The sequence below is a fragment of the Paenibacillus mesophilus genome (assembly GCF_005938385.1).
GTDB classification, from domain to species: Bacteria; Bacillota; Bacilli; order Paenibacillales; family NBRC-103111; genus Paenibacillus_AB; species Paenibacillus_AB mesophilus.
Window position 1 is genome coordinate 1 of record NZ_VCRA01000023.1, and the last position, 57,671, is coordinate 57,671.

43 protein-coding genes and 1 other annotated feature (1 of these 44 running past the window's edge) are annotated in these 57,671 nt (G+C 54.3%); of the genes, 34 read left to right on the forward strand and 9 right to left on the reverse strand.

The genetic code is table 11. The features are described from left to right. Positions 1-714 precede the first annotated feature (714 nt). The 5 genes from glgB (at position 715) to FE783_RS28375 (ending at position 8,546) form a co-directional block, all read left to right on the forward strand. Positions 715-2,643, forward strand: a complete 1,929-nt coding sequence (gene glgB, locus FE783_RS28355) for a 1,4-alpha-glucan branching protein GlgB (RefSeq protein ID WP_138882757.1) — start codon at positions 715-717, stop codon at positions 2,641-2,643. A gap of 135 nt (positions 2,644-2,778) precedes the next feature. After that, positions 2,779-3,942 carry a glucose-1-phosphate adenylyltransferase gene (locus FE783_RS28360; RefSeq protein WP_138882758.1) on the forward strand — a complete coding sequence of 388 codons (1,164 nt, stop codon included), beginning with the start codon at positions 2,779-2,781 and terminating at the stop codon, positions 3,940-3,942. After that, the gene (gene glgD, locus FE783_RS28365; protein WP_138882759.1) at positions 3,939-5,051 is read left to right on the forward strand and encodes a glucose-1-phosphate adenylyltransferase subunit GlgD; all 1,113 of its coding nucleotides are present in this window, start codon (positions 3,939-3,941) and stop codon (positions 5,049-5,051) included. Before FE783_RS28360 ends, glgD begins: the two co-directional genes overlap by 4 nt. A gap of 76 nt (positions 5,052-5,127) precedes the next feature. Then, positions 5,128-6,558: a glycogen synthase GlgA gene (glgA, locus tag FE783_RS28370; RefSeq protein ID WP_138882760.1), complete on the forward strand. Its 1,431-nt coding sequence runs from the start codon at positions 5,128-5,130 to the stop codon at positions 6,556-6,558. Positions 6,559-6,581: 23 nt separating this feature from the next. Further along, positions 6,582-8,546 (forward strand): glycoside hydrolase family 15 protein, encoded by a 1,965-nt coding sequence (locus tag FE783_RS28375; RefSeq protein WP_138882761.1) that lies wholly within the window; start codon positions 6,582-6,584, stop codon positions 8,544-8,546. A 227-nt stretch (positions 8,547-8,773) separates the two neighbouring features. On the opposite strand, the gene FE783_RS28380 is transcribed toward FE783_RS28375, so the two are convergent. Next, positions 8,774-9,619, reverse strand: a complete 846-nt coding sequence (locus tag FE783_RS28380) for a helix-turn-helix transcriptional regulator (protein WP_138882762.1) — start codon at positions 9,617-9,619, stop codon at positions 8,774-8,776. 116 nt (positions 9,620-9,735) lie between these two features. Here FE783_RS28380 and fabF point away from each other — a divergent pair, with 116 nt between their 5' ends. The 3 genes from fabF (at position 9,736) to FE783_RS28395 (ending at position 12,699) form a co-directional block, all read left to right on the forward strand. Next, complete coding sequence (gene fabF / locus FE783_RS28385; protein ID WP_138882763.1) at positions 9,736-10,974, forward strand: beta-ketoacyl-ACP synthase II; 1,239 nt, start codon at positions 9,736-9,738, stop codon at positions 10,972-10,974. Between the two features lie 127 nt (positions 10,975-11,101). After that, complete coding sequence (locus tag FE783_RS28390; protein ID WP_138882764.1) at positions 11,102-11,791, forward strand: phosphoribosylaminoimidazolesuccinocarboxamide synthase; 690 nt, start codon at positions 11,102-11,104, stop codon at positions 11,789-11,791. Between the two features lie 293 nt (positions 11,792-12,084). Then, on the forward strand, positions 12,085-12,699 hold the full coding sequence (locus tag FE783_RS28395) for a class I SAM-dependent methyltransferase (RefSeq protein ID WP_138882765.1): 615 nt from the start codon (positions 12,085-12,087) through the stop codon (positions 12,697-12,699). Between the two features lie 122 nt (positions 12,700-12,821). On the opposite strand, the gene FE783_RS28400 is transcribed toward FE783_RS28395, so the two are convergent. Continuing rightward, positions 12,822-13,679, reverse strand: a complete 858-nt coding sequence (locus FE783_RS28400) for an AraC family transcriptional regulator (protein ID WP_158302075.1) — start codon at positions 13,677-13,679, stop codon at positions 12,822-12,824. A gap of 107 nt (positions 13,680-13,786) precedes the next feature. Here FE783_RS28400 and FE783_RS28405 point away from each other — a divergent pair, with 107 nt between their 5' ends. The 5 genes from FE783_RS28405 to FE783_RS28425 all read left to right on the forward strand — a co-directional run bounded on the left by FE783_RS28405 (position 13,787) and on the right by FE783_RS28425 (position 21,610). After that, a complete protein-coding gene (locus tag FE783_RS28405; RefSeq protein ID WP_138882767.1) occupies positions 13,787-15,502 on the forward strand; it encodes a DUF4091 domain-containing protein in 1,716 nt (571 codons plus the stop codon). A 41-nt stretch (positions 15,503-15,543) separates the two neighbouring features. Continuing rightward, positions 15,544-16,833, forward strand: a complete 1,290-nt coding sequence (locus FE783_RS28410) for an ABC transporter substrate-binding protein (protein WP_138882768.1) — start codon at positions 15,544-15,546, stop codon at positions 16,831-16,833. 14 nt (positions 16,834-16,847) lie between these two features. Beyond that, positions 16,848-18,164 carry an ABC transporter substrate-binding protein gene (locus tag FE783_RS28415; protein WP_138882769.1) on the forward strand — a complete coding sequence of 439 codons (1,317 nt, stop codon included), beginning with the start codon at positions 16,848-16,850 and terminating at the stop codon, positions 18,162-18,164. 78 nt (positions 18,165-18,242) lie between these two features. Continuing rightward, positions 18,243-20,162 carry a glycosyl hydrolase family 28-related protein gene (locus FE783_RS28420; RefSeq protein WP_138882770.1) on the forward strand — a complete coding sequence of 640 codons (1,920 nt, stop codon included), beginning with the start codon at positions 18,243-18,245 and terminating at the stop codon, positions 20,160-20,162. A 119-nt stretch (positions 20,163-20,281) separates the two neighbouring features. Continuing rightward, positions 20,282-21,610 (forward strand): Gfo/Idh/MocA family protein, encoded by a 1,329-nt coding sequence (locus tag FE783_RS28425; protein WP_238403291.1) that lies wholly within the window; start codon positions 20,282-20,284, stop codon positions 21,608-21,610. A 46-nt stretch (positions 21,611-21,656) separates the two neighbouring features. On the opposite strand, the gene FE783_RS28430 is transcribed toward FE783_RS28425, so the two are convergent. Further along, positions 21,657-22,550 carry a helix-turn-helix domain-containing protein gene (locus tag FE783_RS28430; RefSeq protein WP_138882771.1) on the reverse strand — a complete coding sequence of 298 codons (894 nt, stop codon included), beginning with the start codon at positions 22,548-22,550 and terminating at the stop codon, positions 21,657-21,659. 168 nt (positions 22,551-22,718) lie between these two features. Between FE783_RS28430 and FE783_RS28435 the strand changes: the two genes are divergently transcribed. The 3 genes from FE783_RS28435 to FE783_RS28445 all read left to right on the forward strand — a co-directional run bounded on the left by FE783_RS28435 (position 22,719) and on the right by FE783_RS28445 (position 27,164). Next, the gene (locus FE783_RS28435; RefSeq protein ID WP_158302076.1) at positions 22,719-24,065 is read left to right on the forward strand and encodes an ABC transporter substrate-binding protein; all 1,347 of its coding nucleotides are present in this window, start codon (positions 22,719-22,721) and stop codon (positions 24,063-24,065) included. Between the two features lie 11 nt (positions 24,066-24,076). Then, complete coding sequence (locus FE783_RS28440; protein WP_138882773.1) at positions 24,077-25,948, forward strand: right-handed parallel beta-helix repeat-containing protein; 1,872 nt, start codon at positions 24,077-24,079, stop codon at positions 25,946-25,948. Between the two features lie 118 nt (positions 25,949-26,066). Further along, the gene (locus FE783_RS28445) at positions 26,067-27,164 is read left to right on the forward strand and encodes a DUF3900 domain-containing protein (RefSeq protein WP_138882774.1); all 1,098 of its coding nucleotides are present in this window, start codon (positions 26,067-26,069) and stop codon (positions 27,162-27,164) included. A gap of 97 nt (positions 27,165-27,261) precedes the next feature. Here the strand turns inward: FE783_RS28445 and FE783_RS38060 are convergent, their stop codons facing one another. From FE783_RS38060 to FE783_RS28470, 5 genes are all read right to left on the reverse strand, one after another. Beyond that, positions 27,262-27,963, reverse strand: coding sequence for a hypothetical protein (locus tag FE783_RS38060; RefSeq protein ID WP_202916282.1), 702 nt, complete (start codon positions 27,961-27,963; stop codon positions 27,262-27,264). A 56-nt stretch (positions 27,964-28,019) separates the two neighbouring features. Beyond that, the gene (locus FE783_RS28455) at positions 28,020-28,385 is read right to left on the reverse strand and encodes a hypothetical protein (protein ID WP_138882775.1); all 366 of its coding nucleotides are present in this window, start codon (positions 28,383-28,385) and stop codon (positions 28,020-28,022) included. A gap of 63 nt (positions 28,386-28,448) precedes the next feature. Continuing rightward, positions 28,449-29,330, reverse strand: a complete 882-nt coding sequence (locus tag FE783_RS28460; RefSeq protein WP_138882776.1) for an SDR family oxidoreductase — start codon at positions 29,328-29,330, stop codon at positions 28,449-28,451. Positions 29,331-29,333: 3 nt separating this feature from the next. Further along, on the reverse strand, positions 29,334-30,026 hold the full coding sequence (locus FE783_RS28465; RefSeq protein WP_138882777.1) for a hemerythrin domain-containing protein: 693 nt from the start codon (positions 30,024-30,026) through the stop codon (positions 29,334-29,336). A 212-nt stretch (positions 30,027-30,238) separates the two neighbouring features. Continuing rightward, positions 30,239-33,193, reverse strand: a complete 2,955-nt coding sequence (locus tag FE783_RS28470) for a helix-turn-helix transcriptional regulator (RefSeq protein WP_138882778.1) — start codon at positions 33,191-33,193, stop codon at positions 30,239-30,241. A gap of 181 nt (positions 33,194-33,374) precedes the next feature. Here FE783_RS28470 and FE783_RS28475 point away from each other — a divergent pair, with 181 nt between their 5' ends. The 4 genes from FE783_RS28475 (at position 33,375) to leuS (ending at position 40,410) form a co-directional block, all read left to right on the forward strand. Further along, entirely contained in the window at positions 33,375-34,223 is an 849-nt protein-coding gene (locus FE783_RS28475; RefSeq protein WP_138882779.1) for a PEP/pyruvate-binding domain-containing protein, read from the forward strand. Between the two features lie 14 nt (positions 34,224-34,237). Then, positions 34,238-35,857 (forward strand): PEP-utilizing enzyme, encoded by a 1,620-nt coding sequence (locus FE783_RS28480; RefSeq protein ID WP_138882780.1) that lies wholly within the window; start codon positions 34,238-34,240, stop codon positions 35,855-35,857. A 111-nt stretch (positions 35,858-35,968) separates the two neighbouring features. After that, the gene (locus FE783_RS28485) at positions 35,969-37,162 is read left to right on the forward strand and encodes a HEAT repeat domain-containing protein (protein ID WP_138882781.1); all 1,194 of its coding nucleotides are present in this window, start codon (positions 35,969-35,971) and stop codon (positions 37,160-37,162) included. Between the two features lie 267 nt (positions 37,163-37,429). Beyond that, positions 37,430-37,676 (forward strand) — a binding site (T-box leader). A 280-nt stretch (positions 37,677-37,956) separates the two neighbouring features. Beyond that, on the forward strand, positions 37,957-40,410 hold the full coding sequence (leuS, locus tag FE783_RS28490; protein ID WP_138882782.1) for a leucine--tRNA ligase: 2,454 nt from the start codon (positions 37,957-37,959) through the stop codon (positions 40,408-40,410). 89 nt (positions 40,411-40,499) lie between these two features. On the opposite strand, the gene comER is transcribed toward leuS, so the two are convergent. Then, positions 40,500-41,333, reverse strand: coding sequence for a late competence protein ComER (comER, locus tag FE783_RS28495; RefSeq protein ID WP_138882783.1), 834 nt, complete (start codon positions 41,331-41,333; stop codon positions 40,500-40,502). Positions 41,334-41,437: 104 nt separating this feature from the next. On the opposite strand from comER, the gene FE783_RS28500 reads away from it, so the two are divergent. The 14 genes from FE783_RS28500 to gabT form a co-directional block, all read left to right on the forward strand. Next, complete coding sequence (locus tag FE783_RS28500) at positions 41,438-41,926, forward strand: helix-hairpin-helix domain-containing protein (RefSeq protein ID WP_238403292.1); 489 nt, start codon at positions 41,438-41,440, stop codon at positions 41,924-41,926. 143 nt (positions 41,927-42,069) lie between these two features. Next, positions 42,070-43,362, forward strand: coding sequence for a homocysteine synthase (locus FE783_RS28505; protein WP_138882785.1), 1,293 nt, complete (start codon positions 42,070-42,072; stop codon positions 43,360-43,362). A gap of 4 nt (positions 43,363-43,366) precedes the next feature. Next, positions 43,367-43,885 carry a deoxycytidylate deaminase gene (locus FE783_RS28510; RefSeq protein WP_202916283.1) on the forward strand — a complete coding sequence of 173 codons (519 nt, stop codon included), beginning with the start codon at positions 43,367-43,369 and terminating at the stop codon, positions 43,883-43,885. A gap of 118 nt (positions 43,886-44,003) precedes the next feature. After that, positions 44,004-46,559 (forward strand): DNA internalization-related competence protein ComEC/Rec2, encoded by a 2,556-nt coding sequence (locus FE783_RS28515; RefSeq protein WP_158302077.1) that lies wholly within the window; start codon positions 44,004-44,006, stop codon positions 46,557-46,559. 74 nt (positions 46,560-46,633) lie between these two features. Beyond that, positions 46,634-47,473 carry a VOC family protein gene (locus FE783_RS28520; RefSeq protein ID WP_138882788.1) on the forward strand — a complete coding sequence of 280 codons (840 nt, stop codon included), beginning with the start codon at positions 46,634-46,636 and terminating at the stop codon, positions 47,471-47,473. A gap of 163 nt (positions 47,474-47,636) precedes the next feature. Then, a complete protein-coding gene (locus tag FE783_RS28525) occupies positions 47,637-48,353 on the forward strand; it encodes a FadR/GntR family transcriptional regulator (protein ID WP_138882789.1) in 717 nt (238 codons plus the stop codon). 23 nt (positions 48,354-48,376) lie between these two features. Then, a complete protein-coding gene (locus tag FE783_RS28530; protein ID WP_138882790.1) occupies positions 48,377-49,177 on the forward strand; it encodes a gamma-glutamyl-gamma-aminobutyrate hydrolase family protein in 801 nt (266 codons plus the stop codon). A gap of 25 nt (positions 49,178-49,202) precedes the next feature. Beyond that, positions 49,203-50,297, forward strand: coding sequence for an ABC transporter substrate-binding protein (locus FE783_RS28535; RefSeq protein WP_138882791.1), 1,095 nt, complete (start codon positions 49,203-49,205; stop codon positions 50,295-50,297). A 317-nt stretch (positions 50,298-50,614) separates the two neighbouring features. Next, a complete protein-coding gene (locus FE783_RS28540; protein ID WP_158302078.1) occupies positions 50,615-51,478 on the forward strand; it encodes an ABC transporter permease in 864 nt (287 codons plus the stop codon). Beyond that, positions 51,475-52,257: an ABC transporter permease gene (locus FE783_RS28545; protein WP_138882793.1), complete on the forward strand. Its 783-nt coding sequence runs from the start codon at positions 51,475-51,477 to the stop codon at positions 52,255-52,257. Before FE783_RS28540 ends, FE783_RS28545 begins: the two co-directional genes overlap by 4 nt. A gap of 17 nt (positions 52,258-52,274) precedes the next feature. Next, a complete protein-coding gene (locus tag FE783_RS28550; RefSeq protein WP_138882794.1) occupies positions 52,275-53,366 on the forward strand; it encodes an ABC transporter ATP-binding protein in 1,092 nt (363 codons plus the stop codon). Positions 53,367-53,645: 279 nt separating this feature from the next. Next, the gene (locus tag FE783_RS28555) at positions 53,646-55,097 is read left to right on the forward strand and encodes an ABC transporter substrate-binding protein (protein WP_138882795.1); all 1,452 of its coding nucleotides are present in this window, start codon (positions 53,646-53,648) and stop codon (positions 55,095-55,097) included. Positions 55,098-55,136: 39 nt separating this feature from the next. After that, on the forward strand, positions 55,137-56,633 hold the full coding sequence (locus tag FE783_RS28560) for an aldehyde dehydrogenase family protein (protein WP_420799778.1): 1,497 nt from the start codon (positions 55,137-55,139) through the stop codon (positions 56,631-56,633). Positions 56,634-56,737: 104 nt separating this feature from the next. Next, positions 56,738-57,671, forward strand: the 5' portion of a protein-coding gene (gabT, locus tag FE783_RS28565; RefSeq protein WP_420799780.1) for a 4-aminobutyrate--2-oxoglutarate transaminase. Its footprint extends 353 nt past the window's final position; the window shows 934 of its 1,287 coding nt (coding positions 1-934); its start codon is at positions 56,738-56,740; its stop codon lies beyond the right edge, outside the window.

The window sequence follows — 57,671 nt, forward strand, 5'->3', positions numbered from 1 at the left end:
ACAGTTTGCTCGTGCCCGCAGTTTTATCTCTACCCTCCGTAAGCAAGGCCTCCCGGTCCTCACCTCCCTAACCTCCGTTCTTTGTGGTGAATTTCGTTTTGGATGATTATGGAACCTAAGTAGTAACTCGAAATTTCACTATTACTGAACTTAAGTTCAGTAATAGTTACTCCAAGTTCACTGTTCCCCCAATTACCGAGAAGTGTAGTCAAATAGCGAAATGAGCTTCACAAATAAGCAAAATTGGTTCATTGTTCACCTGACATGCTTTTTCGTTAACTTCGCTAAGACGATAAATCGAAGTGCAAGGTGGTAAACCAAGGAAAACTTTCGGTATTCGGGGTCCTCGAAAAGTACATGGTGCAACTTCGAAGGCTTACGTCACTTATCGGGGTGAGAGAGGCGGTCGCTGCATCTTCGAAGTACGTCGATAGAAGTTTTCTTGGAATAAGCTCCGGGTTTATTTGTGTGAGGAATTATGTCGCAAGAAGACAGTTTGTGCAAGGAAAAAGGTCGAATCCATATAATTCTTCTTCTATTTTTGTTGAAAATGATCGAATTGATAAAATTTTTAGAAAACTCGGATGAAATACGTTTTGTTTTCCTCTATAATAAGGAATGTAAGTTGCATTGCTTGTTAGGATTCTTTACAGAACTTTAACATTGAGTAAATTGGCTGTACATCATCCTCGGTCCAAGGAGGTGCCCCAAGGCATGGCAACCGTTTCTCCGTACGTCACTTCCGACGATCTGTACTTGTACAATCACGGCCAATTGTTTCGCGCCTACCGTACCTTCGGCGCACACCTTTGCCGGATCGGCGGCGCCAAAGGCGTACGGTTCACCGTATGGGCGCCGAACGCGAATGAAGTAAGCGTAGTGGGGGATTTCAACGGATGGGAGGGGGCCGGGCACCGGCTGCAGCGGAATGGAACGACTGGCGTATGGAGCGGATTCGTGCCCGGCATCCGGGAAGGAACGATTTACAAATACGAGCTTGTCGACAGGCATGGCGGCAAAAGGCTGAAAGCCGATCCGTTTGCCTTTCAGGCCGAGCTCAGACCCGGGACCGCATCGGTCGTTACCCGGCTGGACGGGTTCCGGTGGAACGACGCGGGCTGGATGAGACGCAAGCGCAAGTATCCTCCGTATGAGCGGCCGATGCTCATTTACGAAGTGCACTTGGGCTCGTGGCGTCTGGATGGTCCCGAACAGTTCCGGACTTACCGGCAGTTGGCCGAAGAATTGGTCGACTACGTCGAATCGAGAGGCTACACCCATATCGAAGTGCTGCCGTTAACCGAGCATCCGCTGGATCTTTCGTGGGGATATCAGACGACCGGCTATTACGCGGCCACAAGCCGATACGGTCCGCCCGAAGGGCTGCAGACGCTCGTGGACAGCTGCCATCGGCGGGGCATAGGCGTCGTGCTCGATTGGGTGCCGGGACATTTCTGCAAGGACGACCACGGCCTGCGGCTGTTCGACGGAACTACGTTGTACGAGGATGCGAACCCCGGAAGAGCGGAGAAGCCGCTGTGGGGGACGCTCGCTTTCGACTTCGCCAAGCCCGAGATTCACAGCTTCCTGATCTCGAATGCCATGTTTTGGCTGGACGTCTACCATATCGACGGTTTGCGGGTGGACGCCGTAGCGAGCATGATCGACCTTCATTTCGACAAGCCGCCGGAGCTGCGCACATATAACCGGCATGGCGGCACCGAGCACCTCGAGGCGCTCGAGTTTTTGCGCAAGCTGAACGAAACCGTATTTCGCTTCTACCCCGACAGCCTGATGATCGCTGAAGATTCGTCCGCCTGGCCCGGCGTCACGGCGCCGACCTATAAGGGAGGCCTCGGCTTCAACTACAAATGGAATATGGGCTGGATGAACGATATGCTCCGTTATATGGAGACCGACCCCGCTCATCGTCCGGCCCGGCATTCGCTCGTTACCTTCTCGATGATGTACGCCTACTCCGAAAACTACATGCTGCCTCTCTCACATGACGAAGTTGTTCACGGCAAACGTTCTCTGCTCAATAAGATGCCCGGCTGTTACGAAGAAAAATTTGCAAATTTGCGGTTGTTTTACGGGTATTGGACCGCTTTTCCCGGCAAGAAGCTGCTGTTCATGGGCGGCGAATTCGGTCAATTCGACGAATGGAAGGATGCCGAAGCGCTCGATTGGATGCTGCTCGATTATCCGATGCACGGGGCGATGCACCGCTACATGAAGGATTTGAGCGCGATATACGCCAAGAAGCCCGCACTCTGGGAACGGGATCACGCCCCGGAAGGGTTTCAATGGATCGATGCCGACAATGCGGCCCAGAGCATCGTGACGTTTATTCGAAGGGGAAAGAAGGCCACAAGCCACCTGATCGCCATATGCAATTTTTCACGGAACTTGTATCCCGTATTCCGGCTCGGAGTGCCGTCAGGATCGGTCTACCGCATTATCTTCAACAGCGATGCCCCCGAGTACGGCGGTTCCGGTCAATACATGCCCGGACGGACGAAAGCCGACCGGCTGAAGCTCCACGGCCAGCCGTTCAGCGTCGAGCTTCCCGTTCCACCTTTAACGTTTCTCCTGCTCGAACCGGCGCCAAGCGCCGTCAAACGTGCAGCGAATGCCGAGTAAGGAACTTTAACGGAATTCCCGCCCTGACTGACGACCGGGGCAATGTGTAACGGCAAGTCCCGGTCGTCGGAGAGCAGATACGTTATTCCATTAAAATTCCCAAGTCGATCACACAACCGAGAGGGGAAATAGATTATGCGTAACGAATGCATCGCTATGCTGCTGGCAGGTGGCGAAGGCCGCAGACTCGGCATGTTGACGAAAGAGCTGGCCAAACCGGCCGTTCATTTCGGAGGTAAATACCGGATTATCGATTTCACGCTCAGCAACTGCGTCAATTCCGGCATCGATACCGTCGGGGTGCTGACCCAATACCAGCCGCTCGTGCTGAACCAATATCTCGGGATCGGCAGCCCGTGGGGACTCGACCGCCGGGAAGGCGGCATGCATGTGCTTCCCCCTTACGTCCGTCAGAAGGGCGGAGTGTGGTATAAAGGAACGGCCAACGCGATTTATCAAAATATCGGGTTTATCGAGCGCTACAATCCGGAGTACGTTCTCGTTATTTCCGGTGACCATATATACAAAATGGACTACGATCTGTTGCTGGAATCGCATAAAAGAAACCGCGCCGACGCCACGATTGCGGTCATTACGGTACCGTGGGCCGACGCCAGTCGGTTCGGCATTCTGAGCGTCGACGAGGATGGCCGGGTCGTCGAATTCGCCGAGAAGCCGAAGCAGCCGACGAGCAATCTCGCTTCGATGGGCGTCTACATGTTCTCGTGGCCGGTTCTCCGGGAGGCGCTGCACCATGATGAAGCCGACAGCCGCTCCTCCAACGATTTCGGCAAGGACATCATTCCGACGCTGCTCCGCGACGGGGCGCGGCTGTTCTCGCACCGGTTCTCCGGCTATTGGAAAGACGTTGGCACGATCGAGAGTCTGTGGGAGGCGAATATGGACCTGCTGGACGACGAGCCGGCATTGGACCTGAATGACCGCTCGTGGCGCATCTACTCGGTGAATCCGAATCGGCCCGCGCATTATGTTTCGCCGGAAGCGACCGTTCAAAGCTCGCTCATTAACGAAGGCTGCATTGTGGAAGGAAGAGTCAACCGCTCCGTACTGTTCCATGGCGTGAAGATCGGCAAAGACGCCTTCATCGAAGATTCCGTCATTATGCCGCATGCGGTGATCGGCAGAGGAGCGAGAATCGTCCGGGCGATCGTCGGCGAAGGCGCCGTCGTAGGGGACGGCATGCAGATCGGGAGCAATGATTCGGCTGAAATCGCCGTAGTCGGCAGATGTCAAGACGTATCGGCGGAACAATCACTCGAGGAGGCGAAATCGGTATGAAATTGCCAATGATGGGCGTTATCAACCTGATTCACGAAACGGAGGATATGGGAGCTTTGACGGCGAACCGCTGTCTCGCCGCGGTTCCGTTCGGCGCAAGATATCGTCTGATCGATTTCGTGCTCTCTTCGATGGTGAATTCCGGTATTCCGAAAGTGGCGGTGTTCGCGCATACGAAGTTCCGCTCGCTGATGGATCATCTCGGCTCCGGCAGCAATTGGGATTTGCACCGCAAGCAGAACGGCTTGTTCGTGCTGCCGCCGGCGATGGAGGACCAGAGCGATTTCGGCAAAGGGGACCTGCATCACTTCTACCGCAACCGCGACTATTTCGCACGAACCAACCTGGAATATGTCGTCGTGACGCGCAGCCATATGGTGTGCAACGTCGATTTCGCGCGCGTGCTGGAGTATCACCGGGATCGTCAGGCGGACATTACCGTCGTCTGCAAAAAATGGCCGAGAGCGGAAACCGGTCTCACCCGCAAAGCGAAGCTGGACGCGAACGGACGCGTGCTTGAAATGCAGGACCATTTCGGCCGGCTCGAAAGCGACATCGTTTCGATGGAAATGTATGTGCTCCGCAAGGAGCTGCTGATCGAGCTGGTAGAGACGACGCTGGCGCAGGGGCGCGACCATTTTTTCCGCCATGCCATCCTCTCCAGGCTGAACGAGCTGAACGTCAGCGCCTATTTGCATGACGGGGCGCTAGGTGTCGTCAACACAATTCCGGCGTATTACCGCCATAATATGGATTTGCTCGATCCGGACGTGTGGAACGATTTGTTTTTCCAGCCGAACCCGATCTATACGAAGGTGAAAGACGAGCCGCCGACCCGGTACCGCAGCGGAGCCCAAGCGGTTCATTCGCTCATCGCGAACGGCTGCGAGATCGAAGGAACGGTGGAGCGCAGCATCCTGTTCCGGGGCGTGAGGGTCCGCAGAGGGGCGTACGTCCGCAACAGCATCGTGATGCAGAACGGCATCGTCGGCGAGGGCGGCTTCCTCGAGAACTGCATTTTGGATAAAGAAGTGGAAATCCGGCCGCTGCGGGAATTGAAAGGCTCGATTCACGTGCCGTTCGTCGCCCTGAAACGGAACGTCATATGAATGGGCGGGTCTAACCGGCCTGCCTTGCATGGAAACAAGTCCGCCGCTAAGCGGAACACCGATGGGAGGGAAATGAATGAACGTCTGGTTCGCGGCATCCGAGGCGATGCCGCTTGTGAAGACGGGAGGACTCGCCGACGTCGTCGGAGCGCTGCCGAAATCATTGCTCAAACGGGGCGTCGACGTCACGGTCGTGCTGCCGAAATACGGGGAAATTGCTGCATCCTTTACCGAAGACGCGGTTACTTTGGATACATTTCACGTGTCGCTCGGCTGGCGCAGCCAATATTGCGGGCTTCAGGAAATAACGGTCGACGGCGTGCGGTTTCTGCTGATCGACAACGAGTTTTATTTCAATCGGGGAAGCTTGTACGGCTATGGCGACGAAGCGGAGCGGTTCGCTTTCTTCTGCTTCGCTTTCATGGAAGCGTTGGGGCGTGCGGAGCGGCTTCCGGATATCGTACATTGCCACGATTGGCAGACGGGGCTCATTCCGTTTCTGCTGCGGACCCGTTACGCTTACAACCCCGCGCTGCGGGACATCCGGACCGTGTTCACGATTCATAACCTGATGTACCAGGGCGTCTTTTCCCGCGATTTGCTGAAGGACCTGCTTTCGGCCGGCGACGATTTGTTCGGCGAGGACGGCTTGGAGTTTTACGGAGCGGGCAGCTGTATGAAGGCGGCGCTCCGTTATGCGGACAAGCTGACGACGGTAAGCCCGACGTACGCGCTGGAAATTCAGACGGGAGAGTATGGCGAGAGGCTGGACGGGGTGCTGCGTCAACGGGCGGGAGATTTGAAGGGGATCGTGAACGGAATCGACACGGACATTTTCGATCCGATGAACGACTCGCACTTGAAAGTGCCTTACCGCAATTCGCTTTCGAAGAAGCGGCAAAACAAGTCGGCGCTGCAGGAAGAGCTCGGCCTGCCGGTCGACGAATCGGTTCCGCTGATCGGGATCGTCTCCCGGCTTGTCGGACAGAAAGGGATCGACCTGATCGGCGAAGCGCTTCCGGGGCTTATGGAGGAGAAGCTTCAGATCGTCGTTCTCGGAGCGGGCGATCCGGGGTTTGAAGCGATGCTTCGCGATGCCGTATGTCGTTATCCGGGCAAGCTCGCGGTATGGTTCGGCTTCAACGAGGGGCTTGCGCGGCGCATCTATGCGGCGGCCGATATGTTCCTGATGCCGTCGCGCTTCGAGCCTTGCGGGCTGAGCCAGCTTATTTCGCTCCGTTACCGCACCGTGCCGATCGTCCGGGAAACCGGCGGACTGCGCGATACGGTCGAAGCTTACAACGAGTTTACGGGCGAAGGAGACGGCTTCAGCTTCGGCCCCGCCTCCGCGCACGATTTGCTGTACACGGTCAGACGCGCGCTGTCGTTCTATGAGGACGCGGATACGTGGAAGCGGATCGTGATGAACGGGGCGAAGAAAGACTGCGGGTGGGACGGTTCCTCCAAGCAGTATCAGCAGCTTTATCGGGAGCTTTTGATCGGGTAAATTTCAGCGGAAGGGACTATACTATGGCCCGGCATTTGGTTATCGGAAACGGTAAATTTTTGATCAATCTGGACAACAGGTGCTTCATCCGGGATATTTACTACCCCTACGTGGGGCAAGTAAACCACACCGGGGGACAAGCGTGCCGTTTCGGTGTATGGAGCAACGGTGCGTTCGCCTGGCTGGACGATCCGGAGTGGCATATCGAGCTCGGCTATATCGATAATTCGCTTGTGACGAACATAATCGCCAGAAATGAAGGTCTCGGACTCGAGCTGCATATGAACGACGGCGTGCACCAGCGCGAGTGCATCTACATCAAACGGGTGTTTATCCGCAATTTGACCGGGGAGCCGAAAGAAGTGAAGCTGTTTTTTCATCAGGATCTGATGATCGACGGCAACGAGGTCGGCGACACCGCCGCCTATTATCCGGACAACCGGACCGTGTTCCATTACAAGAAAAAGTATTATTTCATGTTCAACGGAAGCACGAAGCTCGGCGGTATCCATCAATACTCGACAGGCATCAAACGGTTCCATTCTGCGGAAGGGACTTGGCGGGACGCGGAGGACGGCGAGCTGATGGGCAATGCGATCGCGCAAGGCTCGGTAGACAGCACGATCAGCCTCCGCGCGGTGCTGCCGCCGAGAGGCGAAGGCACGGTCTATTACTGGATGGCGGTCGGTCCGAATCTGGAAGAGGCGAAGCGTCTCGACCAATACGTGCAGGAAAGCCAGCCCGAGAAGCTGCTCAGCCGGATCGTCATTTACTGGAACCATTGGCTGTCGCGTGTCGGGGATGAACACGGTGATTTGCCGGGGAGCATCGTACGGCTGTTCAAGCACAGCCTGCTGATCGTCCGCACCCAGATTGACGAGCACGGGGCGATTCTCGCCGCGAACGATACTGATATTTTGCAGTACAACCGCGACCATTACAGCTATATGTGGCCCCGCGACGGGGCGCTTATCGCGGTGGCGATGTCGATGGCCGGGTACCACGGGACGGTTGCCCCGTTTTTCCATTTCTGCAACCGAGTGCTGTCGCCCGAAGGGTACTTGTACCACAAATACAATCCCGACGGGACGGTCGGGTCCAGCTGGCATCCGTATATCGTCGACGGAATTCCGCGCCTACCGATTCAGGAGGACGAGACGGCGCTCGTTTTGTTCGCCTTGTGGAAAGACTACGAGCGGCACGGGGAAATCGAGCTGCCGCAGGCATTGTACCCCACTCTCGTGCGCAAGGCGGCTTCGTTCCTGTGCGATTATGTGGAGCCGACGCTTTCGCTGCCGCTGCCGAGCTATGATCTGTGGGAAGAACGGTACGGTATATGGACGTACACGGTATCCAGCGTTTACGGCGGACTGATGGCGGCTTCTTATTTCGCCGACTTGTTCGGGGATTATGAGCGAAGCGATAAGTACCGGGGAGTGGCGGAGTGGATCAAGCGCGGGCTGCTCGCCCATCTATGGGACGAGGAATCGGGGCGGTTCGCCCGCGGGCTCGTTCAGCGGGAGTACGGCTGGGAGAAGGACATGACGCTGGAGAGCAGCCTGTTCGGTCTGTTCGAGTTCGGCGTGCTGCCGGCGAGCGATGACCGGGTAATCCGCACGATGAATGCGATCGCCCGGGATTTGGCCGTTCGGACGGAAGTCGGCGGCATCGCCCGCTATACGAACGATTATTATTTCCAGCAGAGCGGCGACATCGGACGCATTCCCGGTAACCCTTGGATCATCTGCACGCTGTGGGTGGCAGGCTTTCAGATCGAGACGGCTCTGACGCTCCATGATTTGGACGAGCCGCGCGCCGCTCTGGAAAAAGTAGCCGGGTGGACGCTTGCGGGAGGCAATTTGCCGGAGCAGCTTCATCCGGAGGACGGCACGCCGCTGTCGGTCGCGCCGCTCACCTGGTCGCACGCGACCTATGTGGAGACGGTGTGCAAATATGTGCGCAAGCGGGATCAGCTGCTGCGCTCGTGAGCAAGGGGACGGGGAGGGCGGCGGCGTTTGGCGCTGCCTTTCCAGCTTTCGTCGAAAAATAACAGTCTTTTGCGACTGTTATTTTTGCGTTTTGAGACAGATGCGCCGCATAAGAGATGTTTGCGACTGTTATGTTGAGCTTTTCAGCGAGGGCCGGTCAATCGCTGGGAATAAGAGTCGCAAACATCTTCTATTTTGCCGAAATTCCCGATTTTTCCGCTGATTGCTCAACCATCTTCCAACCGGCTTATCAAGCGCTTCATCTTCGCCTCCGTATCTGAGCCGGCCGAAGGCGTGTAGACGCTGCAGCGCAAATCGGCCCGTTCTTGCACCTGCAACGAAGTGAGGTCGAACAGCATTTTGCCCGCCTTCGCGTGGCGGAATTCGATGAACACCTCCGGAGCGGAGCTGACGTCGTTAATGTCCCACAGCTTGCGGAATTCCCCGTTAAGCTGGCTCAGCCGCTCGGTGAACTCTCCGTACCACGCGTCTCCGACATATTTCCCGTAGTAATAGCGGAATATCGCCAAAAAGCCGCGTACGAAATCTTCCCAGTTGACCGCTAGCGCTCGCAGCTCCTTTCTCGTGAACAGCAGCCATATCAAATTCCGCTCCTCCGGCGGAACCAGCGCGAAATCCATAAACACGGCCGCCGCCGCCTTGTTCCAGCCGACGATCCCGCATTTGCGGTCCGAAATAATCGTCGGGCAGTAGCGAAGCTCGCCCAAGATCCTATTCAGGGCGGGCGACAGCTCCGTCGGGCGCTCCTCGGCAGGAGCCGGAGCCGGCTGTTCGAACGCGAGCGTAAACAAATGTTTCCGCTCCTCCTCATTTAACTGCAGCGCGTAGGCGATCCGGTCCAGCACCTGCGCCGACATGCGGATGTCGCGGCCCTGCTCGAGCCAAGTGTACCAGGTCGTGCTGACTCCCGCGACTTGCGCGACTTCTTCCCGGCGCAGTCCGGGCGTTCTCCGGCGTCCTCCCGCTGGCAAACCGACCGATTGGGGCTGCAGTCTGGCGCGATGCGCGGTCAAAAATTCCGATAGTGCCAACAATCGTTGATCGTTGTTCATCTTCAGTCCCGCTCCTTTCGTTCCTATAACCGATTATACCAGGATAAACTATAACTTGTAATAGGATAAATCATATGGCATGCTAGCGGTAAGAAGGACGGAAGGGATGATAGCGCATGAAACGGGTAGTCATTACCGGAATGGGAGTCATTACGCCAGTCGGACACGATGTCGGGTCATTTTGGGCTGCATTGACCGCAGGCAAATCGGGAATTTCCGCGATAGATACGTTTGATGTGAGCTCGTACAAAACGAAAATCGGGGGGCTTGTGCGGAATTTCGACCCGGAAGTCGTGATCGGACGAAAGGAAGCGCGGCGGATGGACCGTTACTGCCAGTTTGCCGTCGCGGCGGCGAAGCAGGCGCTCGAGGACGCGGCTCTCGATTTGGAGCAGGCGGATACGAACCGGATCGGCGTCTACATCGGCTCGGGCGTCGGAGGCATTCAGACGATGCTGGACAATTACCGCACAATGCTTACTCGGGGGCCCGGACGGGTCAGTCCGACGTTAGTGCCGATGATGATCGCCAATATGGCGGCCGCTCAAGTGAGCATCCTTTACGGACTGAAAGGGCCGGTGCTCGCCCCCGTAACCGCCTGCGCGACGGGCAACAATGCGATCGGCGAAGCGTTCAAGCTCATTCAGCGGGGCGGCGCGGACGCGGTAGTCGCGGGAGGCTCCGAGGCGACGATAACGGACTTGTCGCTGGCCGGCTTCAACAGCGCTGGAGCGATGTCTACCCGTAACAACGAGCCGGAGCGGGCGAGCCGTCCGTTCGACGCGGAGCGCGACGGCTTCGTCGCATCCGAGGGAGCCGGCATCGTCGTGCTCGAATCGCTCGAGCACGCAGTGCGGCGCGGAGCGCGCATTCATGCGGAGATCGTCGGATACGGCGCCAGCGCGGACGCGTATCATATGGTCGCGACCGATCCCGAAGGGGACGGCGCTTACCGGGCGATGAAGGAAGCGATCGCGGATGCGGGGCTTGCGCCGGACGAGATCGATACGATCAACGCGCACGCTACCGGTACGGAGCTTGGAGACGTCTCCGAGACGAAAGCGATCAAGCGGCTTTTCGGAAGCAAAGCGTACGGCATCCCCGTCACGGCGAACAAATCGATGACCGGCCACACCTTGGGCGCGGCAGGGGGCATCGAGGCCGTGGCGCTGATCAAGACGATCCAGGAATGCGTTATTCCGCCGACGATCAATCTGGAGCATCCCGACCCGGAATGCGATCTCGATTACGTGCCGAATCGGGCGCGGAAGGCGGATGTGCGGATAGGCTTGTCCAACTCGTTCGGCTTCGGCGGTCACAATGCGGTCATCGTGCTGCGGAAGTACGAGGCGTAACGTAATTATTACATTACAAGTGGGCGCGGATAAGCCGTTAACCGCTATCGGCGTGTTGCCGAATGTTATGCTATACTATAAAATATTTGTTAAATCCAACCAACTGCTGCAAAAGGGGCTTTGTATCGTGAAACATTTGTATACGGGGAAGACGAAAGATGTATATGAGCTGGAAAACGGCAATTACATGCTGAAGTTTAAGGATGATGTGACTGGCGAAAACGGTGTGTTTGATCCAGGCGCCAATACAGTCGGTCTAGTGATGGAGGGTGCCGGGCGGGCAGGACTCCGCTTAACGACATTCTTTTTTGAGAAATGCAAAGCTGCGAACATTCCGACGCATTACATCGACGCCGACATCGAAAATGCTACGATGACCGTAGCACCTGCCACCGTATTCGGCAAAGGGCTTGAAGTCATCTGCCGATATCGCGCGGTTGGAAGCTTTCTTCGCCGGTATGGCCTGTATGCGCAGGAAGGGCGAGCGTTGGATGCATTTGTGGAAGTGACAATAAAGGATGATGCGCGTCAAGATCCGCCGATCAGCCAGTCTGCGCTTGAAATGTTAGGTGTTTTATCCGCGGGAGAGTATACAGCGCTGGAAAAACTGACGAAGCAAATCAGCCAACTCGTGAAGGACGAGCTTGGCAAGATGGGCATCGAGCTGTATGACATCAAGCTGGAGTTTGGCCGTTCGAAGAAGGACGGGCAAGTTATTCTAATCGATGAAATTTCCGGCGGAAACATGAGAGCCTACAAGGGTGGCGTGTACATTGAACCGCTTGAGCTGGAGAAGCTTATGCTGGCAGCGGAATAACCTGTTTGCGGCTATTTGAAGCAGCGTGCTCGGTAAGGAGAGACAGGATGGAGGGACCAAGTTCTTGTCATCCGACAAGACAAAGAAGAAGGATGTCGGGTGACAAGAATATCGTCCTATAAAATGCCGTGTAGATCGCGGCTTTTTTGTTCTATCCTAATATATTCTTGTCAAAACCGAATTGTGGAGAAAGCCTTTACTGTTGCGGGGGTGATCGGTCCGCAACGAATCCATCTGCGAATGAAGTCTTCTATAATCTTCTGAGAGTTATCGTCTTTTTCGAGGAGGGTACTATGGACAAAGAGAAACTTATCCGTAAATTCGACAATCAATCCAAAATTTACGAAGTGAGAAGGAAGAAGCAGTCGGAACGGAAATGGCGGGAAAAATTGATCGGGAGTGCAAAGGGGAAGGTTCTTGAGGTAGCTGTCGGTGCCGGAGCGAATTTTTACTTTTACCCCAAAGATGTGGATGTGACTGCTGTCGATTTCAGCGGTGCCATGTTATCCAAGGCAAAAGAGTCCGCCATGGTCAGCAATGTTCGGGCCAGATTCATTCAATCCGATATTGAATCGATTTCGTTTCTTGAAAACTCATTTGATACCATCGTCTCGACATTATCCTTTTGCGGTTACGAATATCCTGTTAAAGTGTTGGAATCGTTTAGCAGGTGGTGCAAGCAGGGCGGTCAAATTTTGTTAATGGAGCATGGCCTCAGTTCGAACCGATTGATCGGCAGCGCACAAAAGATTATAAAGCCGGTATTCCTGCGCATTGTAGGCTGCCATTTGGATCGTAATATGATCGATATTTTTCAGCGGTCCCCGATTCATATCCATCATATGGAACGCTACATGCTTAATACCGTTCATTTGGTGTGGGCGTCGCCAAACAAAGGTGAAGGTTAGTTCGGGCCGGAGGCGGTTTGGCAACGGATCGTGGGGTTGGAGGGGGCCGGGTTCTGCAGGTTCGATCCGGGTGCATAATGGTCCACTCCGGCCCACTTCAGTATCCGATGAATGCATTCCGGCTACTTCATATTTCGGAATATATTCGGCGCGATGCCTACGAATTTCTTGAATAGCCGCGAGAAATAGAAGACGTCTTTGTAGCCTAGCGATGCGGCGATTTCTTTCAATGTTTTGTCGGTATTTAGCATTTTGTTTTTCGCCTCGGCCACTTTGAGCCGGTGTACGTATTCGTTCAAGGAGTAGCCCGTATGTTTGCTTACGACCCGTTTCAACGTTGAGAACGAAATATGGTGCTTCTCGCACAGCTTATTAGCGTCAAACGGGGAATACAGCGATTCGGAAATATCGTACAGCAGCCGAATGCTCGCTTCATTTTTAGCGTTATTGGACGAATCCGAACCGCTTTCCAACAATTCGAACAGCAGCGATTCCAGCAGCAGCGCCGCACGATCCGCGTTGAGCGACACGCCGCTGTCCATCAGCATAAAAATACGCGCTATTTTGCTTCGGTGAGCGTCGTCGGCCTCCACCGATTTCACCTTATCCGGTTCGGTAAGCCAAGTGGCGAGCCAGTCCTGAATCCGCGGCCCCTCGATCGTGAAGTAATACTCGTCCCAGTTGCCGCCCGGCTCGGGACCGAAGTTAAAGGAAACACCCGGATAAAACAAAAACAAGCTATTTTTTTTAACCCGCTGCTTCTCCTCGCCGTTTACCTGGTAAGTTCCCGAACCCCCGGCAATATAAATGATCGCCCACTTGTCTACGTACCGGGCATTCCGTCTGTAAAACGTTCTCTCCGGCAAATGCCCGACATCGAGAATAATTAACGACTGATGCTTCAATTTGCGCTTGTCCACCTTCAGATCAATGATCCGGAACGGCTTCGAACTGATCTTATAGTCTATGTAATCGGTCAAGGCAGTCATTCCTTCTTTATCGGTTTGATGATAAATTTAGTATACATCCGGCCGGTTCGGCTGTATATCCGGAAGCAGCCAGAAAAATTTGTAGGAGCGCTGAAAGCATGAGGTTTGGTTTACAATCGATGTTTTACAAGGCAGTACGGGGGCACAATTCGTGGGCACAGCCGCTTAAAGAAACGCAGAACAAGCATATGGAGCTTGTATGCTGTCGCAGGGACAGTGCGGCGCTTCAGCTTGTTGTCTCCGACGATAACGATTTCCTACTGACGATCGGCACGGACCCTATATTTTGGAAGGGAGGGCCGCTGCGAATAGTGCGATTTGAGCTTATAGTCGATGGCGGCTTATCAGCGGACGTGAAGCTGATCGGGCTTATCGAAGACGACGACCGCTCCTTGAAGGCGGATTTGCTGATGGACGAGCGTGAAATCTTTGTCGAGAAGCGGGCGCTGCAGCCGATATGGATCGAATGCGCGGCGAGCGAGCATACGGCCTCCGGTGTCTACAACGGAACGATCAAACTGTACACGCATACGATGTTCGAGGATGAGCGTCTGGAAGGCGAGTGCACGTTCACGGTTACGGTAAAGCCGGACATGCTTCCGGAGCCCAAAGACTACGTCTTTTATCTCGATTTATGGCAGCACAATTCGAATATTGCGAGAAAGTATCAAGTGCCGCTCTGGTCGGAAGAGCACTACCATATTTTGGACCGATATTTGGAAAGCATGGGGCAATTGGGTCAAAAAACGTTGTCGCTGATCGTATCGGAAATTCCTTGGTCCGGCCAATTTTCGCACCGTGACTATAATCCTTCCAATTTATTCGAATACAGCATTGTTAAAGTGGTCCGTGGCCGGGACGGACAGTTCCATTGCGATTTCTCGGCATTCGACCGTTACGTTCGGCTGGGTGAAAAGCACGGCATTTGCGCTGAAATCGGGCTGTTCGGTCTGCTCAACATTTGGCAGGATCGCGACGCAGGCTACGGCGCAATCATAGAAGGATATCCCGACGGCATACGGGTGCGGTATCTGGATGAAGCTTCTGGAACTTACCGTTTCATTACAGAGAAGGAGCATCTTGAATCGTATATCCGGGCATTGGAAGCTCATCTGATCCGACGAGGCTGGATCGACCGGGTAAGGGTAGTGGCCGACGAGCCGGGGGATGCAGCTCTGTTTAAAGAAAGAATGGAATGCTTGCGCAAGGCGGCCCCGTCATTTCAATTCAAAGTGGCGATCCATCATGCCGATTTCATCCGGCAGGAAATCGAAGGCATTGCCGATTACGCGCCGCTATTGACATGCGTTGGAGCCGAATACGAGAAGCTGTCCGAGCACTTGCGCAAACGGGAAGGTCGAACGTTGTATTATGTAGCCTGCAACGTCGATAACCCGAACACATTTCTTCGCTCGCCTCCGCTGGAGTCGAGGCTGATGCCTTGGTTGTCGGAGAAGTTCGGACTGGACGGATTTTTGCGCTGGAGCTATACCGCCTGGGTTGATGAACCGCTGAAGCGGCCGTCTTACCGGGCTCCGGTCTGGAAAGCGGGAGATGCCAACTTTGTATACCCGGGCGCTGCGGGAAAGCCGCAATTGTCGCTTCGGTACAAGTGGCTGCAGCGAGGAATACGGGACTACGAGTTGATGCAGTTGATGAAAGCAAGCGGGCGGGGCGACGAAGTTCGGATTGCGGTAGATCGTGTAATACGGTTCAAAGATTCGCGGGAGCTGCATCCGGATGCTCGCAGGAAGAGCACGGAGCTGTTCAGTTTATCGGAAGCGGATTACGATCAGCTTCTTCAGTCCCTGTAACAGAAATTCATGATTTTTCGGAATGTAAGGTGGTTATTTCGATGAATAAATGGAATATTTCACGTCCGTTCATAACACTCGGTCTTCTGTCTCTCCTTGCCGCGGCTTGCAGCTCCGGCGCGGATACGAACGAAAGCTCCGCCACCGCCAATTTGAAGGAGTCTCCGAAAGATCCGGTCACTTTGAAATTTTTCATCAATGCTGCGTATTTGAACAACGATGAAGTGAAGATGTTTTTGATTGACCCGATTAAAGCCAAATACCCTCATGTTACATTGGAGATTTTGAGGCCATCCAAGGAAATTACGCTTGAAACGCTTATTTCGACAAACAGTGTGCCTGATCTGCATATAGGCTGGAACGGAGACTTGAGCTACTTGCAAGACATCGGCATCGCGGAGGATCTCGATCCGCTGATCAAGAGCGGGAGATTCGACCTGTCCAGGCTCGATTCCTCGGCGATCGAGGGTATGCGGAACGAAGCCTCTAACGGCCATTTATATGCGATACCTTATGCGATGAATTTCCAATTGATGTACTACAACAAAGACCTGATGGATCGTGCGGGAGTGCGGTATCCGACGGACGGCATGCTGTGGGATCAAGTTATTGAGCTAAGCAGGCAAGTAAGCGGGAAGCTCGGCTCGCCCTATAAAGGACTGGATATTAACTACCGGGATATGGCTTTCCAGCTTTCCTTGCCATTTATCGATGCGGCGACCAAAAAAGCGGCTGTAACGAGCGATGAGTGGAAAAAAGTGCTGGATACGGCGAATCGTGCTTTGAAATCGTCGACGGAACCGGATGAAAGCGCTAATTTCTTGACGAAGCGAAACGTTGCCATATGGGCGCACAAAAACCGCAACAGTCAGTTTAAACAGCCGTCGGAGCAAGGTTTGAACTGGGATGTGGCGCAATTTCCAAGCTTTGCAGATAAACCGGGTATAAGCAGCCAAATCGATGTTCATGTCGTCTATATAAGCCCGACGTCGAAGCATAAGGAAGATGCGCTGAACGTCATCAAGCTGCTTACCTCGGACGAAGTACAAACCGCAATGTCCCGCAACGGAAAGATGCCTGCTTTGAACAACAAGGCGATCATCAATCAGTACGGAGCCGACCTCGCTTATTTGAAAGATAAAAACTGGAAGGGCGTTTTCCAAGGCAAGTTCGGTTTGCCGCCTAGGCGCGTCTACGAGGATGCGAAAATTCAGGCGGCGACGGACAAGGCGTTCGCGGACTATTCCAAAGGCGCGGCGGACTTGAACACGGCGTTAAGAGCAGCCGCGGAGCAAATCGATCAAATGATGAAAGAAAAGCAAATGAAGTAATTGGGGGAACAGTAATGAAAAGGAACAAGTTCTCTGTTTTGGCTATGACAATTGTATGCGCTTTACTTAGCGCCTCTTGCTCGAGCGGCAAGGAGCCTAATTCGAAAGCCGCCGATTCCGGCGTCAAATCCGCCGAGCAGCAGCCGGTAACGCTGACCTTTTACACCCGTACCGTGCTGGACGATTTCGATCAGTATGTGAACCGGTTCGTAAAAAAGAAGTTCCCGCACGTGACGTTGAAAGTGATCGAAAACAAGCAGGGAACGCGGATCGAGGAGCTGGTGGCGGCAGGCGAGATTCCCGATATCATCTGGGAAGGATTGACGAACATCGGAACATTGGTTGATCTTAAGGTGCCGGTCGACTTGACGCCGCTCGCGCAAAAGAACGGCTTCAAGTTCGATAAGTACGATCCGAAAATGGTCGATACGATCAAGTCGTATGCGCCTAAGGGCGAAATCTACTACCTTCCGTACAACGTTCTGGCGTTCGCCCTGCATTACAACAAAGATATTTTCGATAAGTTCGGCATTCCTTACCCGAAGGATCAAATGACGTGGAGCGAAGCGGTAGAGGTCGGCAAGAAGCTGAACCGCAGCGATAACGGACAAACTTATGTCGGGCTTCGTCCTCCGCTCGATATTAACCGGATGCAGAGCCAGCTGTCGCTCGCCTATGTGGATCCGGCAACCGAGAAGGCGGTTGTGCACACGGATAAGTGGAAAAAGCTGTTCGAAACGTTCAAGTCCACATACGGCACGCCGGGGCAGCCGGTTGTCAAATCTTTCTTCGAAGCGCGTGACGAGTTTTTGAACAAACGGACCGTAGCGATGCTGCCGGATATTTTGCTGCTGCAAAACTCCGAGATGCAGAAGCTGGAGAATGAAGGGTTCAAATGGGATTTCGTTACATATCCGTCCTTCGAAGATAAACCGGGTATCGGTCCGGGCGTATTCTCCGACGGGTTCGTCATCCCGAACGGAAGCAAAAATCAGGATATCGCTTTCCAAATCGCCGCTTACTTAAGCACAGATCCGGAAGTTCAGCTGGAGGCCAGCAAAAATGGCCGCCTAACGGCCACGAACGACAAGAAGCTGCTGGAGCAGGCATTTGCCAACAATCCGGCGGCGAAGGGGAAAAACGTGAAAAGCGTCGTCAGCCAAAAGTATCCGGAGCCTTATGCGACTTCGTCGTATCATGCGGCTGCACGAACGATTGTGAACGGCCGTCTGCTCGATTACGTGAACGGCAAAAGCGATGTCAACACATTACTCCAACAGGCAGAGGAGCAAGTGAACAAAAAAGTCGGAGAAATGAAAGCAGCGAAGTAAAACGAAGCTTCAAGGAACGGACGGTAGTCCCCTGCAGCAAAACAATAACGGCATTTGCCGTCGAGTGGAGGATCACAAATGGGAAACGATCATGATATCCGAGAAAATCGGCCCGAGTCCGAAATACGGCACGACAATGACATGACAATTCGCGACGAGGAGGCGGCGACGCAGCACAAGCGGATCACTCGGCGAACGATGCTCGCTTCTCTCGGCATAACAGGCGCTGTCCTGGCAGCGGGCGGGCTGAACCAGTTCGGGGGAGCGGGTATCGCCTCGGCGCAGTTGAGCGTGTACGGCAGCGGCAACGGCGACAAAGGGGACAAGACGAAGCCGAAAGAGCTGATGGCTCTCGATTACTGCACGGCAGTGAGCATCGCCGGGCTGCGAGCTATGGCCGACCCCGATCCGTCGTGGATTTATTTCGTAACGGATCCGGGACAGGAGGGACACTTTTATTACGATGCAGCCGACCTGATCTCGTCGGACAACAATGCGGGAACCGTGCTGGTCGGTGCCATGGGAGCGCGCTTCAGGCGGGTCGTGCAGGGCGAGGTGAACGTCCGCTGGTTCGGAGCAAAGGGAAACGGACAAACGGACGATACGGTCTCGATCCAGGCTGCCCTTGATACCGGGCTCGGCGTATATGTTCCCGAGGGCCGATACCGGATCAGCTCTACGCTGATTATGCGGACTCCGGGACAACAGCTGCGCGGAGCGTCCAAGCAAGGCGCAACGATCTTCAACGATACTACTGACGCCAGACTGCTCTCGGTGGGAGATCCGGCCTTGAACCAGAACGGCATGGCGCCCTATTCCGGCATCAGAGATCTGGGTTTCGCAGGAAACGCTTCTACCGTCGCCGGAATAACGTTGTTCGGGAAACAGTCGGCGAACGCTACGTGGAAGGACGCTTCCAAAAACGTCTCCCTGTCGAACTTGGTTATCAACGATGTCGGGGCGGGAACGGCGCTGGAAGTATTTACATGGTCCAATACGATAACCGGACTGACCTTGTACACCGGAAATAAAGTAGGCATCGCCACGATGTGGGAGAGCAACGCCAATAACTGGTCGCACCTCTACATTACAGGTTGTGCGCAGGAGTCGATCATCGTCGGCGGCGAAGGGATTACTCGCGGCAATTCATTTACAAGCATTGTCGTCCAGCAATCGGGAGGGCCGGTCGGAGTAATCGATATTCGCCAAGCGGAAAACGTTCTGCTGCAGGGGATATATTCGGAAGCCAATAACAAAAAAGGTTCTCCGTGTGTCGTCAACGTGCGGGATACGGCAAGCGCGGTGTCCGTCCGGAACGTCAACCATCTTGGCGGCGGTGCGATCGTTGTACGCAATGCGGGAGCTGGAACGATCATCGAAAACGTCGTTTCTTCCAACCTTACCGGCGCGATCGTTCAGGTTACCGGGACCAAGGCGGTGACTTTTACATCCGATGTGCGCTATATGGATGGCGTCGTGCCAAGGGGAGTCGTATACGCCGATTTGTCGGCGAACAAGCAAAGCTTGTTTTTTGACGGCCGCAAGCTGGCGGCAGCGGAAGTCGTAATTGAAGGTCATTTGCGTCCGTCAGATGACAACGTTCGGAATTTGGGCAGCAGCACGAACAGGTGGGCCGCCGTCTATTCATCGACCGGGGTCATTACGACTTCGGACGGCAAGCTGAAAACGAACATTGCCGACGAAACGCTCGGACTCGACTTTGTCAACAAGTGGAGGCCTCGCGTATACAATCGAAGCGATAACGGAGACGCGCAGCTTCCTCATCACGGTTTTATCGCCCAAGAATTCAAGGCGATTCTGGACGAAATCGGAGTGGAGCATGCCGCCTACGTGGAGGAGGTACTCACGGATGAGGCGGGACGCGCTGCCGGATCCATCCGCAGCGGACTTCGTTATGAGCAATTAATCGCTCACTTGACGCTCGCTGTTCAGCAATTGGCGCAGCAGGTTCGCGAACTGAAAGCCGCTCAGTCGTAGCCGGTGCCAGTACGTCAAACTGAACAAATTCCGGGATAAACTGGACAAATCGCGGTGTTTCGCCGTGCCGCCCAAACCGTATACGATAGCTCTGTATCCGAAGCGGAGGAGTGGAGCTATTGACGAACCGGAAGATGGATGGAGAACTAGAAACGAATCGAACGGCTGCGGAGGGCGGACCGGTGACGGCGATCGTCGTAGGTGCCGGGCACCGCAGTATGCGCTATGCGGGGTATGCGAAGAAGCATCCGGACAAATTGGCGATCGTCGGGGTGGTCGAGCCCGATCCTGTGCGCAGACAGCTGCTGGCAAGTCAGTTCGGGCTGGCGGACGGCCGGTGCTATGAGTCGCTGGAGCAGCTTGTGTCCGGGCCTCAAATCGCGCAGGCCGCTATAAACGGAACGATGGACCGGTTGCATGTGGAGACGGCTATACCGCTGCTGGAGGCGGGGTACGACATTTTGCTGGAGAAGCCGATCTCGACTTCCGATGAGGACTTGTCCAAGCTTGCGGCTGCGGCGGACAAGTCCGGCCGGCTCGTTATGGTGTGCCACGTGTTGAGATATGCGCCGTTTTATCGGAAAATCAAGGAGCAGCTCGCGTCCGGGACGATCGGAGACATCGTCCATATCCAGACGAGCGAGCATGTAAGCTACCATCATATGGCTGTCGCGTATATTCGCGGCAAATGGAATTCGGTCGCGAGCTGCGATTCGTCCATGCTGATGGCGAAATGCTGTCACGACCTCGATATTATCGCCTGGCTTGCCGGCGACGTACCGGTTCGCGTAAGCAGCTTCGGCAGCCTTATGCAGTTTAAGCCGGAGAATGCCCCGGCCGGTGCGGGAACGCGATGCTTGCAAGATTGTCGGATCGAGGAAAGCTGCCAATATTCGGCCAAGAAGCATTACTTGGACCAAGGACGATGGGGCTTCTACGTATGGGAGAACGCCCATCTCGGCGTCGAGCCGGACGAAGCGTCCAAAGTCCGGTCGCTTGCGACCGACAATCCTTATGGCCGATGCGTCTGGCATTGCGACAACGACGTAGTCGATCATCAATCGGTCATCGTCGAATTCGGGAAGGGAGGTACGGCTTCCCACAATATGATCGGCGCTACGGCCAAGCCTTCCAGGACGATTCATATCGTCGGTACGAAAGGAGAGATCAGCGGCGTATTGGAGGACGGCTTCTTCACGATCCGTACTCCGGATGCCCGCAAAGGGCACGAGTATTCGGAAAAGAAAGTAGAGGTCAATGTTACCGGCGACAGCCACGGAGGAGGGGATATGCTGCTCGTGAACGATTTCGTCAAAGTGTTGAAGGGTGAAACGCCGTCGTTGTCGTTCACCTCGCTAGACACGTCCGTATTCGGGCACCGGATCGGCTTCGCGGCCGAGCGTTCGCGCCTCGGGAACCGGGTGGAGCCGATCCTCGTGCACCGGTAAACGGTTACATTTCATTTGCCGCTATGTATGCCGATTTCCATCTCGTTTAATCGTCGAGTGTATGCATAGGCGCCAGTCTGCGTATATATTCGCGCGGCGTGCAGTTGTTGTATCGTTTGAACAGCTCGTAGAAATGGGCCGTATTGGCGATTCCGACTTGGCCGGATATTTCCGTAATGCCGGTTTCCTCCGTCAGCAGAAGCCGTTCGGCCTTCTTGATCCGTTGGACGTTTATATATTCGACGAACGACAAGCCCATCACTTTTTTGAAATATTTGGAGAAATAGTGGTAGCTCATATTCATCATGCCGCTAATGTCCGCCATCTGGATTTTCTCTGACAAATGCTTCTCCACGTAATCGAGGACAGGGCGCAAGGAAGGGGCGTTCGCCTGCTCGAACGGCATGGCCGGCTCTTTGTCGTCGTAGCGCAGCAGCGTCAGCAGCAGATGCTTCACCTGAAGACTGGCGGCGATTTCGTAGCCTTTCGTCTTTTGTTCCATTTCATCCCTAATGCGGAGTATGGTCCGGGCAAGCTCGGATTTCATCTCCGCTTTTTGCCGTATTTGCTCATTTAAGGCGCTAAGCGGCCGGTCGATTTCCGAGAAGAAGCGGAAATGCAGCAGTAGAGCCGGGTCGAAGTAAGGCTGCAAATCGAAATGCAGCACCAAATAGACGAGCCGGTGTTCGTCTACTTTGCGCGTAATATGCGGCTGCATCGAGCCGATGACGAGCACATCCCCGGGCTCGAGCAAGTACGAGTCGTCCTGGACGCGAATTTCCATCCGGCCTTCCTCCATGTACAGAAATTCCAGCTCCTTGTGGTAGTGCCATCGCGGATTCCAGCCGAGACGGGTATACGTTTTGACTAATTGATATATATGAATGCACAGCAGGTTGCTCATATACTTGATCCGCTCGTCGAATGCGTCCAGATTCATCGAAATACTCACGCTCCCCCGGCAACAAATTTGGATAAAAAGTGAACAAAAGCTGTTCTATCGAACGGCCGAATAAGTAGGATACGATTATCTTGCAAGTAATTATAAAACCGCATCGGCTATTAATCAATCGCGATGGTTAACGGACCGGTGCAAGGGGGAACTTACATGCTTAAGACAATCAAATCGGTCGGCCCGGCATTGCTTGTCGCATCGCTCGCGGCAGGATGCGGCGGCGGGGGCGGAGCGGCCGCAGACAAACAAAACGGCACTGGGGACGAGGCGGCTGGCAAAACGGCGCAGCCGATCCAAACGACGAAGGAGGTTGCCTTCTTTACCGCCTTGGGCGATTTGACGGCCGATTTCGATTACAAATACGGCAACGATCTGCGCAAAAAATTTCCCGATTACAAAATTACGTTCGTCGAGAAGCCGGCCAAGAAAGGAGTGGCGGAGACGCTCGCGGCGGGGCAAAGCTTCGATGTGCTGTACAGCTCGATCGGAAACTTCGAGAATGACGTGCTTCCTTATGATTTGGCCTACGATATGAGCGAGCTCGTCAAGAAGCATAATGTCGATTTGACCCGGATCGAGCCGACCATTTTGGAAGCGGTTAAACAGGCGTCCGGCGGCAAGCTCTTCGGCATCCCGGTTCAGAACAACAATTTCGTGCTGTATTACAACAAAACGATTTTCGACAAATTTGGAGTTCCTTATCCGACCGACAATATGAGCTGGGATGAAGTTATTCAAGTTTCTAAGAAGCTGACCCGGGTCGATAGCGATACTTCTTATCTAGGGTTCGGACAAAGCCAGGCGCATACGGTCCGGCTGAATCCGCTGTCGATTCCGAACGTCGATCCGCAGACGAACAAGCCGACCGTCAATACGGACCCGCGCTGGAAAACGTTTTACCAGACGTTCTTCCTTCCGTTCGCGCAGGACCCGGTCTACCAGACGTATATCGCCAAGACGAAGAAGACGCCCGATCTGAACAGCTTCGTGCAAGAGAAAAACACGGCGATGTTTCCGTACTTGTCCAGCCTGATCTACACGTGGATCGACCAGTTGAAGGCGATGGATTGGGACATTGCGGCGATGCCTTCGTTCAAGGACAGTCCGGGAGTCGGCTCCGTCTCCTATCCGACTTACTTCGGAGTTGTCAAGCCGTCGAAAAATAAAGAAGCGGCGATGGAAGTGATCAAGTACATCATGTCGGACGAATTCCAGACGATTCTCGCCAAGAAAGCGATTATGCCGGCACTGCACAATAAGAGCGTGCAAGCGCAGCTTGGAGCGGATTCTCCGTTCAAGGATAAGCATTTGCAAGCGATATTTGCCAAGAAGCTGGCTCCTATTCCGCCGAAAACGATATACGACGCCGACGTGGCGACGGTATACAGCAATTACGGCATTATGATGCAGAAGGGCGAAACGGATTTGAATACCGGTCTGCGCCAGGCAGAGGAAGCGGCTATCAAAAAAATCGACGAGAAAAACAAAATCGTGAAATAGAGGTGTATCGTATGATGCCGGAGCAGCAAGCAATAAGCCGGAGAGCGATGCTCGCCGGACTCGGAATGGTCGGACTGTCGCTCGGTTTGGGAACGGCCGCAGCCGGAAGCGCGGCTTCCGTGACGAAAGCGGTGTACGGGGGAGGGGGGGCCGGTAAGGGCAACTGCTGTGCGGATTGCTTGGTCGTTACGGATGGTTTCACTTACGAAGCGGTACAGGCCGTTCTCGACGAGGCGGAAGGAAAGACGGTACTGTTTCAGCCCGGCGTCTATACGTTTGCCGGCGGCACTCCGGTGATCCACTCTAATACGACCGTCAGGGCGTGCGGAGAAGTCGTGATTCTGCAGCCGAACGCGGGGAAGTTTGCCGGCTTCGCTGTCGAGCCGGGAAGCGCGGACATTTCGATAGAAGGCTTCGATATTCGCGGGCCGTGGTATGCAACCGGCGTACCGGATTGGATCAACGGAGATATGGACACGGCGATCTGGAACGCGTCCTACGCGGAGAACATCGGAATCGATATTCGCGGGCGCTGGTATCAGCGGCAAATTCTCGGCTATAATGCCGCACAGATGCAAGCATTGACCGATGTAAGCCGGAATATAACGATCCGCGGCTGTACCATCGAAGGGTTCGGCCAATCCGGTATGATCGTAGACAATGTCGATCGCTTTAACGCAACGCATAATACGATCCGGCGGTGCGGGCGGGACGGCATACGTATGTACGGAGTCGTAGACGGACAATGCATATCGAACCATGTAAGTACGCTGTCGCCCGGCTATGACGGGGCCAAGCCGAATTACAACGTATATGGCATAACCGCAACAAGGCTGTACGGCAGCTCGGCCGTTCCCGACCCGCAGCTTACGATCGGACGCCCGTCCCGGAACGTGGACATTTGTTTGAACCATATCGAGAATGCGTATACGTGGAAAGGACTCGATACGCACGGCGGAGTCAACATCCGATTCGCGGGCAATACGGTGCGCAACGCGTATATCGCCATCGGCATCGACAAAGGGGGCATCAACGACACGAACGGCAAAGCTCCCGGTCGCGACATCGCGGTCACGGGCAACACGCTCGTCTGGGACGGCAGCGCCCCGTATCGCCGGGCGGGCGTTACCGCCTATGGCCACGACACGTCCGATGCTTTGATCGGACGCAATTTGACCGTAACCGGCAACTACATGACCGGCTATGGGGGCAATTCGACCGATGGAGCCGTCAGCATATCGAATTTCGCCGCCGTATCGGTTACCGGCAACGTGTTCGCGAATACGTTTCGCGCGGCGCTTACACTGTTCAATACGGTTATCGATTTCACGTTTACCGGCAATGTCGTAGACAACGTCGAACTTACCAGCTTCCAGGTCGCTTACGGGGCGCTCGTGCAGACGAAGCTCGCGAGCGGCATTATCGACGGCAATACGTTCCGCAACCGGAATCAGCCGCATATGAGCGCCGCGATATCGCTGCAGACTCCCGAGCCGGGCTATGGCGTGAAGGTGGGGAAAGACAATCTGTTTTACGGCGCTATGAATGCGAAAGTGAATACGGTTGCAAATGAAGCGGGAGGATCGTACTTCCTGACCCCATCGGCTTACGCGAACGTAGATTTGACGGCAGCGGGCGCGTCGCTCGTTGCGGGCAAGGGCGTCGTATCGGCTACGCGCGCCGCTGTCGGCGAAGTGCAGATCGTATTGAAGGAAGCGCTGAGCGGAAGCCAGTCGGTTATCCCGCACGTTACGCTCAAAAACGGGGCGGCCGGTATCGTCACCGTTTCGGCGGTTACTGCAACTGGATTTAAAGTTCACGTGGCGGATCATGCCCTTGCTCCGGTCGACTCCGGCTTTTATTTGACCGTGCTTGGCTATTGAGCCGTTCCGGCTCAGCTTTTAATATATGGTTCCAAGAACGATTCATTTTTGGTAAAGTAGAGGTCTGGGCTTTTCCGACATAAAGGAGCTAGGCAGCTAAAGAAGGAGCGTTATTGCCGTGGACTTTACTATCCAATATTTATCGTTCTTCGTCATTCAAACCGAGGACCAGGCGTCCAGATCGTTCAAGCATTACCAGACACTCGACCGCGAATCGTACGAAACCAGCGAATTGAAGAAGTTTCTGGACGGGGAATTCGCCCGTATCGTCAAGCGGAAGGCCGAGCGGAACCCGATTACGGAGCAGGTCCCGACCAAGATCGGCCGGTTCATCGTAGAACCGGGCTTCGAGCTGGCAGGCAACCCGAACTATGCCTTATTCCAAAGAATCCGGTTCGCGGAAAACGGCCAGGACTTTCTGTATGCGAGCGACGAGCTTGTCAGAGCCTACATGGATACGAGTTCCGTACGGGGCGGAGCGCTGATCGTTACGGCGGCCAAGCTGAGCAAATGGTTCGACGAGCCGATCCTGTTCGTCATGAAGTGCGATTTCGAGCCGAAGATCGCTTCGGTCTCGGACGAGAAAAGCTTGGTGCGCCACGTCGAGATGGCGATCAGCGCCAAAAACATCAAGGCGATCCAATATCCGCACATGCCGGAGGAAGGGATGCTGGAGGAATGGGAGCTGAAGCTTCATCAGTCGTCCCATGCCCGTTATTTCGAGGATTTCCTGAAGTTCGTCTCCTATGAGCCGTCCGTGCCGGAACTGATCAACGAACAGGTGATGGGCATGGTCCAAGACTACATCGAGCAGAAATGGCAGGACCAGCCGACCGCTCACGAAGGGAAGCAGCGCGAGGAGGAAGAAATCGAGCTGTGGGCCGCGAGCGAGCAGCGGGAGCTGCAGCAGAAATGGAGCCACGAGCAAGTAACCGAGGCGACGATGCGCATCGTCGAGCAGCAGCCCGAAGTCGAGCTGAAGTTCAAGCTGGACGGCGTATCCGTCAAAGCGCTTCTCGCCGATTACGGCGAATCGGTTCATGTGGCGCAGTTGAACGGACGGTACATCCTGCTCATCGAGGGGGATTCGTTCCAGTTCGAGAAAGGTTTCTCACCGGTTGAGCTCCTCCATCCGGAATCGTTCGAGGATGTGGCGCGCAAGCTGATCGAGAAGCCGGTGCGGTCACCGGACGACGATGATGGAGTGCCTTGGTAGGTGCTTGCCAAATGGACGAAAGCAGCCCTTTCGGGCTGCTTTCGTTCATATCGGGATGGATAAGATCAAGTTTGTTTTTACGGTACGCGAGTACATGTTATTTAATCTTCTGCTGCTCTTCTTCCGAAATGAAGTAAGCATGAATGTCATAATGCGGTACTTCGAATCCCTCATGTCCGGTTGCCTGAAATTCAACATCGATTTGAACGACGGCAGGCGACGGAACGCCCTTCATTCCCGCCAAATTGGCATGGTTTTTGCCTTTCGTAAAATCTTCTTGTGCAATCATATATTCCAGGAAAACCAACCTTCCGTTGTACACGCCATAGATCGGGCCGATCGGCAAATCTCCGGCCTGCGGGTTGGACCAATGCTCTCCCATCGCGGGAACTACGGGAGTAATCTGGACCGTCCCCTTCGGCAGGGCAAGGACATACACCTCATTTTCGGTCGAGTCCCACGTGACGCTTTGTGCATGGACGGCATCGGCCAGCTCCCGTACCCATGCTGTCATCTCTCCCTCATGCCGACGAATATCGGTGATTGTTTTCCCGTTGAATTCTACGGATTGATAGTCCTTGCCGACAGTCGCGTTCAAATCAAACAGCTCAGCGAACTGGGCGACGGATGCGTAGATCTTCCCTTCCCAAATGTGGTTAGCGCCGGATTGAACCTGTACGCCATTAACCAGAACCGATAGGTCCTGCGGCTTCGCATGATCGGAATGGGCCCCGACGGTACTACCTCCGATTAAAGTGAAGCAAATGACGAGAAGCAACATCATGATATTCTTATTCATTATCGTTCTCTCCCTTTGTTTTGATTGATAAAATGCCACCATTATCACGAAAATGATTAAACAAACGGAACCTCGGGCATCTCCGGTATTGTCGGTCCCTCACTCCACCTTGCAGCCGCCTTCACTCTCTCGGGTTTCGCTTCGGCTTTAACAGCCACGGCCGATCTCTCGGGCTTCGCTTCCGCCTTGACAGCCACGGCCGATCTCTCGGGCTTCGCTTCCGCCTTGACAGCCACGGCCGATCTCTCGGGTTTCGCTTCGGCTTTAACAGCCACGGCCGATCTCTCGGGCTTCGCTTCCGCTTTAACGGCCATGGCCGATCTCTCGGGCTTCGCTTCTGATTTGACGACAGCAAGCGTTGGGGCTGCGGAAACTATCATACTTGCGACTAACACCGTTGTCATAACGATTTTTCTTTTCATATCCAGTACCTCCATGGATTGTTTTAGTTTCTTGGGAACGTGTAAGGTTACATAAACGGAACTTCAGGCATCTCGGGTATCGTCATGTTTCCAACGGGCGATAGTTTCCGCCGCGAAAGCCTCAAATGAACGGGGCTCACGCTGCAGCAATTCCCGCTGGCGGATGAAGTCCTGTTCGCTTCCTAGGCAACCATGCTTTTGAAAGCATTCATACATGACGCGAAAATCTTGAGCGAGCCATTCCGGCATCACCGCAACCGCTTGTCGATACCATACATCCACATCATCCCCGGCATACCGAACGGGAGTGTCCGCATAACGACTAAAGATTTCGGCGATAGTGTCTCCCGTCAACGGTTCGGGTCCGTAAAGGGGATATTCCTTTCCTTCATATCCGTCGAGAAGAAGCGCGTTTGCGGCTGCAAAGGCGATATCGCCTACATCGACCCGGTGCAATCCGACCGAACCGAGCGGCTGAGGATAAACTCCATATCGAACAATAGCTTCGCGAAACGAGTAATCGTTTTGGAAAAAATTGTTTGGCCGCAAAATCGTATAATCCATGCCGGACCGCTTAATCGCTTCTTCTACCGCAATCTTGCTTCTTATGTGGGGGATCTGCAGCATCGCCTTATCCATCGGCGCGGATAAATATACGATTTTGGGAGCACCCGCTTTTATCGCCGCATCGACCGCCGTCATTCCTTGGCTTGTTTCCGTCTTGGCCAGACCGTTTAGAAGAAACACCGCATCCGCTCGTTCGAATGCGTTCCCCAAGCTGTCGGGAGCCTCCAAATCACCTTGCACCCAATCCGCGTTTATACACTTATGCCGAGTTTTACTCGGATCGCGTGCAAGAATGCGGACGGTTGCCTTGCGATTGATCAGCTCCGATACCAACTGACTGCCTACGGTTCCAGTACCCCCGATAACAAGAACGTTCATGACTTATGCGATCCCTTCCGGTTTGATTTGCTCCAGTTCGGCTTGCAGCTGCACCCAGCTTTGTTGATCCAACCGGGAGGCGGCCAGTTTCCTCATGCCCTCATACGCTTCTTTCGGAGCGAATTTCTTCATGTCGCCGAACATCACTGCACGTTCCCGATGGCTGATCGCCGGAATCATATAGTGCATAAAAATGGACATCGCTTGCGGCGGAATGGATGATCGAATATTGAGCGAGATTTCCTTCAATTGGTCATCCGTCAAATGCTCCCATAACGCCTTCATTCCAGGACCTTCTTCGCGTTCGAGGTGAACGAAGTATTCCGCCGTGAAGCGGTTCAAATCTTTGCCGATTTGGTACCAAATTTTCTGATGCTGGGCGGGCTGAGACTTGTTAAATTCCAGTTGGTTCACCAGATCGATAATCCGCTCGAGCTTATGTTCCAGACCGGCGTGCTCCTCCTCCAGTTGACGCAGCGTCTCGGGTGCATATTTCTCATACGATTCGTTAATGTGCGCATCCTCGTCCCGCGAGTGGGACTCCAGAATGATTACGACCCTTCCGAATTCCTCGACAAATGCGCTCACTCCCGCGTCATCGGAACTGTCAACCGAGCCCGTCTGATAGCATAAACCGCTTAAGGCCAATCGGATTCCTTTGTGGACCGGGGCATACAGATCAAAACGACCGAACATGTTCAGCTCTCCTTTGGTTTCATGTTATTAATAACGCGTTTCTGCACGTTTATAAAATTAACATGAACCCGAAAAAGGTCCTATCGGGTAAATTACGTATTCTTCGAAGGCCAAATGACGTATCTTAGCTTTTTATCGCGTCCGTCAAATACGCAAAAAAGCCGCCATTCCCCTCCAAAGGCCGGGTGAGCAGCGGCTATCCCAATTATGTTTTAATGGTGTTCGACCGAAAGATCGTAATCCATCAAGTATTTGACCAAAGAAGCTCTTGAATTGATGCCGAGACGCCGGTATATTTTCTCCAGATGCGTACTTACGGTCCGCGGACTGATTATGAGCGCCTCGGCAATTTCGATGTTCGTTAACCCCTCGGCAACGAGACGGGCAACTTCCATTTCCCGGTTGCTCAATTCCGTTTCTTTCTTTTTGGAATTCGCCGCGTCGGGCTTAGGCATGCGAACCCCAAGCTTTTTCATGAGCGATTGCGTCATGTTCAAATCGTACTCGGCGTCCAGATGCTCGAAAGTTTCCAGGCATTGAAGCAATTTGTTCTTGGCCTCTTCGGGATCGCCCTCCATCATCATGTCGGCGTAAAAAAGCAATGAGCGCGCTTGCTCCAACGGCATTTGCAGCTTCGAGAACAAGTCTGCCGCTTCATGGAAGTGGAGCACAGAAGCTTCCTTGTTCCCGAGCGCATAATCGACCTTGCCGTACAACCGCTTTCCAAGCGCCCAAGCGAACAGGTTCTCTTCCTTATTGCCGGCAAGAAGTTCCTTGACCGACGCTAGAGCTCCCATCCGGTCGCCCGCGGACAATTGAATCTCTCCCCACAAGGCCGGATTCAACCAAGGATATACAACGTAATAGGGTCTTGTTTGATTCATGGAAGCATAGTAGTCCGCCGCTTTCTCCGTACCCAGGGCAATCATCATCTCGATCGGCGCCATCATATCCACGATGTGCCCGTCTTTAGCCGGGTAGGGGACAAGTCGTCTCAGTTCATCCAGGCAAAGCTGCGCATCCGCAAAGTTCCCCATCCATGCATAAACGAATCCTTTTGTAATATAGGCATATAGTAACGGCCTGCCCACGTCGATTCTCCGCGCTTTGGAGACGCAAATATCCATTTTGGGTATGGCCAGCTTCCAATTGCCGCCGAATAGATCCGCTTGAACCTGTATCCAATAGCTGCGGACTTCATACTCGGGAATATGCATCCGCTTGGCGATTTCCAACGATTTCTGCGAATAAGTTCCGCTTAATTCGTACCGACCGCAGAAAATAAAATTGATTGCGCTGACGAAGTAGCCGCGAAAAAGCGTCTCGTCGTCAACCTCCATCTTTTCCAGCTGTTCGACCGATGCTTGAACATTTCGAGGCGAGAAATTTTCCTTGAAAACGCAGCTTGTCCAATAATCGATTTCCGCCACTTTTGCTTGAGCGGCAGCCCGGGGGGTTCCGACCAGCTTGTGTACCTCTTGAATTTCTTCATACACTTGACAATAGTCCTCGGCTCTTTTAAGTCTGCTTAAATAGACCAGGCTCGTAAGGAGCAGCTCGTAGCGGACTTCAGGGGAAGCGAGTTGTTTTCTGGCTATCGCCAAGCCGTCTTCCAGATATTGCACCGATTGCTCGATTTCTCTCGATTCCCAAAAGATTAATGACAATAATCCGTGCAAGCGGGCAATCTCTTTTTGATCGTCATATTGAACGTAAGTTCGAATCGCTTCCAGACAATACCGTCCGGCCTCGCTATACTCGCCAAGCATTTTGTGGGCTTCCCCCAAACGTTTTAGAAGCAAGGGAATCCGGGTCTTTTCCTCGGCCATTTTGTTCGTTTGGATCAGCTGCAGGGCGGATTTATAATATTTTGCCGCGGAGGCGTAAGCGTGCAACGAACGGGCTCTTTCCGCATTCAGGAGAAACACGTTCACGGTACGTATGGGATCGGCTTCAGGCCCGGCACCGTCATACAAATGAGCCAAATACTCGACATCGTCGGAGCCGCTCTCCTCCAGCACTTCGATGAAAAACTTATAGGCACGCCGGCGAACCATGATGGGAAGCTCTTCGTAGACGACATCCTTGACCAGGGCATGATAAATACCGTAATGGACTTCCATCTCTTGAATTTCTTCATAAAGGAGACCCGAAGATTTGAGCCTTTGAATGGCTGATAAAAAGTCGTCTTCGTTCATTTGCGTGAGCTGATGGAGAATCCGGTGGGATACGATGCTCTTCGATATGGCGGCATACAGGAGGACTTTATGATCTCCGGAATGAATTCTTTGTATGCGTTCTTTTATCAGCTCCTTGATTCGAAATGGAATCGTTTCGATCGAGCGGACGGATAAAATCCAAACCCCGTCTTGCATCGATAACACACCTGTTTCAAGTAAAGAATGGAGCAATTCATCAATAAACAAAGGCACTCCTTCGGAATGCTTCATGATTAAAGGAATAAAGCCGTCGGGCAAGGCGGTTCCCAGCCGATCGGCGAGCAGTCGGGCAACTCCGTGCTCGCTCAGCCGGTTAAGGCGGAATTCTTTGAAAAACTCTTCTTTGCGCAACGATTGGATAAAACCGTTCGCATTCGCATTGGCCGATAACTCGAACGTGTCGATCGTACAAACCATCATGAGCGGAGAAATATTCATTCCACGGCTCAAATAATGGAGAAATTCCAAGGAAGCGGGATCGGCGAAATGCAGATCCTCCTGTATAATGACCAGCGGTTGTCCTTCCGCCATTCGTTCCACAAGACAGACCAACGACTCGAACAGCCGCGTTTTTTCCAATGCCGGATCTCCCACTTGGGGCGGCTCTGGGAACCGGAATCTGCGCAGCAGCTTCCCCAGGTCCGGCAGGTCTTTCGTCCACGCGGATACTTTCTCCGGGGATGCTCCCCGGAAATTGTGGTTCAACATTTCGAGAATCGGAGTGTAGGCGGTATCGCTCCCGACCGAATAAGAGCGGCCGAGCAAAATTTTGCATCGATGCTCGCTTGCTATATGCATGATTTCCTGGGAGAGGCGGGTTTTGCCGATACCCGGTTCGCCCATGATGGCGACGATAGCGCCCTTTCCGTCCATCAGGTTTGCGAGAATTGCGGGAATTTGGTTTAAATACTTCTCCCTTTCCATCATTTGCGATTTCTTTACGGTCATGATCGGAAAAACGTCCCTTCCTTGGGGAATCTCGGCTATACGATTTCTCAACCTATATATTCTTTCCAATGCGATCGTTCTCCTTCGAGAGCGGATGATAATACGTAATTCACCTGATAGAGGAACGATCCCATTTCGCGTACAATCATCTCAGAGAAGCTTAGCCGGTTAGGAGTGTTGTATGGTGCACAGGGTGATTTTGTTTTCAGAGACAAAGGCGGAGGATGCAGTCGGTACAAAGGCCAAAAACATTGCGCTTCTATTCCGAGCCCGGTTCCCCGTTCCGCAAGGATTCATCATTACGGCCGATGCGTTCAAGCCTGCCATTCGGGGAGAACGCGACCCTGATCCGTTCGTCTTCCCCGAGCCATTACGCCTGGAAATCGAGGAGGCATTTAAACAGTATGTAACTCCACCCGTAGTCGTCCGCTCTTCCTGTTCCGCGGAAGATCTGGAATCCGCTTCGTTTGCCGGACAATATGAATCGATTCTGAATGTAACTTCCGACGACTTGCTGAAATCGATCAAGCGCTGCTGGCTATCGGTCTATAAGGATCACGCTCAAACCTATATGACACAAAGATTGAATGCGGCTGACGAGGCGCCGGCCATGTCCGTAATTGTACAGGAACTGATAGATGCGGACGCAGCCGGGGTTGTTTTTAGCCGAAACCCGATTACCGGAAACGAAGACGAGATTATGATCAATTCCAACTTCGGATTAGGCGAGACGGTTGTAACGGGTTTGGCGACGCCTGATTTTTACGTTCTGTCGAAACGGGGGAATACGGTTCTAAGAAAGGAACTCGGCGAGAAAATGTGCAAGGCGGTCCTCGATCGGAAAGGGACCCGTATCGTCGAGACGACCCTTCAAGAACAATCCGGTTATAGTCTGCAAGATGAACAGCTTCATGAACTGAGGGGAATGACCTTGGCCATCGAAACGTTTCTGGGCCATCCCGTTGATCTTGAATTCGCGTACCGGCAAGGAAAGCTCTACATCCTGCAAGCAAGGCGGATTACTGCGTAAAGGAGAAGGAGACGATGAACCGCTTGTCCGATTGGAAGAAGAGCTTGATGCTCGGCGAAGAGGAGAAGGAGCAAGGATTTTGGATGCTGGACGATACTCACTTCTCCAGACCGTTGACTCCCCTGTTCGCCTCCTTTATGCTGCCTGCCGTAACGACGGGAACAAAAAGAGCTTTTGAAACGATGAAAATGCCGATCGTTCAATTCATCGTCAAGACCGCCCACGGCTATTATTATCAGACGATGCCTCCTCACCCCGAGCCGTTCGAGGAGAGAATCGTCAAGCATAAGAAAAAAATGGAGGAGTTTTATCCCGGGATCAAGCCGTATATGGAACGGAAAGTGAACGAATTTTATATGCCGTTCTATAATAAGCTGTCCGAGCGTTCCATTGAGCCTATCACGATGCAAGAAGCGCCGAGGCTTTTGGAACAATTGCAGCAGTTTTATATGGAAGCGTGGCAGTACCATTTTGAAATTACGATGCCTCGAACGTCTTTGGCGATCGCATTGGAGGAACTGTACGGTCAAGTCACCGGAGCGAAGAATCCTAAAGAGGTTTACGATTACTTGCAGGGCGTTATGAATATGTCTCTCGAAACCGATCGCGGGCTGTGGCTCTTGGCCGAGCAGGTGAAATCTTCCGCATTCCTGGGCGACGCACTTACGGATTCGGAAAATCCGATCGAAGCGCTGGAGCATGCGGCCGAGGGCAAGGAATTTAGGAAGGAGCTGCATGATTTCTTAAGCATTTATGGTCATCGTACGGCTATCACCCACGAGTTTGCGGAAGAGACTTGGTTCGAGAATCCGTCTTATGCGCTTTCCATTATTAAGAACTACGTACTTAAAGATTACGATTTCGACGCGGAATTCAAGCAGCTCGTCGCGGAGCGCGAAGCAAAGGTGAAGGAACTGTTCGAACGCCTTCCGGGTAACGATCGGGCAAGCCTTTTCAAGACGATGTATGAGCAGGCATTGGCCTGTTGGGGAGCGGACGAGGATCATCATTTCTATATCGATGCGATGATAGCCGCAAAATCGCGCTACTTCCTGAAAAATGTAGGACGAACGTTGGTTCGTGAAAACATTATCGCTTGCGAAGAAGATATTTTCTTCTTATACTTGGACGATTTGTTGGAAGTGCTGAATGAGCCCAAAGCGCTCCACGAGGTTGTCGAGCATAATAAAACCAAATATAAAGAGTATCGGAACAAACAGCCGCAGCCGTTTTACGGCACGCCTCCGAATCCGGTACCGGACCCGCTCATCGAACGTATTTTCGGACTGCCCCAAGGCGTGATGGACAATCAAGCGAAATCTCTTAAAGGGTACGCCGCTTCTGCGGGGATTTATACCGGAAAGGTTAAGGTCGTATACGGGCAAGAGGACTTCGCGAAGTTGAGTAAAGGCGATATCCTCGTCTGCAAAACGATGACTCCGCCATGGACCGTTCTATTTCCAATCGCCGGCGCCCTTATTACCGATGCAGGCGGCATCCTGTCGCATGCCGGAATTGTCGCCAGGGAATATAAACTACCTGCAGTAGTCGGAGCGAAAGCCGCGACATCATTGCTGAAGGACGGGGATCAAGTCACCGTAGACGGTACGAATGGCGTTGTTTATCTTGGTTGATACCGGGCGACTGGCTATTGAACCGAGCGGGCAAGAATGCCTTGATGGACGTTGCCGTCGTTTGTAAGGTATACTTGTTTTATTATTCAATGATATAGGGGTCGAGAGCTGATGAATCCTTTCGGTGATTTTGGAAGTATGGGCCGTTTTTATTTGGAGAACGATTCTTACGGCGCGGCGGCTTTTTCGTTCTATCGTGCCGTTGCTTTGGAGAATACGAACGCGAATGCGTGGAACGGTCTGATCATGGCTTTCAGCCTGATGCGGCGTGAGGAAGACGCGCAAACGGCGCTGGCCCGGTTCGCGCTGCAGGAAGGATTGCCGTTCGACAAAAACTTGGTGACGTTCGCCATGATGATGTTCCAGCGAAGCCCGCTCGCACTCGCCGAATGGTTCCGCGCGATGACGAAACGGTTCGGGCTAGGCAGCCAGGACAGGGAAAACTACGCGCAGCTGGCGGACGAGATGGAGCAGGGCTACCGGAAGCTGGCGGAGCAGCAGGAAGAGGTGCTGCTGAAAATTCAAGGGATGCTCAGTCTCGAGGAGTTCGCCGGACGGACGATGGAATTGGACTGGCTCTCGAAAGAGCCGATCGACTCCGTATTCAAGCAGCTTCAGCAGTGGCTGGAGGAAGGGACGGATAAGGCGCTGACGGCGGTCCGGATGCTGTGCATGATTCCCGATCCGAGAAGCGAGAAGCTGCTGCGCCGAGTGTGCCGCAACGAAGACGTGAACGGAAAAGTCATCACTCAGGCGTTGCTATCGCTCCGTTGGCTCGGCGTTCGCGGTAATATTAAGATCCATAAGATGGGCGAGCCTTATGTCATCAATTTGGACGATCCGACGCCTGAGCTGACGATCTCCGTACCTGCCGCTTTCAAGCCGGCGCTGGACCGGATGAAGCTGTGGATGGCGAAGGAGCAGGGTGTCGTGTCGAACGAAGAGTACGAACGGCACGCCTCGACGGATGAGGCCGACCTGCCGCCCGAGCTTACAGAGAAGCTAGGCGAAGCGGAAATTCCGGCTACTTTGCAGGAAGTCGTCCATACTTTGATCCGTGCGGCTTATGACCAATATTATCCGTTCGTTCCGACGGTCCAGGAAAGCCGTCAATGGAGCACCGCGTTCCTTATGCTGATGAAGGAATATGCGGTAGGAGTCGGCGATGGATGGCGTTACGGCGAGCCGGAGTCCGATGATACGGCGGTGCTGCACCGCAATTGGCTGCTGAGCGCGAGCCCCGATTTCCACGCGCAGATCGAAGCAGCCGGAAAGTTCCGGGCAAGCTTGCCGAAGCTGGTGTAGTTCGGCGCGACGGATGGGATTCACGGCGGCATTGCTTCACCGGTGCCGCCGGAAGAGCGATATCACGACAGGGCTGACCCGAATTTGGGGTTGGCCTTTTTTTGTCCTGAGGCGGTTCAGTTCGGGGGGGGGGCCGGTGCGAATTGCATATTTGTAAGTCCCCGGGACGATATCCGGAAATCCGTTGCGCTAGCCCTTGGTCGAATGGTGGCGCTTCTTGACATTGTCTGCTGGTTGCATTTATAATATTTGAAAGTTCCATATCGAACACAAGCATGGAAAAGGAATAGTAGTGGATTCTCATTTCGCAGAGAGCCGGCGCTTCGGTGCAAGCCGGTAAATGGGACGAACGAACTCGCCTTGGAGCTGGCGGCATGACCCGGAGCGCGTACGGAGCAACTCCCGGAAAGCCGACACGTAACCCCCGCGTTAAGGGGCAGAGTGGGCATCGACCGAAGTACGGTCCGTGCCAACTAGGGTGGTACCACGGGAAAATCAACCTCTCGTCCCTAGCGTTTGCGCTAGCGGCGGGAGGTTTTTTTGTTTTATTCACCGTTTCGCGGGTTTTCGGACGAATAAGAGGTACAAACATCTCCTATTCGCTGCTCGCACCATCGTCGCTTTTCGAGGACGAGTCTGGGGCTTGTTTCCGGGGTCCCCGAAAAGTACCCGGACTAAGCTGCAAAGGTTATGCTTCACTTTTTGGGGCTTGTATTCGGGGTCCCCGAAAAGTACCCGGACTAAGCTGCAAAGGTTATGCTTCACTTTTTGGGGCAACTAAGGAGGAATAGCAAATGACGCAGGAGCACAAACAATCGCAAAAAGAAACTCAAGGCTACAATCCGCTCGCCATCGAGCCGAAATGGCAGCAGTATTGGGACCGCAACAAAACGTTCAAAGTACTGGAGAACGTGAACAAGCCGAAGTTTTACGCACTCGACATGTTCCCGTATCCGTCCGGCGCGGGGCTGCACGTCGGCCATCCGGAAGGGTATACGGCGACCGACATCGTCTCCCGCTTCAAGCGGATGAGAGGCTACAACGTGCTCCATCCGATGGGCTGGGACGCGTTCGGGCTTCCCGCCGAGCAGCATGCGCTCGATACCGGGAAACATCCGCGCGACATTACGTTCACGAACATCGACAACTTCCGCCGCCAAATCAAATCGCTCGGCTTCTCGTACGACTGGGACCGCGAGCTGAGCACGACCGATCCGGATTATTACAAGTGGACACAGTGGATTTTCATCCAGCTGTACAACAAAGGTCTCGCTTACGTGGCCGAAGTGCCCGTAAACTGGTGCCCGGCGCTCGGCACGGTGCTCGCCAACGAAGAAGTGATCGACGGCTTGAGCGAGCGCGGCAACCATCCGGTTATCCGCAAGCCGATGCGGCAATGGGTGCTCAAAATTACCGAGTATGCCGAACGGCTGCTGGAAGATCTCGAGGAGCTCGACTGGTCGGAAAGCATCAAAGATATGCAGCGCAACTGGATCGGCAAATCGAAGGGCGCCGAAGTCGTCTTCGAAATCGAAGGTCATGCCGGCAGCAGCCTGACGGTGTTCACGACTCGTCCGGATACGCTGTTCGGCGCTACTTATTGCGTGCTTGCGCCGGAGCATGAGTTGGTCGCAACAATCGCTACGGCGGAGCAAGCCGCAGCCGTGAAAGCTTACCAGGACAAAGCGGCGACCAAGAGCGATCTGGAGCGGACCGACTTGGCCAAAGAGAAAACCGGCGTATTCACGGGCGCCTATGCGATCAACCCGGTCAATGGCTCGAAGGTGCCGATCTGGATTGCCGACTACGTGCTGGGAGGTTACGGTACCGGAGCCATTATGGCCGTGCCGGGTCACGACCAGCGCGACTGGGAGTTCGCGAAGCAGTACGAATTGCCGATCATCGAAGTCGTGCAGGGCGGAGATGTGGCGAAAGAAGCGTTTGCCGGCGACGGCGCGCACGTCAACTCCGGCTTCATCGACGGCTTGAACAACGAGCAGGCGATCGCGGGAATGATCGAATGGCTCGAAGCGAACGGCAAAGGGCAAGGGAAAGTGACGTACCGTCTGCGCGACTGGCTGTTCAGCCGCCAGCGGTATTGGGGAGAGCCGATTCCGATTCTCCATCTCGAGGACGGCACGATGAAGCCGGTGCCGGAAGACCAGCTTCCGCTGCTGCTGCCGGAGGTCGACGAAATCCGTCCGTCCGGTACGGGCGAATCGCCGCTCGCGAACGTAACGGAGTGGGTCAATACGGTCGATCCGGAGACGGGCAAGCCGGCGAAACGCGAGACGAACACGATGCCGCAATGGGCGGGAAGCTGCTGGTATTACTTGCGCTTCATCGATCCGCATAACGACGAGGCGCTCTGCTCGCCGGAGCTGCAAAAGGAATGGCTGCCTGTCGATCTGTACATCGGCGGCGCGGAGCATGCGGTGCTTCACCTGCTTTATGCGCGCTTCTGGCACAAAGTGCTGTACGACCTCGGCGTCGTCTCCACGAAGGAGCCGTTCTACAAGCTGGTCAACCAAGGCATGATTCTGGGCGAGAACATGGAGAAGATGAGCAAATCGCGTGGCAACGTCGTCAATCCGGACGACATCGTCGGGGAATACGGCGCGGACACGCTGCGTCTGTACGAAATGTTCATGGGCCCGCTTGAAGCGACGAAGCCGTGGAATACGAACGGGGTGGAAGGATCGTTCCGTTTCCTGAACCGGATTTGGCGTTTGTTCGTAAATGAGGACGGTTCGCTGAATGCGAAGATCGGCGGCGAAGGGAACGACGCGTTCAAACGGACGTGGCACCGGAGCGTCAAGAAAGTGACCGAAGACTACGAAGCGCTGCGTTTCAATACGGCGATCAGCCAGCTGATGATCTTCGTCAACGAAGCGTACAAGGCGGACGAACTCCCTGCCGAGGCGATGAACCATTTTGTACAAATGCTGTCGCCGATCGCTCCGCACATCGCCGAAGAGCTGTGGGAGAAGCTCGGCCATAACGAGTCGATTACGTACGCCGCTTGGCCTTCGTACGACGAGGCGCTGACGGTGGACGACGAAGTCGAAATCGTCGTGCAGGTCAATGGCAAAATTGCCGACCGGATCAAAATCGCGAACGGAACCGACGAAGCCGCCATGCAGGACATCGCGCTCGGGCTCGACAAGGTGAAGGACGCCATGAACGGCAAAACGGTTCGCAAGGTCATTGCAGTCAAAGGGAAATTGGTCAACATCGTAGTCGGATAATACCAGGCTTGGGCGCCCGCACCCATCCAAACAAAAACGGTCGGCCTCGCCAAGGAACAAGCAGTTCCGTCAGGCGCAGGGCCGGCCGTTTATTCTACGATCGAACCGTAAAACTGATCGTCGATTTTTTCCACATCTTCGTCGTACTTGGCGTGCGTCGCCTGCAGCAGCCTCACGAACGTGGAGTCGAGCTCCCGCTCCATCAGCTCGAGTCCCGCTTCGATAATGCCGCCCGGGACGGCAACCCGCTGTCTCAGCGATTCCGGTGTATAACCGCCCTCGTTCAACAGCTTTCCGGTTCCGAGCACCATCTCGGAGGCAAGCCGGGTCGCTTCTTCACGCGGCACTCCGGCAACTTCGACAGCCGCATCGACGAGCTTCTGCACGAAATACGCGAGAAACGCCGGACCGCAGCTGGATATGTCCGAGGTGACGCGGGTATATTGCTCCGATACGCGGATCGGCTTGCCGATCATTCCAAGCATCCATTCGAGCGAGACGCGGTCCTGCTCATCCATCCGTTCACCATAGATGCACAGCGTGGCGCCGCTCAGTACGCCGTTCGTAATGCTCGGAATGACTTTTGCGACTTTGCAGGGGAGAGCCGACTCCAAATGTTTGAGCAGCACGGGACTCGTAATCGAGATGATCGTGGAGTCGGGCGAGACGTAAGGCTTGATCTCGTCGATAACCGATTTGAACGCGAGCGGTCTGACGCACACGAAGACGGTGGAGCAAGCCGAAGCGACTTGCCGGTTCGAGCGGGCGGCGGTCAGTCCCGGATACTTGGCGGCGAGGCGATCCGCTTTGTCCTTCGATCGGTTGCTTGCCATAACCGATGACGGCTGGAGCGCCCCGGAGCGTATGAACGATTCGATAAGCACGGTACCCATGCTGCCCGTTCCGATAAAACCAATCTTCATGCCGCGATCCCTCCCGGAGAAGTAGACAGTATCATTTCTTTTATGCATATGCGGCCCGCCGTACCGGTATGACAGTACATATGAATCAAGCAAGGAGGGAATTCATGGATACGGGAAAAAACGGTCTGCGCACCGTAGCTGCCGCGGCGTCCGTATGGGTGGCGCTGGCTCTGCTGCTGTGGCTGACCGATCGGCTGCTTCATGGAGGAGCCGGGACGCCGGGAGACTGGCCGGTGCGCAATGCGGAATTGACCCGGCTGTTCGACGCTCAAGATCGGCAGGAAATGCCTGCCGCGGCTCCCGCCCCTGACACATCGGCGGCGAGGGGAACCGCGCCCGCACCGGGCAATGCCGCCGGAACCGGGACGAAGATACCGGATCCGGCCGTTCTAGGAAAGGCGACCGACCTTAACCGGGCTTCGCTCTCCGAGCTCGACAAGCTTCCGGGGATCGGTCCGTCCAAAGCTAAGGCCATCATGGAATACCGGGATAAGCAGGGCGCCTTCCGGACGATCGAGGAGCTGAAAAAGGTGAAAGGGATCGGGGACAAAACGTTCGAATCGTTAAAGCCGTTTATTACGGTAGAGAAGTAAACCGAGTAAACCGCTGAGTCTTTCATTTTGGCAAAAAATATGAGACAATGATGACGTTATAATAGGAACTTAACGGATCGCCAGTCAGGACGATAATTCCGTTAACGTTCCTTATCGGAAATTATAAGGAGGAACCGTTTACCATGACCGAAGAACGCAAGCTTTCTTTAGAAACATTGGCCGTCCACGCCGGCCAGGAGATCGATCCTACCACCCAATCGCGCGCGGTTCCGATTTACCAGACGACTTCTTACGGCTTCCGCGATACCGAGCACGCGGCCAACTTGTTCGCGCTTAAAGAATTCGGCAATATTTATACCCGTTTGATGAACCCGACCTCGGACGTTTTCGAGAAACGCATCGCCGCTCTGGAAGGCGGAGTCGGCGCCTTGTCGACTTCTTCCGGACAAGCCGCCATCACGTATTCGATTTTTAACATCGCGGGAGCGGGCGACGAGATCGTGGCGGCCAGCAGCCTGTACGGCGGCACCTACAATTTGTTCGCGATCACGCTGCCTAAGCTCGGCATCAATGTCAAGTTCGTAGACGCATCCGATCCGGAAAATTTCCGCAAGGCGATTACGCCGAAAACGAAAGCATTGTTTGCCGAGACGATCGGCAACCCTAAGGGAGACGTTCTCGATATCGAAGCTGTTGCGAAAGTGGCTCACGATAACGGTATTCCTCTTATCGTGGACAACACGTTCCCGAGCCCGTATCTGCTTCGTCCGATCGAGCACGGCGCGGATATCGTCGTTCATTCGGCGACGAAATTTATCGGCGGACACGGCACTTCGATCGGCGGCGTTATCGTCGACGGGGGCAAATTCGACTGGAAAGCGAGCGACAAATTCCCCGGCTTGACCGAGCCCGATCCGAGCTATCACGGCGTAGTGTACGCGGATGCTGTCGGACCGATCGCCTATATCATCAAAGCTCGCGTGCAGCTGGCCCGCGATATCGGCGCTACCATTTCGCCGTTCAACTCGTTCCTGCTGCTGCAAGGACTGGAGACGCTCCACTTGCGTATGGAACGGCACAGCTCGAATGCGCTTGCCGTCGCCAAATTCCTGGAGACGCATCCAGGTGTAGAATGGGTCAGCTATACCGGCTTGGAGAGCCACCCTTCGTACCAGCTTGCTCAAAAATATTTGCCGAAAGGCCAAGGCGCGATCTTGACGTTCGGCATCAAAGGCGGCGTCGAAGCCGGACAAAAAGTGATCAACAACGTGAAGCTGTTCTCGCATCTGGCTAACGTAGGCGATTCCAAATCTCTTATTATTCACCCGGCCAGCACGACGCACAGCCAGCTGGAAGGCGATGAATTGCTTTCGACCGGCGTAACGCCGGGCATGATCCGTTTGTCGGTCGGTACGGAAGGCATCGACGACATATTGTACGATTTGGATCAAGCGATTCGCGCGAGCCAGCAATAAGGATATGGCCATGAGCAGACGCAAAGATTGGGACACTTACTTCATGGATATCGCTTATATGGCGTCCACCCGTTCGCAATGCTCGCGCCGCCGCGTCGGCGCTGTCCTCGTGCAAGGCAAGAAGCTGCTCGGTTCGGCCTATAACGGCGCGCCGATGGGCGTACCCGACTGCTCCGAAGCCGGCTGCATGCTGGTCGAAGAGGTTGAGATCAAGCAGGTGGACGGCCGCGAGGAAATGGTGAAGAAGCAGCGGTGCATACGCACGATCCATGCGGAGCAAAACCTGCTGCTGTTCACGGACCGCAGCGACCGGGAAGGCTCGACCGTGTATGTCACCGATCAGCCCTGCTGGACGTGCGCCAACATGCTGGCGAACAGCGGCGTAGTGGAAATCGTCTATCACCGGCCTTACCCGAAGGACAAAGATAAAGTTACGGAAATGATGGTCACGCGAGGAATCCGGTTTCGTCAATTGGCGGACTATTCGCCTCCGGCCGGCACCATTCATGATGTAACGAATTAGAACTGTTACAGTTCCGTAATACCAAATGCAAGTGGGGAAGCACCTCCTTCTAACGAAAGGGGTGCTTTTTTTTGATGTATTTTTGCAAAGGCTGCCGCAAGCCTCGAGTGACGGCGCCATGAACAGGCCGCTGACATGGCTCGCGATCGTCTGGGTGGCGGGAACCGCGATCGGCGGCAGGCTCCCGCCCGGTATGTTACCGTGGAAGCTCGCGGTTCTCGCGGCTGCGCTTGCCTTTATGGCGATGCTGCTGGCTTTGCCGGGCCGCCGAATAATCGGCTGTCTGCTTCTGCTCGTTGCCGCCGCAGCTTACTACCAAGGCTACGATGCGAAAAATGTATCGACCATACCGCCGCAGGCGTTGGAACGCGAGGCGCTCTTATCCGGTACGATCGCGAGCCGTGTGGAAGTGGACGGGGATAAGGTTTCGTTTGCGCTGAAGGCCCGAATGACCGCCATCGACGGGGCGGAGCCGGCGATAACGAGTGATACGGTTCAAGTTACGATCCGGCTGTTGAAGCAGGAAGAACAGCAGCGGGCGGCGGGGTGGGGACGGGGAGACGCGATCGCGTTATCGGGAACGCTGAAGCAGCCGGAGCCCCCTCGGAATTTCGGCGGATTCGATTACTGTCTATACCTGTACCGCAAACACATACATAGGCTGCTTTCCGTAAAAGGCTTGGACAGCGTGCGGGCCGTAAAGCCGGAGCCTGTCGATGCGACTGCGATGGGAGCTGCACCGGCTGCGGAGACGAAGATGGACGAAGTCGATGCTGGGTTAAAGGAGAATAAGCCAACCGCTCCGCCTATCGCAACCCGGATTTTGCGTTGGAACGACGACCTGCGCTATGCTTTGGGCGGCGTATTCGACCGGTTGTTTGCGGATAACGAAACCGACTCCGGATATTTGAAAAGCTTGGTGATCGGCTTAACCGACGATATGGACCCGGAGCTGTACCAGCAATTTTCGCAGCTCGGCTTGACCCATATTCTTGCCATATCCGGTCTGCATGTCGCGGTTTTCGTAGCGGGCTGCCTGTGGCTGCTGCGCATGTTCGGCTTGACTCGCGAGAAAATGCTGATCGTCACGATGGCGCTCGTTCCGTTCTACATCGCCGTATCCGGCGGCTCTCCTTCCGCCGTGCGCGCGGGAATTATGGCCATGATAGGTCTGTATATGGCCCGTCGGCGGCTATGGAAAGACGCGCTGAACATGATTGGTCTGGCTGCCGTAGTCATGCTGCTGTGGGAGCCGTATTATTTGTATGACGTCAGCTTCCAGCTATCCTTTCTCGTCACGTTCGGTTTGATCGTCGGGGTGCCCCGATTTTCCCCGCTGCTTCCGGTCCGATCGCCGTCCGTCAATTCGCTGCTGTCGGTAACGATAGTTGCCCAGCTGATCTCATTCCCAATCACGGTCTATTATTTTAACGGCATCTCGCTGCTGTCCGCGTTGGCCAATCTGCTGCTCGTACCATTCATCAGCTTTGTCGTGCTGCCTCTCGGAACGATTGCGCTAATAGTCGGTCTAGCCTCATCTTATGTGGCGGCTCCTGTCGGATGGATCGTCTCGAACATAAATACCGCGACCTTTTGGCTCATTGATTTCGCCGCGACGCACGATCCGCTCCGACTCGTATGGCCGAAGCCGTCTTTACTTTGGGTAGCCGCTTATTATGTTTTGCTGTGGGCCGTATATGCCGGTGCGCTTCGATGGAAGGAAGGAGGCAGGCCGGCGGCCGCCTGTGCCGCGGTGTCTTTGCTGATCTTGTTTCTATGGTACGGCTACGACCCGCAACGGTTCGACCGGGACGGCACAATCCAATTTATCGACGTCGGACAAGGAGATGCGATTCTCGTACGAACGCCGCAGGGACGCCATATGCTGATCGACGGAGGCGGGACCGTGACATTCCGCAAGCCGGGAGAGGAATGGAAGGAACGGAAAGATCCTTACGAGGTCGGCCGAAAACTGCTTGTTCCGCTCTTGAAGCAGCGTGGTGTCCATCACATCGATTGGCTCGTCGTCAGCCATCAAGACCAGGATCATATGGGAGGGCTTCAGGCCGTTGTCGAGCAAATTCCGGTCCGTAATGTGCTCATGAACGGAACCTGGAAAGGGAATGAGGCGTCACGCGAGCTGTTCGAGACGGCGATGAACAAGGGGGCCTCCATCGTGACCGCGCCGGAAGGCGGCCGTCTGCCTATCGATCGGTTCACCGAGCTGACCGCTTTATCCGTCGGAGGCAAGCAGCCGTTCCGCGTGGCGGAGGAGCAGAACGGCGAGTCGCTCGTATTGCTGATGCGGATGCGAGGCACCCGTTTCCTGTTCACGGGTGACATGAGAGCGGAAGACGAGCATAACGTGCTGGCTTACTTGAACAGGGAAGGACAAGCAGGCGCCGGCGACAAAGCAGTTCCGCCGATTGATGTATTGAAAATAGCTCACCACGGAAGTAAAACGTCAACAACAAACGAGTGGTTGACTTACTGGAAGCCCAAAGTTTCCGTCATTTCCGTCGGGTCGAAAAACGTATACGGTCATCCGAATCCCGGGGTAGTGGAGCGGCTCGAACAGTCCGGAACGGAAATCCGCCGCACGGACCTCGACGGGGAGATTGTGTTTACCGTGTCGGAGGAAGGGATGCGTATAGGGAAGAAACTTCGGCAGTGATGCACGATAGATTTTACCGCCGTCTGGCATCTATTAAGAGAGGAAGCTAAACGTTGGATGAAGGAGAGACGTTCATGGCGTTGATTCAGACGGTGAAATCGGAACGAGTGCCCGCGATGTTCTATGACGGCGGAGAGATTGATGTGGATTGGGATCGACACGACCGGGCTATAGCCTGGTACGAAGCTTTTCTCGGCTGGGAAGTGAAGCGCAAGGAGTCTTGGTGGCCCGATCAGCGGGTGCAGGACGGTAAAATGACTCATCTCGGCTACGGAACTTGGCTCAACTCCGTGTTAACCGAGCAGAAGCTTCCGTTTCATTTCGCGGAGAAGGGAACTGTCGATCCTAACCTTCGATGGTGCTGGAGAACCAAAAACTTACAGAAGGCGCACGACTTGTTTGCCTCGAACGAGATTCGGGTTACGGACAAATACACAGGTCCCGATGGCCGCCAATACTTCGATTTCTGGGAACCGGTCGAAGGGACGAGGCTCACCGCGGAAGGAGACGACACGAGTAAGGGCAAAGGTTTTAGACCGTCCTGCATACGGATCGGGGTCAAGGATTTGCGGCAAGCCGCGCAGTGGTACGCGGAATACGTCGGCATGGTCATGATAGAGAACCATACCGAGGACGGGTACGTGATTATGGCCCTGCAAGAAACGATGAGGCCGAAAGAGAAAATGTTTTGGATATTGGAAAAGCTGCCGGACGGCGCGAGTACAAGGGAGTGCGACGGGCCGATTCGTCCGCTCCTGCTTGTGAGAAACAGGGACGCTTTTTTCACTTATCATCGACACCTGAAGAAGAACGACATCAATTGCGGCGAATTCGGAGGATTCGTGGAGAAGGGACGGGTGTTGTTCCATTTCTATGATCCGGACGGGAATCGATTGAATGTTTGTCATTGCTGATCAAGGAAGACCGGAATGTCCTGACGTACAGGGTGTTCCGGTTTTTTTTGTAACTTTCCATAAAATACAACTTGCCAATAAACGATGCACCTGCTACTATTGGTTTAAGGTTCGAACATTATACCATTAAAACGGTCGTACAATGAAGGTGGAGGAAGTTCAGATGGAATCTCCTTTTTTTGCCCAGTTTAAAGAGGTAACGCCGAAACGGGTGAGCGACTTCATTCTGGAACAGCTCGAAGAAGCGATTATTCTGAAAGAGGTTTTGCCCGAAGAGCAATTACCGCCTGAAAGGGAATTGGCAACATTATTCAAAGCAAGCCGCTTGGCCGTAAGGGAAGCGATTGCGGAATTGGAGCAGAAGGGGCTGATCGAAAGACGACTCGGCGCAAAAGGAGGAACGTTTGTTTTACCGCTCACCGCCAAAACGCATCAGCGGACGATCCAGCAAATCGCCGACAATTGGACGCAAACGAAGGAACTGCTGGAATACCGTTCGATCATCGAGCCGGAAGCGGCGAGATTGGCGGCAGCGCGCATTACTCCGGAGCAGCTTGCCTATGTCCGCGATCTCGTCGAGAAAAGCAGCGGGGAAGATTGCAACCGGGAAATGTTTCGTTCCCTGGACGTGAAATTCCATTTGGAAATCGCCCGCGCATCCGGTAATTCGTTTTTTGAAAGCGCTGTTAGGCTGATCCGCACGAAAATCAATCCGGGGCTCGATTTGATGCCTTACAACCGCGAAATCCAGTTGGCCAGCTACGAACAGCATCGCGTGCTGATCGAAGCTCTCGCCGAGCGCGATGGCGATAAAGCAAGCAAGACGATGCACATGCACGTCCATAAAACGTTGGCGAAATTGAGCCAGTTCGTAGAATAACGAAACGGCATGGAGGTGACAACATGAAATCGGCAGAGCGATTGCCCAGAATAGGTGTCGTAGGGTATTACATCTCGGAAGAAGAAGCGGTTGGCGGGCATATTCGCGGCATTCCGAGACAAGCTTTCTCGCTGTTCAGTTATGACATGATCCAGGCGATTTTCCGGTCGGGGGCGACACCGATCCCGATGCCGGTAGTGGATAAGGATAAAATCGGCCAACAGCTGGATACTATTGACGGACTCGTATTCTCGGGAGGAGAAGATGTGGACCCGCGGTTGTACGGCGAACAGCTGCAGCCGAGCGCACACCGGATCGATCCGGTGAGGGACAAATACGAGATGGAATTGATGGCATTGGCGCTTGAGCGCAATATCCCGATGCTTTGCATATGCCGGGGGATGCAGCTGCTAAACGTATTTTGCGGGGGGACCCTGCACGCCGACATCGACGAGTTATCGGATAACATGCTGAATCATTGGGAGACGAAAGAACCTTGGCGATCGGTTCACCCGGTGCAGATGAAGCCAGACCATTTTGCAAGCGCTGTCTTGGGCGGGAATGAAATCGGGGTCAACAGCATTCATCATCAATCGGTCAAACGATTGGGGGAAGGGCTGGAGGTGGTAGGCCATTCCGAAGACGACATTGTGGAAGCGATTGCAATGAAAGACCGGAGCAACGTGCTCGCGGTGCAGTGGCATCCGGAAATGATCGCGAGGCGCGACGATGCGGGACTGCGCCCGTTTCAGTGGCTCAACAAGCTGGCCGTATCGGCGGCGGACGACAAACCGAAAGTATCGGTAAAGGAAACTCGTGAATAGCTCTTACACTTAAGGAGGGGTCTACATGTTGGCTAAAAAAGCATGGATGAAAATTTCCGCGGTTACGATGATTTCCGCTCTCCTCGTTATTACCGGCTGCGGAAATGCGACAAAAGCGCCCGATTCGAAGTCTGCGGACGGCGGCAAAGCAGCCGAACCTCCAAGAAAATTAGTCGTTACTTCATTCGGCGGAGATTATGAAACCGCTCAGAAGGAATATTTGATCAAGCCGTTCGAGAAAGAATTCAACGCCAAAGTGGAAGTCGTCACCTTATACTCGGCAGATGCACTGGTCCGTATGCGCGCGGAGAAAAACGCCCCTACGCTCGACGTCGTGCAATTCTCCGGCGGACAGGAAGTACAAGCGGCCAAAGAAGGATTGATCCTGCCTGCGGACGAGAAGCTGCTGACCAATCTGAAAGATCTGTACAAGCCTGCGATCAACACGGGCGGCTACGGACCGAGCATCGCATTCGACGCTTTGGGGATTATATACAACGAGAATAAAATCAAAACGCCGCCTACTTCGTGGAACGATTTGTGGAAGCCTGAATTCAAAGGACATGTCGGACTTGTCGACTTGACGAATACGTTCGGCCTGCAGTTTGCCGTCATGAACTCGAAGCTTGCCGGCGGCGACGAATCCAATATGGATAAAGGCTTTGAAAAGATCAAAACGCTGCTGCCGAACGTGGCCGCTATCGTAGCCTCTACCCCGGACGTAGGCAACCTGTTCGCCCAAGAAGAAGCTTGGATCGCCGCTTACGATTCCGGATACGCCTTCAACTTCCGCAAGAAAGGCCAGCCGATCAAGTTCGTCGTCCCGAAAGAAGGAGCGATGGCTACGTTCATCAACGCGCAAGTCGTGAAAGGAAGCAAAAACGCCGATCTCGCCCAGCAGTTCGTCAACTATGCACTCCGACCGGAAGTTCAAAAAGCGTTTGCCGAGCAAACCGGATTTGCCCCGTCAAACAAAAACGTGAAGCTTTCCGCCGAGCTGGCAGCCGTTATGCCGTATGGAGAAGCAGCCGTTAACAGCTTGGTGCCGCTGAACTGGGAAGTCGTGACCGCGAACCGCAACGCCTGGACGGCGCAGTGGAACAAGCTGATCAGCAAATAAGAGACTGTCGATTAACTCGGGTGACAAGGAGTGGAAAGTGAAAAGGATACCTTCCGGCGAGTTTTGGATTTAAGAGCTTTCGACAGAAAGCTAGCTTCGTAAGCTTCACTACTCCAACCGCTAAATCTTTGGTCAATCAAGGAATTTAAAACAAGCTGTCTAAGCAAAGGAAGGTATTTTTTCACTTGGAACGGCGCGCTTTACTTCGCTAAGCAGTTAATCGACAGTCTCAATAATCCGGTTGAGCGAAAGAGGTGGCGGTTATGCAGCCGATGCCGCTATCTCTTTCATTTGACCATGGAAAGGACGGATCCCTTATGCTTCGACGGTTGCCTCCACAGTGGATCTTAATGGCTCCCGGCTTGCTCATTCTTATCTTTTTCTTTCTGCTGCCGGTCGGACAGCTGCTGCTGTTCAGCTTTTATCGCACCGCTGCGGACGGAATGATGGAGAAGGCTTTCGTGTTCGAGCAGTATTTGGCTTTTTTCAAAGATCCTCACTATTTGAAGATTCTTTGGCGCACTTTGGTCATGGGCGCTGTGATCAGCCTGCTATGCTTGATTCTCGGATATTGTCTCGCTTACGGGGTAGCCCGTTCCAACCCGAAAAACAAATATTTGCTGCTGCTTCTCATCGCATTGCCCCTGCTTACAAGCGCAGTCATCCGAAACTTCGGATGGATCGTCATTTTGGGCCGAAAAGGACTAATCAACCAATTGTTGCTGAACATTGGTTTCATCGATAAACCGATTGATCTGCTTTACACGTCTACGGGCGTCGTCATTGCGATGGTTCACGTATTGCTGCCCTTTATGGTATTGGTGCTGTACAGCGTTCTGGACGGGATGGATCGGAATTTGGAGTCTGCGGCGGCCAACTTGGGCGCTTCACCGTCCAAAGTGTTCTGGTTCGTCACCTTGCCGCTTTCGTTGCCGGGTATCGTGGCGGGTACGCTGCTCGTGTTCTCAATCTCGATCAGCTTCTATATAACGCCGGCCTTGATCGGGGGGCCGAGAGTGCAGGTCATGGCGACCGAAATATACAACCAGACGATTCATTTGATGAATTGGCCGTACGCTTCCGCACTCGCCGTCATTTTGCTCGTCACCGTATTCCTGATCACGAATTTGTATAACCGGGCGCTTAGGCGCAGTTCTGCGCAGGGAGCTGGTATCGTATGAAGAAACGATTTTCTTTCCTGAACGCGGTCAACCTGTTGATCTATTTGTTCATCGTAGCTCCACTCGTCGTGGTGGTCATTACTTCTTTCACCGAGAGCGCTTATCTCGTGTTTCCGCCCAAAGGCTTTACGTTTCATTGGTACGATGAAGTATTGACCGGAGGACGGTATGCCAAGCCTTTCTGGAACAGCATCTGGATCGCCGTCACGACAACCGCCGTTGCATTGCCGATCGGTACGTTAATCGCGCTTGCGTTCAAGAAGTACGAATTCCGTTCCAAAGAAACGATGCGGTCGTTATTTTTGTCACCGCTGCTCGTGCCGACGCTGCTGTTCGGAATCGGCTTGCTTATTTTCTACAGCAACCTGGGAGTGAGCGACTATTTCTTCCGGCTCGTGATGGCCCATATCATTCTTACGGTGCCTTACGTCGTAAGGACGATGAGCGCCGGGTTTGCCCGTCTGGATCGATCGGTTGAGGAAGCGTCTATGATTCTAGGCGCTACGCCGTGGCAAACGCTCAGGCTCGTGACGATTCCGCTCGTTCGCCCCGCTTTGATGGCAAGCGCTTTCTTCGCCTTTATCATGTCGTTCGACGAGCTGGTCATGGCTTTATTCTTGACCGGACCGGGAATGGTTACGCTGCCGATGCTCATTTACTCGGACATTCAGTTCAATATGACTCCGGCTATTGCGGCCGCATCTTCCATCATCATACTAGGCACGGTTCTGATCGGCTTGATCGGGATGAGCATGCTGAAACGAAATAAGATTTTGTAGCAGGGGAGGTCCGTATTATGAGTGAACTGCGATTACGGGAGCTTCGAAAGCAATATGGCGCCAACGTCATTGTGGAAAAGCTGGATTTGACCGTCCGCAGCGGGGAAATGGTGTCTTTGCTAGGTCCGAGCGGATGCGGCAAAACGACAACGCTGCGGATGGTGGCCGGGCTTCTGGAGCCGACTAGCGGCTCGATCCATTTGGCGGACAAGGAATTGACGCGGGTCGCTCCATATAAACGCAATGTCGGTCTGGTATTTCAAAATTATGCGCTGTTCCCGCATCTGTCGATCTTTGAGAACGTAGCATTCGGTCTGCGCCGTCAAGGCGCGCCGAAGCATGAAATCAAGGAAAGAGTGCAGCAAGCGTTGCAGTCGGTCCAGCTCGCCGGCATGGAGCAAAGGATGCCCGCGCAGCTGTCGGGCGGCCAGCAGCAGCGGATTGCGCTCGCCCGCACGCTCGTGCTGCGGCCCCCGCTCGTACTGTTCGATGAGCCGCTCAGCAACCTGGATGCGAAGCTGCGTCAAGCGCTGCGCGTCGAAATACGCCAGCTGCAGAAGCAGATCGGATTTACCGCTATCTTCGTTACCCACGACCAGGAAGAAGCGATGGTATTGTCCGACCGGATCGCTGTCATGAACAAAGGCCATATCGTACAGCTGGATACACCAGAGAACGTGTACGGCCGACCGAACGATTCGTTCGTGGCCGACTTCGTGGGCGACTCGAATTTGCTGCCGGTGAAAGAGCTCAAAGCGGCAAGCGGCAGCACGGACGTAACGCTCGCCGGAGGTCAGCGCATTAAAGCGGCTGGAACGTCGGCCAGGACGGGAAGCGCCACGGCGATGATTCGACCGGAGGCAGTGCGGCTATTACCGGCTGACGATGCGTCAGTCACGCAGCTCGATCGCGATCAACACAATCAAATAACCGGTACGGTGCTGTATGTCCACTATACGGGATCGTCCTATTTGATCGGGCTGCAAGTATCCGGGCTGGAGAAACCGTTTCTCGTCAAAGCGCCGATGCACGGCGAAGCGAATCTTTCTTTGCGCGAAGGCGATCCTGTGCATGCGGTGTGGCAGGTCGGCTCGACGCTGTTGTTCTAAACGAAGTGGATGCTTACGAAGTAAGGCAGGTTGTTGAAAAAGTCTGTAAAGTGAGGAAGCGTGGAAGGCAAGAGGTGGGAGAATGCACTCCACTTCCGTTAAAATCATGTTGTTTTTTTGAAATTTTAGCTGTTACAACACGATTTTAAAGTCAGCCGCTTCGCTTTACGTACATCTCTCCCACCTCTTTTTGTATGCCTTTTTCTCACTTTTCGACTTTCTCAACAGATAACTTACGAAGCAAGTTTTACCACGTAAAACTCTCAGGAGGAACCCATAATGGATCATACTAAAGCAATGGTAATCGCTCAAGGCACGGACGCTTCGACCATGGACCCGTACGCCCATTCGGAAACGACAACCGCCAATATACTGCTGCAAGTATATGACGGACTCGTCCGCCGCAATCCTTCGATGGAAATCGAGCCTTGGCTGGCGGAAAGCTGGGAGGTCATCACCGATACGGTGATCGAGTTTCGGTTGCGCAACGGCGTTACGTTTCACAATGGCGAGAAGATGAATGCGAGTACGGTGAAATTCTCGCTGGAACGCATGGTCGATCCGCATCGCGAGCCCAAGTTTCCTCCGTACGGCCGGTTCAATTCGATCGACCATGTCGATATCGTCGACGACCTGACCGTTCGCGTCGTGACGAACCGACCGGACCCGAACTTGCTAGCCCAGCTTACCGGACTGATGATTATTCCGCCGCAATATATCGCCGAGCACGGGGAACAACATTTCAGCCGCGTACCGAACGGAACCGGCCCGTTCAAGTTCGTCGGCTGGGACAAGCCGAACGGGGTTGTGGAACTGACGGCCAACAACGACTACTGGCACGGCAGTCCGTCCGTGCAGAAGCTGACCTTTCGGGCCGTTCCCGAAGGAAGCGATCGCGTGCAAGGGCTGCATGACGGCACGATTCATTTGGCCGCGAACTTCCCGCCACTTGCGCGCGAAGAAGTGGAAGCGAACCCGGAGCTGTCGGTTGTCGGCACTCCGAGCGTCGGCGTCATTTATATGGGCATCAACACCCATCACCCGATTCTAAAAAATAAAAAGCTGAGGCAGGCGATGGCTCACGCCATCAACGTCCGCGAGATCATTCAGGATGAGCTGAGCGGCTGCGGCTCGCCTCTGGCCGGTCCCGTTTATCCGCAAGCTTTCGGCGTCGACCCTACGCTTCCGCCCATCGCTTACGATTTGGAGCGGGCGAAGCAACTGATGGCGGAAGCGGGCTACCCGGACGGAGTGGACGTGAAGCTGGAAGTGCCGGACGGCCGTTTCACGCAAGACAAGGAGATTGGATTGCGGATCGGGCGTCAGCTCGCGAAGATCGGCGTTCGCCTGCATGTGGATATTCAGCCGTGGCCGCAATTCATAAGCCGGTTCCGTCATCATGAATACGATCAAATGTACTATGTAGGTTGGGGCAATTCGACGTTCGATCCGGATGAAGTATATCGCAACGCATATATAGCGCCGAATCCGTGGAATCCGACAGATTTCCATAATGACGATATGGCCGACATGGTTATGGAAGCGAGCAATATTCTCGATTCGGAGCGCCGGAACGAGCTGTACCGGATGGCTTGCCTCATATTCCGCGACGAGCTGCCGTGGATTCCATTGTTCCAGCAGTTCGACTTGTACGGCTTAAGTAATAAATGGAATTGGCAGCCTCGCATGGACGAATACATTTACGTCTGCGACGTTACGGCGGCGGAGTAATCCGCCCATCACTTCACGGGTTTATTGGAGGGGAATATCATGGCGGAAGCGATGCAAGGCATCGGCAAAATGTACATCGGCGGCGAATGGGTGGAAGCCGCATCGGGGAAAACGCGCGACATTACGAACCCGGCTACGGGCGGACGCATCGCCGTCGTGACGGAAGGAGGTCTCGAGGACGTACAGCGCGCCATTCAAGTAGCCCGTCATACGTTCGATGAGACGAATTGGAGAGATACTTCGTCTAGGGAACGAGCCAGACTGCTGTTCGCCTTGGCCGATCAAATCGAAGCGCATACGGACGAGCTTGCCCGCTTGGAGACGCTTAACAACGGGAAGCCGCTCGGCGAAGCGGAATCCGACGTATCGAGCGCGGTCAGCTGCTTCCGCTACTATGCCGGACTTATTACGAAGCCTCACGGACAGACGTACGAGGTGCCTTACCCGATCCAAGCTATGGTCGTCAGAGAGCCGGTCGGGGTGTGCGGCCAAATCGTGCCGTGGAACTTCCCGCTCATGATGGCGGCATGGAAATTGGCTCCCTGCCTCGGTGCCGGGAACGTGACGGTATTCAAGCCGTCGGAAATTACGCCGCTGACCGCCATCCGATTGTTCGAGCTGATCGAGAAAGTCGGCTTTCCGAAAGGAGTCGCCAATCTCGTGCTTGGCGAAGGGAAAACGGTCGGCGCGGAGCTGGCCGCAAGCCACATGGTGGACAAGGTCGCCTTTACAGGCGGTACGGAAACCGGGCGTAGCGTCATGCGGGCCGCGGCGGGCAACATCAAGAAAGTGTCGCTCGAGCTAGGCGGTAAATCGCCGAATATCGTGTTCGCCGATGCTGACCCATCCGTAGTCGCCGAATACGTCATGTACGGCATCTACATCGGTTCCGGTCAAGTTTGTTCGTCGGGCTCGCGCCTGCTGATCCAAGACGAAATCTACGATGCTTTTATGAAAGAGCTAGTGGAAAGAACGAGCCTGATCCGCGTAGGCAACGGAATGGACGGCGGGACCGAGATGGGACCTCTCGTATCGCAGGCTCATATGGAGAAAGTGCTGTCGTACATCGAAATCGGCCGTCAAGAAGGCGCGACTGTCGCAGCAGGAGGCAGCCGGATAACCGACGGCGAATACGCCAAAGGAAATTTCGTGGAGCCGACGATCCTTACCGATACAACGCCCGACATGCGCGTCGTGCAAGAAGAAATATTCGGACCGGTGCTCGTCGTCCAGCGGTTCAAGGACGAGGAAGAAGCGATCCGTCTCGCGAACGGTACGGTGTACGGGCTAGCGGGGGCCGTATTTACGAACGACGCGAGCCGCTCGATGCGTGTTGCGCGGAAGGTACGCTCGGGCATTATGTGGGTAAATACGTATCATCCGACCTATAACGAAGCGCCGTGGGGAGGATTTAAGCAGAGCGGGCTCGGCCGGGAATTGGGCACATTCGGCTTGGACGAATATACGGAAGTGAAGCAAATCAACGTCAATATGGAGCTTAAACCTTTGGGATTTTACAAAGGCAAAGGGGAATGACGGAAATGGACAATAACAGACGATCCGTATCGATTCAAACTGCGGTCCCTGGAACGAAGTTCGTATCGCTTCAAACTTCGGTCCCCGGACCGAAGGCCGAAGCGATGCTGGAAAGAAGAAAGCAAGCCGTGCCGAAAGGAGTAGGCAACAATACTCCGATTTTCGTCGAGAAAGCGGAAGGCGCTTTGCTGTACGATGTCGACGGCAATGTATTCCTCGATTTCGCCGGGGCAATCGGTACGATCAATGCCGGTCATTGCCCTCCCGAAGTGGTGCAAGCGATCCAAAAGCAAGCCGAGCAATATATTCATACGTGCTTTCATGTAGCCATGTACGAGCCGTACGTGGAGTTGGCGGAGAAACTGGCGCAGCTGACGCCGGGGCAGTTCCCGAAAAAAGCGATGTTCCTGAACAGCGGCGCGGAAGCGGTGGAAAATGCGGTCAAAATCGCCCGCAAATTTACGGGCCGTTCCGGAATCGTTTCGTTTACCCGCGGGTTTCACGGTCGTACGCTGCTCGGCATGTCCTTGACGAGCAAAGTGAAGCCGTATAAATTCGAAATGGGTCCTTTTGCGCCCGCCACCTACAAAGCGCAGTACCCTTATCCGCTGCATCGTCCGGAAGGGATGTCGGAAACCGACTATGCGTTGTTCTGCGTGCGCCAATTCGAGGAGTTCCTGTATACCGAAGCGGCGCCGGAAGAAATCGCCGCGGTGATCATGGAACCGGTGCAGGGCGAAGGCGGATTTATCGTACCGCCCGTACCGTTTGTGGAAGGCATTTTCAACATTTGCAAAAAGCACGGCATTCTGTTTATCGCCGATGAAATTCAGACCGGCTTCGGCCGTACGGGCGAAATGTTCGCTTCCGCCCATTTCGGGATCGAGCCGGATCTGATCACGATGTCCAAATCGATCGCGGCCGGATTGCCGATCAGCGCGGTCGTCGGAAGAGCGGACGTCATGGACGCTCCGAATCCGGGTGAAATCGGCGGAACGTACGGCGGCAGCCCGCTCGGCTGCGTCGCGGCGCTCGCGG

Excerpts from the sequence above, each read along its gene's own strand:
- glgB (WP_138882757.1), top strand. The coding sequence starts at position 715 with ATGGCAACCGTTTCTCCGTACGTCACTTCCGACGATCTGTACTTGTAC.
- FE783_RS28360 (WP_138882758.1), top strand. The coding sequence starts at position 2,779 with ATGCGTAACGAATGCATCGCTATGCTGCTGGCAGGTGGCGAAGGCCGC.
- glgD (WP_138882759.1), top strand. The coding sequence starts at position 3,939 with ATGAAATTGCCAATGATGGGCGTTATCAACCTGATTCACGAAACGGAG.
- glgA (WP_138882760.1), top strand. The coding sequence starts at position 5,128 with ATGAACGTCTGGTTCGCGGCATCCGAGGCGATGCCGCTTGTGAAGACG.
- FE783_RS28375 (WP_138882761.1), top strand. The coding sequence starts at position 6,582 with ATGGCCCGGCATTTGGTTATCGGAAACGGTAAATTTTTGATCAATCTG.
- FE783_RS28380 (WP_138882762.1), bottom strand. The coding sequence starts at position 9,619 with ATGAACAACGATCAACGATTGTTGGCACTATCGGAATTTTTGACCGCG.
- fabF (WP_138882763.1), top strand. The coding sequence starts at position 9,736 with ATGAAACGGGTAGTCATTACCGGAATGGGAGTCATTACGCCAGTCGGA.
- FE783_RS28395 (WP_138882765.1), top strand. The coding sequence starts at position 12,085 with ATGGACAAAGAGAAACTTATCCGTAAATTCGACAATCAATCCAAAATT.
- FE783_RS28405 (WP_138882767.1), top strand. The coding sequence starts at position 13,787 with ATGAGGTTTGGTTTACAATCGATGTTTTACAAGGCAGTACGGGGGCAC.
- FE783_RS28410 (WP_138882768.1), top strand. The coding sequence starts at position 15,544 with ATGAATAAATGGAATATTTCACGTCCGTTCATAACACTCGGTCTTCTG.
- FE783_RS28415 (WP_138882769.1), top strand. The coding sequence starts at position 16,848 with ATGAAAAGGAACAAGTTCTCTGTTTTGGCTATGACAATTGTATGCGCT.
- FE783_RS28420 (WP_138882770.1), top strand. The coding sequence starts at position 18,243 with ATGGGAAACGATCATGATATCCGAGAAAATCGGCCCGAGTCCGAAATA.
- FE783_RS28430 (WP_138882771.1), bottom strand. The coding sequence starts at position 22,550 with ATGAATCTGGACGCATTCGACGAGCGGATCAAGTATATGAGCAACCTG.
- FE783_RS28435 (WP_158302076.1), top strand. The coding sequence starts at position 22,719 with ATGCTTAAGACAATCAAATCGGTCGGCCCGGCATTGCTTGTCGCATCG.
- FE783_RS28440 (WP_138882773.1), top strand. The coding sequence starts at position 24,077 with ATGATGCCGGAGCAGCAAGCAATAAGCCGGAGAGCGATGCTCGCCGGA.
- FE783_RS38060 (WP_202916282.1), bottom strand. The coding sequence starts at position 27,963 with ATGAATAAGAATATCATGATGTTGCTTCTCGTCATTTGCTTCACTTTA.
- FE783_RS28455 (WP_138882775.1), bottom strand. The coding sequence starts at position 28,385 with ATGAAAAGAAAAATCGTTATGACAACGGTGTTAGTCGCAAGTATGATA.
- FE783_RS28460 (WP_138882776.1), bottom strand. The coding sequence starts at position 29,330 with ATGAACGTTCTTGTTATCGGGGGTACTGGAACCGTAGGCAGTCAGTTG.
- FE783_RS28465 (WP_138882777.1), bottom strand. The coding sequence starts at position 30,026 with ATGTTCGGTCGTTTTGATCTGTATGCCCCGGTCCACAAAGGAATCCGA.
- FE783_RS28470 (WP_138882778.1), bottom strand. The coding sequence starts at position 33,193 with ATGACCGTAAAGAAATCGCAAATGATGGAAAGGGAGAAGTATTTAAAC.
- FE783_RS28475 (WP_138882779.1), top strand. The coding sequence starts at position 33,375 with ATGGTGCACAGGGTGATTTTGTTTTCAGAGACAAAGGCGGAGGATGCA.
- FE783_RS28480 (WP_138882780.1), top strand. The coding sequence starts at position 34,238 with ATGAACCGCTTGTCCGATTGGAAGAAGAGCTTGATGCTCGGCGAAGAG.
- FE783_RS28485 (WP_138882781.1), top strand. The coding sequence starts at position 35,969 with ATGAATCCTTTCGGTGATTTTGGAAGTATGGGCCGTTTTTATTTGGAG.
- leuS (WP_138882782.1), top strand. The coding sequence starts at position 37,957 with ATGACGCAGGAGCACAAACAATCGCAAAAAGAAACTCAAGGCTACAAT.
- comER (WP_138882783.1), bottom strand. The coding sequence starts at position 41,333 with ATGAAGATTGGTTTTATCGGAACGGGCAGCATGGGTACCGTGCTTATC.
- FE783_RS28500 (WP_238403292.1), top strand. The coding sequence starts at position 41,438 with ATGGATACGGGAAAAAACGGTCTGCGCACCGTAGCTGCCGCGGCGTCC.
- FE783_RS28505 (WP_138882785.1), top strand. The coding sequence starts at position 42,070 with ATGACCGAAGAACGCAAGCTTTCTTTAGAAACATTGGCCGTCCACGCC.
- FE783_RS28510 (WP_202916283.1), top strand. The coding sequence starts at position 43,367 with ATGGCCATGAGCAGACGCAAAGATTGGGACACTTACTTCATGGATATC.
- FE783_RS28515 (WP_158302077.1), top strand. The coding sequence starts at position 44,004 with ATGAACAGGCCGCTGACATGGCTCGCGATCGTCTGGGTGGCGGGAACC.
- FE783_RS28520 (WP_138882788.1), top strand. The coding sequence starts at position 46,634 with ATGGCGTTGATTCAGACGGTGAAATCGGAACGAGTGCCCGCGATGTTC.
- FE783_RS28525 (WP_138882789.1), top strand. The coding sequence starts at position 47,637 with ATGGAATCTCCTTTTTTTGCCCAGTTTAAAGAGGTAACGCCGAAACGG.
- FE783_RS28530 (WP_138882790.1), top strand. The coding sequence starts at position 48,377 with ATGAAATCGGCAGAGCGATTGCCCAGAATAGGTGTCGTAGGGTATTAC.
- FE783_RS28535 (WP_138882791.1), top strand. The coding sequence starts at position 49,203 with ATGTTGGCTAAAAAAGCATGGATGAAAATTTCCGCGGTTACGATGATT.
- FE783_RS28540 (WP_158302078.1), top strand. The coding sequence starts at position 50,615 with ATGCTTCGACGGTTGCCTCCACAGTGGATCTTAATGGCTCCCGGCTTG.
- FE783_RS28545 (WP_138882793.1), top strand. The coding sequence starts at position 51,475 with ATGAAGAAACGATTTTCTTTCCTGAACGCGGTCAACCTGTTGATCTAT.
- FE783_RS28550 (WP_138882794.1), top strand. The coding sequence starts at position 52,275 with ATGAGTGAACTGCGATTACGGGAGCTTCGAAAGCAATATGGCGCCAAC.
- FE783_RS28555 (WP_138882795.1), top strand. The coding sequence starts at position 53,646 with ATGGATCATACTAAAGCAATGGTAATCGCTCAAGGCACGGACGCTTCG.
- FE783_RS28560 (WP_420799778.1), top strand. The coding sequence starts at position 55,137 with ATGGCGGAAGCGATGCAAGGCATCGGCAAAATGTACATCGGCGGCGAA.